The sequence below is a fragment of the Amycolatopsis plumensis genome (assembly GCF_042652605.1).
GTDB classification, from domain to species: Bacteria; Actinomycetota; Actinomycetes; order Mycobacteriales; family Pseudonocardiaceae; genus Amycolatopsis; species Amycolatopsis plumensis.
On sequence record NZ_JBHSJY010000001.1, the window covers coordinates 7,925,496 to 7,980,986 of the forward strand.

The window sequence follows — 55,491 nt, forward strand, 5'->3', positions numbered from 1 at the left end:
ATTCCCGCCTTGACGAGGAGCGTGTGCAGGGTCACGGACAGGGCCGCGAGCTCCCGCACCACCTCGTCGGCGCGTGCCTTCGCCTCGGGGTCGCGGTGCCGATACACCGGCGTCACGATCTGCTCCAGCAGGCCGACCTCGCGGTCGGCCGCCGCACGGAAGGCCCGCAGGTGCCGCGGCTCGATGCCGAACTCGGTCATCGCCTTGACCGTCCGCGCGACCAGCACCGCGTCCGGGTCGAAGAACCCGGCGGGACCGGGCCGGACCAGGCCGTACTGCTGCAGCTCGGCCAGCGCCGGCGCGTCGATGCCGGCCTGCGCCAGCAGCTCCTCGCGTGTCAGGCGCAGCTCCTTGCCCGGGGCGAAGTCGTCCGCGACGGGCAGGCCGACGTTCTCGGCCGGCGCGTCGATCGGCACCAGCCGGCGCGGCGGGCGGGGCAGGGCAGCGGTGGGCTCGGCGCCCGAATCCACCGCGTCCAGCTGCTCCTTGATGACCTTCAACGGGAGGTAGTGGTCCCGCTGGGCGGCCAGGACGAACCGCAGGCGCTCCACGTCCGCCGCGGCGAACTGCCGGTAGCCCGACGGCGTGCGGCCCGGCGTGACCAGGCCTTCCGCTTCGAGGAACCGGATCTTGGAGATGGTGACGTCGGGGAAGTCCCCGCGCAGCTGCGCGAGAACCGCCCCGATGCTCAGTCCGTGGTTCTGTGGCCGCCCGGCCGCCGTCACTGCGCCCCCTGGCCCCCGTGACCCGGGCCGGTCAGGAAGACCAGGCGGAACTTGCCGATCTGCACCTCGTCGCCGCCGGCGAGGACGGCCTGGTCGACCGGCTCGCGGTTGACGTAGGTGCCGTTGAGGCTGCCGACGTCGATGACGACGAACTCGCCGCCCTCACGCCGGAACTCGGCGTGCCGACGGGAGACCGTGACGTCGTCGAGGAAGATGTCGCTGTCCGGGTGCCGCCCCGCGCTGGTGGTGTCGCGGTCGAGCAGGAACCGCGAACCCGCGTTCGGCCCGCGCTTCACGACCAGCAGCGCCGAACCCGGGGGCAGGGCGTCGACGCCCTGGACCGGGGCTTCCGGGGCGGGCTCGCGACCTTCGGCTTCGGCCAGGAAGTCGGCCCGGAAGACAGAGGTCCGCTCCGGAGACTGCTCCGGGGGAACGCCGCCGGGCCCGTCGTTCGTGCTCACCTGAGCTCTCCTCCACACATGCTGTGTTGCCAGTACTCAAGAACGTGTAGCTGCCAACGTACCGTGCCTGATCGATTCTCCGAGCCCCGGCTCCCCGAACCGGCGGAGCGGGCTTCAGCCCTTGGTCAGCGCGTCGTACGCCTCGGCTTCGAGCAGAGCTTCCAGGCCCGCCGGGTCGTCGAGCCGGATCTCGATCAGCCAGCCCTCGCCGTAGGGGTCGCTGTTGATGAGTTCGGGCGAGTCGGCGACGGCGTCGTTGACCGCGACGACCTCCCCGTCGACCGGCGCGAACAGCTCGGAGACGCTCTTGGTCGACTCGACCTCGCCGAAGACGTCGCCCGCGCTCACCTGCCTGCCGACGTCGGGCAGGTCGACGAACACGACGTCGCCGAGCTGGTCCTGCGCGTACTCGGTGATGCCGACGCGCACGAGGGTGTCCTCGCCGCGGGTGGCGACCCACTCGTGTTCCTCGGTGTAGCGAAGCTCTTCAGGAGCGGACACCGCCGGTCCCCTTTCATGCCCTCACTGGAAGTGTTGGGCGAAGTCTTACACCCACACGGCGCAGCCGCCCGCCACGACCCGGCGAAAGCTCACTCGGCCGCTTCGCGCAGGGCGTTGCGCGCCTGGACGACGTAGAGGACGCCGGACCAGACGTAGAGGACGGCACCCCAGATGGTGAAGGCGTACCCGATCGGCCGAGCGACGGCGGCGACGTCGGAACCGCCCTGCGCGAGCAGCAGGAACGGGAAGGCGTACATCAGGACGAAGGTCGCGCCCTTGCCGATGTAGGTGACCTCGGGCGGCGCGAAGCCGCGGCGGCGCAGGGTGACGACGCAGACGCCGAGCACGGCCTCCCGCAGGACGAGCGGGACGACGACCCACCACGGGATGATGCCGCGGACCAGGAAGGCGATCAGGGTGGCGAGGATGTAGAGCCGGTCGGCGGCGGGGTCGAGCAGCTGCCCGAGCCGGGACATCTGGTTGAGCCAGCGGGCGAGCTTGCCGTCGAGCCAGTCGGTCAGGGCGCTGAAGACGAGCAGGGCGAGCGCCCAGCCGTCTTCTTCGGGGCCGAGCAGCAGCCAGAGGAACACGGGGACCCCGGCCAGCCGCAGCAGCGACAGGATGTTGGGGACGTTGAGGGCCTGCCGCAGCAGCGACGGCTCGGCGGCGGGACCCGTCTGAGCGGCGGGTTCGGGGGCGGCTGTGCTCACGGGGCCATTAAACAGCGGAGCGGGGTGGGGGTGTCCGGTGGTGCGGTGGCCGGGTGGGGTGTTCTGTGCCGCGGGGCTGGGGCGGTCGGGCCGGGGCGCGAGGCTTTGGGCCCCCGAGGTGGGGCCTGCACTGGGGCGCTCATGCCGGGGCGCGTCGCTGCGAGCGCCTGAAGCGGGCCTGCGGTGCCGCGGCGACCAGGGCCGGGGCCTGCCGTGCCATGACCGGCCCGGCACCCGGCGCGGCCCCCAGCCGCGGGCGCTCCCCGAGTGACGCAGCCGGGCCACCCCATCGGGGCAGCCCGGCGTCACGCTCAGCTCGCGCGGCGGTGGCTCCACCCGCGCCGCTGCAGCTCGGCGCTGGTCAGCGACTCGGGGCGGCCTCGGTAGTCGGTGCCCATCCAGCGGGCGCGGCCGGCCCGTCCCTCGAGGACGTACGGGCGGCCGCAGCACCAGACCACGGTGCTCGGGACGGTCGGCGGACTGGACGGGTCTTCGGTGCTCACAGCGTCGGCGTTCATCGCTCTCACGGATTCGGGACGGGGATTCGGGACGGGGAAGCTCGTCGGCCTCCACCAGGATTCTCGGCACGCGAGGCCGGATCGTTAACCGTCTCGGCGCGAATTAGACCGATCGATTCTTGATGACAGCGGGAGGTTTCGGAGCGTGAACGGAATGTTAATCGTCCATTGTGGACATCGTTTCGGCAGCCACCGGGCCGGGCCGCCGGGCCGCTGTTGTAATCTCCGGCACACCCGTGGACACACCACGGGAACCGATGGCGAGGAAGGATCGCGGTGCCCCACCCGACCACCACGAGGACGTGGCTCGTGGCCTGCCTCGCCCTGCTCGCGCTCGCCGGCTGTTCCGGCGACCCCGCCGCCCCGGCTCCCCCGGCTCCGCCGTCCGCCTCCTCCGCGCCGCCCGCGACGACCACGGCACCTCCCTCGCCGTCGCCGGCTCCCCCGGCCGGCAGCGGGTCCGCACCCGCCCCGGCGTCCAAGCCCTCCGGGCCGCCGCCGTCGGTGCCCGGGTCGTGCGGCACCGTCACCGCCGCCAGCGGGCTGACGCTCTACGTCTTCGACAGCGGCTCGGCCGGGGTCAGCTGCGCCGCGGCGACGAAGCTGGTCGGCGACTTCCACCACCGGATCGCCGGGCGCCAGGGCGCCGGCTCGAACGACGCGGTGAACGAGACCGTCGACGGCTGGCTGTGCACGTCCGGGCCGCCCGCCGCCCAGGGCGGCACCACCTGCACCAAGGGCGAGCAGACGGTCTTCGCCGCCGTCGTGCCGTCCGAGTGAGTCCCGTTCCTCATCCTCGCGCTCCAGAAGGGCCCATGAAGACACTCGCCTACCCCCTGCTGCTCGTCGCCGCGTCCGCCGCACTGGCCGGCTGCGCGGGCGGCGACCCGGCGCCCGCGGCGCCGTCCGCCACCGTCCCGGCCGCGGTGGCGGCAGCGGAGTCGACGGCACCGGGCGTGCCCTGCGGCGAAATCACGGGCACGGGCGGCGCGAAGACGGCCGTCGTCGCGCACGGGAAGGTGGACTGCGCCGCGGCGACGAAGCTGCTCACGGACTACTTCGCGAAGCTGACCCCGGCCGAGGCGAACGACGCCGACGGCCCGGGTCCGATCGTCCTCGACGAGTGGACGTGCGGCAGCGGGCCCCACGACCCGGTGACGGCGTGCTCGACCGAGGACGGCCGCCAGGTCGAGGGCACCCGCCGCTGACCGGCACCCGGCCGACGCAGTGAATGACTCATTCCTGACGTCGGACGTCAGGAATGAGTCATTCACTGCGTTCGGGGGCGCAGCGGTCAGGACTTGAGGTCCGGGAAGTCCTCCTCGCGGAACTCGGTCCCCGTGCCCCGCGCCGGGTCGCTCTCGCGGCCCCGCAGCTCGACGCGGCGGATCTTGCCCGAGATCGTCTTCGGCAGCTCCGCGAACTCCAGCCGCCGGATCCGCTTGTACGGCGCCAGGTGCTCGCGGCAGTAGGCCAGGATCGACCGCGCGGTCGCGGCGTCCGGAGAGAAGCCTGCCGCCAGGACGACGTACGCCTTGGGCACCGCGAGCCGGATCGGGTCCGGCGCCGGGACGACGGCCGCCTCGGCCACCGCCTCGTGCTCGATCAGGACGCTCTCCAGCTCGAACGGCGAGATCCGGTAGTCCGACGCCTTGAACACGTCGTCGGTGCGCCCGACGTAGGTGATGTAGCCGCGTTCGTCGATCGAACCGACGTCACCCGTGTGGTAGAAGCCGTTCGCGAAGGCCGCCGACGTGCGCTCGTCGTCGTCGGCGTAGCCGGTCATCAGGCCCACCGGCCGGTGCGCCAGGTCCAGGCAGATCTCGCCTTCCGCGGCCCGCTCGCCGCTGACCGGGTCGACCAGCGCCACCACGAACCCCGGCAGCGGGCGGCCCATCGAGCCCGGCACGACGTCCTGGCCCGGCGTGTTCGCGATCTGGACGCTGCTTTCGGTCTGGCCGAAGCCGTCGCGGATGGTGACGCCCCACGCCTTCTCGACCTGGTCGATCACCTCGGGGTTCAGCGGCTCGCCGGCGCCGACGACCTTCTTCGGCGGCGTCTTCAGCGCCGTCAGATCGGCCTGGATGAGCATCCGCCACACCGTCGGCGGCGCGCAGAAGCTCGTCACGCCGCAGCGGTCCATCTGCGCCATCAGCGCACCCGCGTCGAACCGGCTGTAGTTGTAGAGGAACACCGTCGCCTCGGCGTTCCACGGGGCGAAGAAGTTGCTCCACGCGTGCTTCGCCCAGCCGGGCGAGGAGATGTTCAGGTGGACGTCCCCGGGCTCCAGCCCGATCCAGTACATCGTCGAGAGGTGACCCACCGGGTACGAGACGTGCGTGTGCTGCACCAGCTTCGGCTTCGCGGTGGTACCGGAGGTGAAGTACAGCAACAGCGGGTCGGCCGCCTTCGTCGGACCGTCCGGGGTGAACTCGGGCGACTCGGCGAACGCGGCCGAGTAGGCGTGCCAGCCCTCGACCGGCTCCCCCACCGCGATCCGGGTGTAGCCGCCCTCGACGCCGTCGAACTTCGGCGCGTCCACCGAGCGAACGACGACGTGCTTGGCCGCGCCGCGCTCCACCCGATCGGTCAGGTCGGCCGGGCCAAGCAGCGTCGACGCCGGGATGATCACCGCGCCGAGCTTGATCGCCGCGAGGATCGTCTCCCACAGCTCGCCCTGGTTGCCCAGCATGAGGATCAGCCGGTCGCCGCGGCGGACGCCGAGCGAGCGCAGCCAGTTCGCCACCTGGTTGGACCGGCCGGACATCTCCGGGTAGGTCCAGCGGTTCTCGGTGCCGTCCTCCTCGACGATCCACAGCGCGTACCGCGCGGCGTTGGCCGGGTCGTGCGCGACGACGTCGAACCAGTCGATCGCCCAGTTGAACTCGTCGAACTCCGGCCAGGCGAAGTCGCGGTACGCCGTGTCGTAGTCCTCGCGGTGGGTCTGCAGGTAGTCCCGCGCGACGCGGAACGCGTGGTGGACGCTCACGCTGCCTCCTATTCGCCCTTGAACTCCGGCGGGCGGCGCTCCAGGAAGGCCTGGACCGCTTCGCCGAGGTCCTTGCTGGGCAGGAACGCCGAGTTCCACGCCGCGACGTACCGGAGACCGTCGGCGACCTGGCGCTCGGTGTTCGCCGCCAGTACCTGCTTCGTACCCTGCACCACCAGCGGCGGGTTCGCAGCGATCTCGCCGGCGAGTTCGCGCGCGGCCTTCAGCAGCGTGTCCTGGCTGTCGTAGACGTCGTTGACCAGGCCGATCTTCTCGGCGCGGGCGGCGTCGATGTCCTTGCCGGTGAGGGCCAGCTCGCGCAGGTGCCCCTCGCCGACGATGGAGGCGAGCCGCTGGAGGCTGCCGAGGTCGGCGACGATGGCCACGCGCACCTCGCGGACGCTGAACTTGGCGTCGGCGCTGGCCAGCCGGACGTCCGCGGCCGCGACGACGTCGACCCCGCCGCCGATGCACCAGCCCGAAACGGCCGCGACGACCGGTTTGCGGCATTCCGCGATGGAGCTGACCGCCGCCTGCAGCGACCGGACCTGGTCGAGGAACGCCGTCCGCGGGCCGGCCAGGTTGTCCCCGCCCAGCATCGGGGCCCAGTCGCCCATCATCGCGGGCAGGTCCAGACCGTAGGAAAAGTGCTTGCCGCTGCCGGTCAGCACCACGGCCCTGACCTGCGGGTCGGCGTCCAGCGCGCGGAACACCAGCGGCAGCTCGCGCCAGAAGTCCGGGCCCATCGCGTTGCCCTTCGACGGGCCGAGAAGCGTCACTTCGGCCACATGGCCGTCGACGTCGACCTTGAGGGACACGAGGTCGGGCAGACTGTCAGCAGTAGCGGTCATGGGGTCATCTTGACCCATGCCCGCGACCACCCGCCATTGGCACCTTGTCAATTGACGTCGGCGTCACCGTGCCAACCTGGTCGGGGGATGCTTTCCTGAACGAGACTCACATACGACCGGGGAGGACGGTGGGACATGAGCCCGGCCAGCGCGACCGCGATCGAGTCCGAACCCCCGTCCGCCCCCGTCCGGCGGGCCTCCCGCCCGATCGAGCTCACCGGCTCGTTCGACCACGAGGGGCACCGGCTCTGGTACACCGAGTTCGGCAGCGGCGACAAGGTCGTCGTCCTCACCCACGGCATCATGCTGACCCGCCGGATGCACGCGCCGCTGGCCCGCCGGCTGGCCCGCGCGGGCTTCCGGGTGATCACCCTCGACCTGCTCGGCCACGGCGATTCGGACCGGCCGACCGAGTCCTGGCTGTACTCGATGCCGTCGTTCGCCGAGCAGACCCTGGCGCTGCTGGACCACCTCGAGGTTGCGTCCGCGGTGATCGGCGGGACGTCACTCGGCGCGAACGTCTCGCTCGAAGTGGCGGTGTCGGCGCCGTCCCGGGCGCGGGGGCTGATCGTCGAGATGCCGGTGCTGGACAACACGATCGTCGCCGGGCTGGTCACCTTCGCCCCGCTGCTGATGGCCGCCCGGTTCCTGCCGTTCACCGTGCAGGCGGTGGCGCTGGCGGCGTCGGTGGTCCCGCACGGCAACCAGTGGGTCGACGTCGTCACCGACACGCTGTCCCAGCGCCCGGCGCCGATGGCGGCCCTGCTGCACGGGGTGCTGTTCGGCCGGATCGCGCCGCCGAAGGCGGTCCGCCGCAAGATCACGACCCGCGCGCTGGTGATCGGCCACCAGGGCGATCCGATCCACCCGTTCGGCGACGCGGACACCCTGGCCGTCGACATGCCGGACGCGGAGTTCGTCCAGGCGCGCAGCCCGGTGGAACTCCGGCTCGACCCGACCCGGCTGTCGGACGCGATCCGGGACTTCGCCGCGAGCTGCTACGAAGACTGAGATGCCGCTGGTGTGGGTGACCGGCAACGCCGGGCGGGCAAGTCGGCGGTCTGCGCCGTGCTGAAGGAGCGGGGCGAGCTCGCGGTCGACGCGGACAACGAGGGGTACCACCACTGGGCCGACCGCGCGACCGGGCAGGTGGTCACCGATCCGCCCGACCCGGTGCCGGCGGGCTGGCTCGACCGCTTCGGGTGGCGGATCGACCGCGCGAAGGTGGAAGCGCTGCGGGCGCGTGCGGCCGGCGGGATCGCGTTCTTCTGCGGCTGCCCCGAGAACCACGAGGACGTGCGCGATCTCTTCGACCTCGTGGTCGAGCTGGTGATCGACGAAGACACCCTCCGCCACCGGCTCCGGACCCGCACGTCGAACAGCTTCGGCAAGCACCCGGAGGAACTGGCCGCGGCCCTCGAGGACAACGCCTACCGCCACCCCGGCGCCACGATCGTCGACGGCACCCGCCCCCTGGCCGAAGTCGCCGACACGATCCTCGCCACCGCCCGCCGCCTCCTTCCCTGATCTCCCGTGATCAGGGAGTCAACTCGCGTGATTGGGACGCCAACTCGCGTGATTGCAGGGTCGACACGATGTCCGGCCGCAGTCTTGTCGTGTCGACCTTCCAATCACGCGTGTCGACTCCGCAATCACGTGTGTTGACTCCTCGATCACGCGGAAGCCGAGTTACGACGCGGGGGCGAGGCCCGCCACCGGGCCGATCACGATCACGGCCGGGGGGCGGACTCCGGAGGCCGCCGCGTCGGTGACCACCGTGTCCAATGTGGACCTCAGGGAGCGCTGGGTGCGCATCGTGCCGTCCTCGATGATGGCGACCGGGGTGTCGGCCGGGCGGCCGCCGTCGAGGAGGGCCTTCGCGAACTGCGGGAGGCGCTCGACGCCCATCATCAGCACGATCGTGCCCTTCATCCGGGCCAGCAGGTCCCAGTCGACCAGGGACCGGTCGTCGCCGGGGGCGACGTGGCCGGAGACCACCACGACCTCGTGGGCCACGCCGCGGTGGGTGACCGGGACGTCCGCCGCCGCCGGGACCGCGAACGCGCTCGTGATGCCCGGGACCATCGTCACCGGGACACCCGCCTCCGCGCAGGCCAGCACCTCTTCGAAGCCGCGGCCGAACAGGTACGGGTCGCCGCCCTTGAGCCGGACGACGAACTTGCCCTCCTTGGCCCGCTCGACCAGCGTGCTGTTGATGACGTCCTGGCTGGCCGCGCGGCCGTACGGGATCTTCGCCGCGTCGACGACCTCGACCTCCGGCGCGAGCTCGTCGAGCAGCTCGCGGGGCGCCAGCCGGTCCACCACGACGACGTCGGCCCGCGCCAGCAGGCGACGGCCGCGGACCGTGATCAGCTCCGGGTCGCCGGGACCGCCGCCGACCAGCGCCACCCCGGGCAGCGTGCCTTCCGGGTGCGGACGGCGGCCGTCCTCGATGGTGCCGTTGTGCAGGCCGTCGAGCATCGAGTCGCGGACCGCCGCCGACCGCAGCGGCTCGCCGCCGGAGAGCACCCCGAACAGCAGGCCGCCGTGCCGCCCCGACGCCGGGGTCACCGCCGAACCCGACTCGCCTTCGTCGGCGCGGACGCAGAACACCCGCTCCCGCTCGGCCTCGGCGCAGACGGCGGCGTTCACCGCCGGGTCGTCCGTGCAGGCCAGCGCGTACCAGGCGGCACGGAGGTCGCCTTCCTGATAGGGCCGTTCGTGCCAGACCAGCTCGCCCGCGTCCACCATCCCCTGCACCGACGGCGTCGTGTGCGGCGACACCAGTTCGACGCGGGCTCCCGCGCTGATCAGCCGGGGCAGCCGGCGCTGGGCCACGGAGCCGCCGCCGATCATCACGACGCGGCGCCCGGTCAGCTGCAGGCCGGAAAGGTAGTGCGGGTCGTCCATGCGCCGGAGTTTATTGGTGCGGGAGCCCTGCGCCAGCCCAGCGTGGGTCATGCCACGCGGAACACCGGCCCGCGGGCCACGAAGGGCAGCCGCGCGCCCCGCGGCACCAGGTACGCGTGCTCCCGGCGGGGTCGCACGTGGTCGCAGTACGCGTCGGTGATGATCAGGATCGGGCCGTCGGCCGGGAAGTCGGCCGCGCGCTGCAGCAGGTCGACGCCGGGCTGCAGGATCGTCCCGCCGCGCCCGCGGACCTTGACCCGGCCCGCGATGTCCTCGACCGCGAGGTACCCGGCGTCGTAGGCGACGGCGTCGCAGAACACCACGCGCGCGGCCGGGACGTCCCTGGCCAGCGCGTACGACGCGATCGCGCCCAGCGCCTTGCCGAGCAGCTCCGCGTTCATCGACCCCGAGGTGTCCAGGACCACGCCGAAGGTGACGCGCCGGTCCAGGCGTTCCGGGCGCACGCGGCCCGGGCGCGGGATGTCCGGCGTCGACGACTGGCGGCGGGACGCCCGCGCGTAGCTGCGCACCGGGAGCTCCACCCGGACGTGCTCGTCGAACCAGCGCGCGAGCTGGGCGTCCCACGGCAGCGGCGGGTGGTCGAGCGCCCGGATCTCCTCCTCCAGCCCGGCCGGCAGCAGGCCGCGGCCCTGGGCGTGGTGGTACTCGAGGCCCTGGGTGAGCGCCCGGCGGTAGAACTCGTCGAGGTCGACGCCGTGGACGCGGTCGACCCACGGCATCGGCCGGGAGCTCCGCTTCGACGCCCGGCGCCGCACCGCGTCCGGTTCGGACAGCCACTCGCCCAGCACGTCCCCGGCCTCGCGCGAACCCAGGGTCAGCAGCTTGCGGGCGCGGCGGAGGTCGGTGGTCAGCGTGTCGTACACCGATTCCGCGGACATCCCGGTCAGCTGCCGGTCGTGCAGGACGCCGTGCGGCAGCTCGCCGACGCCCATGGCGACCAGCCAGCCGTTGATGACGTAGTCGCAGGCGACGTTCCACAGGTACGGGTCGCGGCCGAAGGCGCGCCGGTCGTGCCGCAGCGCCGCGTGCAGCATTTCGTGGGCCAGGACGAACCGCCACTCCTCGGCGGTCAGGTCGGCGGCCGGGTTGACGTGGATTTCGCCGTGCTCGGCGTCGACCGCGGCCAGTGCGATGTTCCAGGCGCGGACGACCTCGGCGTCGACGACGAGGGTGAACCCGGCGGCGACCGCGGCGAGCAGCGGGAACGACGAGACGAACCAGGACAGGGCGCGGTCCCACTCCCCCATCGCCCGCCGGTGCCGGCTCTGGCCGCGGGCGTCGGCGGCGCGTTCCATGGCCTCGGTGGCCGAGGCGATCAGGCCGCGGGCGAACCGCTCGGTCCACGGCTCCGGCTTCCGGTGGTACTGCAGCTGCCAGTGGCTCATCAAGCGCGCGAGCCGCAGGCACGGACCCGGCCCGCCGGTGAACGGCGCGGGAACTCCCGTCTCGCGCCACACGCGGGTCAGCGCGAGCTCGTCGGTGCCGGGAAGTTCGGGCAGGTCGACGACCGGAATCCCCACGCGCACCGCCGCGGCGAACCGGTGGACGGCCACGCAGCAGGCCGTGGCGTACACCGGGTCCACGTCGCCGTCCGGCATGATCGCCTCGGCCTCCGTCAGCCGGTCGTCGTCGAGGTGGCCGAGGCCCAGGTGCAGCAACAGGTGCGCGAACACCCACGCCCACTCGCCGGGCTCGGCGTCGCGGGCGCGGTTCGCCGTGATCACCCCGCGGTTGTTGACGACGGCCCAGCCGGCGCCGGCGCTCTCCGGGCTCAGGTGCGCACCGCGGGCCAGGTGGTCCAGGACCGTGTTCGCCCGCGCCTGAGCCCAGCCGTCTTCGATCGCCTTGTTCCGGTGTTCGCGGCGCCGGGCTTCGACGCGGGCGTTGCTCATGCCCGCGCCGCCACCAGCCGCGGCAGGTCGCGGGCCGCTTCGACCAGGAACCACGACGGCAGCCGCGGGTTCCCGGCTTCGTCGTCGGCGATGACCAGCTGCGCCATCTCCAGGGAGATCTCGGCCAGCTCGACCAGGAGGCTCTTCGCGCGGAAGGCGAACTGGCGCACGGCCGCCGACGCGTGCCGCTTGTCCGCGGGCAGGTCCTTGACCAGCCGGGCGCGGAAGGTCTCGGCGAGGAAGTAGAGCAGGTCGCGGTCGGCCGGCTCGGCGGGCCAGCGCGCCTCGCCCTTGAGGATCGCCTCCAGGTCGAAGGCGTGCCGGGCGACCTTGAGGTACGCGCGGAAGGCGCCGGCGTGGGCCGGGGTGAGGGTCGCGTACGCCAGAAGGGCGACCGTCTCGTCGTCGGCCGGGTCGCCCGCGGAGTGCAGCAGGTCCGAGAGCATGTGCCAGGAGCGCGGCGTCGAGAACGGCTCCTCGGTCTTCGGCGGCGGGCTCCAGAGGTGGTCGGGGTGCTGGGTGAGGTACTCGAGCACCCACGGGTGGATGCCGTGGCCGGCGGCCCAGGTGAGCCAGTCGTCCGGCGCGGCGCGCAGGTGGACGTGGACCAGGCGGTTGACCAGGGCCGAGGCCATCGGCCGGGCCAGTGCCTGGTCGGTGGCGCGGTTGCCGGCGCCGATCACGATCGAGCCCGGCGGCAGCTCGTAGGAGCCGATGCGGCGGTCGAGGATGAGCGAGTAGAACGCCTTCTGGACGTCGGGCGCGGCGGCGTTCAGCTCGTCGAGGAACAGGCAGTACGGCTCGGCGCGGGCGATCTGCTCCGGCGGGCAGAACCGGCTGCGGCCACCCGTGATCTGCGGGACGCCGATGAGGTCTTCGGGGGCGAGCTGGGTGCCCAGCAGCGAAACGCAATCCAGGCCCAGGGACGCCGCGAAGTCGCGCACCAGCGAAGACTTCCCGATCCCGGGCGCGCCCCAGAGGAACACCGGCCGCACGACGGCGGTGGTGAGCAGGAGCTCGGGCAGCCGGGCGGGCGTGACCGTGAGCTGGGCGTGCAAGCGTGGACCTCCTGTGCTTCAGGACATCCCGTGCGACGCCCCCTTTCGTGCGCCCATGGTCGCGCGCCACCCGGCTGCGCGCATCCGAATTAGTTCGCGCGGCCGGCCGACGGGTACGGCAGCAGGGCCATCTCGCGCGCGTTCTTGATCGCCGTGGCGACCTGTTTCTGTTGCTGCGGCGTCAATCCCGTCACGCGGCGAGCACGGATCTTGCCGCGGTCGGAGACGAACTTCCGCAGCAGGTCGACGTCCTTCCAGTCGACGTGGGTGATCTTGTTGGCGTGCAACAGGTTCACCTTGCGCTTGCCGGGGCGGTCGCGGTGCGGCTTCGGCATCCGGCTCACCAGCTCGACTTCGCGACGCCGGGCAGCTCGCCGTGGTGCGCGGCCTGCCGCATCTTCACCCGCGACAGCCCGAACTTCCGGAGGTAGCCGCGCGGGCGGCCGTCCGAGACGTCCCGGTTGCGGATCCGCGTCGGGCTCGCGTCGCGCGGCAGCTTCTGCAGCGCGACGACGGCTTCGGCCTTCTCCTGCGGCGACGAGCCGGGCGAGGCGATGACGGCCTTGAGCGCGCGGCGGCGTTCGACGTACCGCGCGGCGATCACCTTCCGCTGCTCGTTCTTCGCGATCTTGGACTTCTTGGCCATCAGCGCTCTTCCTTGAACTCGACGTGCTTGCGCGCGACCGGGTCGTACTTGCGCAGGACCATCCGGTCCGGGTCGTTGCGGCGGTTCTTCTTGGTGACGTACGTGTAGCCGGTGCCCGCGGTGGACCGCAGCTTGATGATCGGCCGGACGTCGGTGCTCTTCGCCATTACAGCTTCACCCCCTTCGCCTTCAGCTCGGCGACGACGGCCTCGATGCCGCGCTTGTCGATCGTCTTCATGCCCTTGGCGGAGACGCGCAGCCGCACCCAGCGGCCCTCACTGGGCACGAAATAGCGACGGTTCTGCAGGTTCGGCTCCCACCGCCGGGACGTGCGGCGGTGGGAGTGCGAGACCTGCTTGCCGTAGCCCGGCTTGCGGCCGGTGACCTGGCACACGGCGGACAAGGACCCTCCCGAGTTGATAGTGCATAGTTGAATGTGATTGTCGTTTTCAGTTACTGTAGCGCACCGCACCCCGCCCGCATTCCTGGAGCCCCTGTGACCCACCACCCCCGCGTCCCGCTCGTCCTCGTGAGCGGCTTGGCCGCCGGACCGAACGCGGCGCTGGCCGAGCTGCTGCGCGTGGCCGAGCCCGGCACCGCCGTCGTCCACCACGACCTGCGCGAGATCCACTCCGGCGTGGTCCGCCGCCGGCTGAAGCTCGGCGAGCGCGACGACCTCACCGTCCTGGAGCTGGCCCACGGCTGCGTACCCTGCACCCTGCGGGAAGACCTGCTCCCGCTGCTGCGGCGGCTGGCCCGGCGCCCGGAGGTGTCCCGGATCGTCGTCCGGCTCGACGAGGCCATGGAGCCGGAGCCGGTGAGCTGGGCGGTCCGGAACGTCCTGGTCGGCGACCACCCGGTGCGCGACGACGTCGACCTGCGGGCCGTCCTCACCGTCGTCGACTGCGCGGCCTGGCTCGCCGACGCGACCGGCGACGACGAACTGGCCGACCGGAACCTGCAGGGCAGCCCCGAGGACGAGCGGACCGTCGCCCAGGTCGCGCTGTCCCAGGTGGAGTTCGCCGACGTCCTGGTGCTGGCCGGCGCGGCGCCCGACGCGTGGACCGCCGCGAAGGGGGCCGCGGTCCTCGACCGGGTCGCGCCGTCGGTGCCCCGGGTCGAGCTGGCGCGCGTCGACGGGCACAGCGTCCTCGACGCCGTCCCCGCCGATGCCCGCCGCGGCGAGGTCACCGACATGCACGGCGCCCTGCTGCGCGGCCAGCCGCCGGTGCACGTCGACTGCGGCATCGGGCTGGTCACCTTCACCGCGCAGCGGCCGTTCCACCCCGCCCGCCTGCACGACGCCTTGGACGTGCTGCTCGACGGCGTCGTCCGGACCCGCGGGCGCGCCTGGGTGGCGAGCCAGCCCGACGTCGCGTTCTGGATCGAGTCGGCGGGCGGCGGACTGGGCCTGGGCCACGCCGGGCCGTGGCTCGCCGCGCCCGGCGGTCCGGAGTGGACGGACGTCTCCCCCGAGCGCCGGACGCTCGCGTCCCTGCGGTGGCACCCGGTGCACGGCGACCGCGCGCAGGAACTCGTCGTGGTGACGGACCAGACAACGCCCGACGAGATCGACGCGGCCCTGCGCGGCGCTCTACTGACCGACGAAGAGCTCGCGGCCGGGCCCGAAGCGTGGGCGCGCTACCCCGACCCGTTCGGCGACTGGCACGAAGAACCGTGCGAGGACACCGAACCCGACCCGGCGCGGCACTCCGCGGCGAACCGAAAGGAAGAACGATGAAGACCGGAATCCACCCCGACTACCACCCCGTGGTGTTCAAGGACTCGTCCACCGGCGACGCCTTCCTCACCCGCTCCACCATCACCTCCGACAAGACGATCGAGTGGTCCGACGGGAACACCTACCCGCTCGTCATGGTCGACATCAGCTCGTGGTCGCACCCGTTCTGGACCGGCACCCAGCGGATCATGGACAGCGCCGGCCAGGTCGAGAAGTTCCACCGCCGCTACGGGAAGCGAGGCACCCGCTGATGGCCGTCCCCAAGCGCAAGACCTCCCGCAGCAACACGCGCTCGCGGCGGGCGCAGTGGAAGGCCGCCGTGCCGGACCTGGTGCCGATCAAGGTCGACGGCGAGGTCCGGCTGGTCCCCCGGCGGCTGATGAAGCACTTCCACGCGCCGTGAGCGTCCCGGTCACCGTGCTGTCCGGTTTCCTCGGCGCGGGCAAGACGACGCTGCTCAACCACATCCTCGCCCACCGGGCGGGGGTGCGGGTGGCGGTGATCGTCAACGACATGAGCGAGGTCAACATCGACGCCGCGCTCGTCCGGTCGCGGGAACGCCTGGTGGAACTGACCAACGGGTGCATCTGCTGCACCCTGCGGGAAGACCTCCTCGAGGAGGTCGCGGCGCTGTGCGCGGACGGCCGCTTCGACCACGTGCTCATCGAGTCGAGCGGCATCTCCGAGCCGATGCCGGTGGCGGCGACGTTCACGTTCCTGGACGCCGTCGCCCACCTCGACACGATGGTGACGGTGGTGGACGCCGCGCACTTCGCCCGGGAGCTGGCGGCCGGCGACTCCCTGGTGGAGCGCCGGCTCGACCAGTACTCCGGCGACGAGCGAACGGTCAGCGACCTGCTGATCGACCAGGTCGAGTTCGCCGACGTCCTGCTGCTGAACAAAACGGACCTGACTCCTCCGGCCGAGGTGGACCGGCTGGTGGCGACGCTGCGGCGGCTCAACCCGGCCGCCGACGTCGTCACGGGCAGCTTCGGGAAGGTGCCGCTGGAGCGGGTGTTCGGGACCGGCCGGTACGACGCCGCCCGGGCGCAGGAGGCGCCGGGCTGGGTGGCCGAGCTGAACGGCGACCACGTCCCCGAGACCGAGGAGTACGGCATTTCCAGCGTCGTGTTCCGCGCTTCCCGGCCGTTCGACCCGGCCCGGTTGTGGAATTTCGTCAGTCGGCGGCTCGATTCCGGAGAATTCGGGACCGTGCTGCGGTCCAAGGGCTTTTTCGCGCTGGCGTCGCGGCCGGGGGTGACCGGGCTGTGGTCCCAGGCGGGCGCGGTGGCCCGGTTCGAACCCCAAGGGGTGGCGGCCGAACCGCGTCAGGAGCTGGTGTTCATCGGCGTCGACCTCGCCGGGGACGCCCTGCTGGCCGCCCTGCGGGACTGCCCCGGGGAAGCGAGCGGACCGGACCCGTTCCCGGAATGGGAGCCGGTCGAAATCCATTGACCGCGGCGGAAGAATGGCGGCATGGACGGGCGGGGATATCTGGAGAAACTGATTTCCGATCACCTGGGCGCGGGCCGCGGGCAGCCGTCCCACGGGCGGCAGCTGAGCTTCGACCGGCGGGAGGTCCGCGGGGTGGCGATCGGCCTGGTGGCCGCGGGGGCGCTGGCGCAGGAGGACGCCGACCGGATCCTCGCCGACCTCGACGAGACCCTGAAACAGTCCGGCTGGCTCAAGGTCGCGCACGCGGAGGGGTCGGCCTCCGCCGGCTTCGCGCCGGTGGCCAGGCGGGTGGGCGCCGAGCGGCCCGAGTGGCGGCAGGCGATCGAAGAGCCGCCCACACCGGTGCTGCGGCACGTGGTTTCCCTCGCCGGCCGCACCCTCGAGGCCGGTGAGCTGACGGCGGACTTGGTGAGCCTGGAGGTGTGGTCGACCTTCGTCGTCCTGAGCACGGCCCGCAGCGGCGTCGATCCTCGCCGGATGCGGGAGCTCTTTCACCTTCGCACCGTCTGGCGCGGGTGGGACGACGCCGGAACCCAATACCGCGGCACCGGCGGCGGAGGCGGGTCGGGCTCCCACGGCCTGCTCGTGGAGCGGCGCACGTTCGAACCCGGCCCACCGGAAGAGGCCCGGGTGCTCACCCTGGCCGTCGAGTCGCCCGGCGGCCAGGCCACCGTCCAAATCCCGCTCGGCTGATCCCCCTCCCGCAGCTCGTCGTGAGTGGTAAGGCGGGTTAGAACCCGCCTTACCACTCACGACGTGCCGGGGGAAAGCTCCCGGGTCACCCGATAGCGCCCGGTCCGTCCGAGTTGATCAACCCAGGTTTATCAGTCTAGGTTGACGATTGTGACGGACGAGGAGCTCCTCCAGGCGAGCGCCGACCTGCGCGTCGCGCTCGGCCGGCTGGTCCGGCGGCTGCGCCAGGGCTACGTCGCCGGCGAACTCACCCTGCCCGAACGCTCGGTCCTGTCCCGGCTCGACCGCGAAGGCCCGGCCACCCCCGGTTGTCTCGCCGACCTCGAACGGGTCAAGCCGCAGGCCATGGGCGTCACCCTGGCCGGGCTGGTCGAACGCGGGCTCGTCGAGCGGCGCAAGGACGACTCCGACGGCCGCAAGGTGCTGATGTCGGTCACCGAAGCGGGCGTCAAACTGCTCACCGACCGGCGCTCCGAGACCACCCGGCAGATGGCGGCCGCGCTGGCGGAGAAGTTCACCGCGGCCGAGCAGCGCGAGCTGATCGCGGCCATCCCGCTGATCGAGCGGCTGGCGGACGAGCTGTGAGCTACAAGTGGGTCGCGCTGTCCAACACCACGCTCGGTGTGCTGATGTCCGCGCTCGACGGCTCGATCGTCATCATCTCGCTGCCGGCGATCTTCCGCGGCATCGGGCTCGACCCGCTCGCCCCGGGCAACATCGGCTACCTGCTCTGGATGATCCTCGGCTACCTGCTGGTGCAGGCCGTGCTCGTGGTGACGCTCGGGCGGCTCGGCGACATGTTCGGTCGGGTCAAGATGTACAACGTCGGCTTCGTGGTGTTCAGCGCCGCGTCGGTGGCCCTGTCGTTCGACCCGTTCCACGCGGGGGCCGGAGCGCTCTGGCTGATCGGCTGGCGGGTCGTGCAGGCCGTCGGCGGGTCGATGCTGACGGCGAACTCGGCGGCCATCCTCACCGACGCCTTCCCCGCCGAGCAGCGCGGCATGGCACTGGGCGTCAACCAGATCACCGCGCTGGCCGGGCAGTTCCTCGGCCTGGTCGCCGGCGGGCTGCTGGCCGAGATCGACTGGCGCGCGGTGTTCTGGGTGAGCGTCCCGTTCGGCCTGCTCGGCACGATCTGGTCGATCCGCAGCCTCCGCGAGGTGGGGACCCCGCAGCGCGCGAAGGTCGACTGGGGCGGCAACGTCACCTTCGCGGCCGGGACCGCACTGGTGCTGGCCGCGATCACCTATGGCATCCAGCCCCACGGCGGCGCCGCCACCGGCTGGGGCAACCCGTGGGTGCTCGGCGGGATCGGCGCCGGCGTGCTGCTGCTCCTGCTGTTCGGGGTCATCGAGACCCGCGTCGCCGCGCCGATGTTCCGGCTGAGCCTGTTCAGGATCCGCGCGTTCGCCGCCGGCAACGTCGCCGCGTTGCTGACTTCGGTCGCGCGTGGTGGCATGCAGTTCATGCTCATCATCTGGCTGCAGGGGATCTGGCTGCCCCTGCACGGCTACGACTACGAGCAGACGCCGCTGTGGGCGGGCATCCACCTGCTGCCGCTGACCCTCGGGTTCCTGATCGCCGGGCCGGTGTCCGGGTACCTGTCCGACCGGTTCGGTGCGCGGCCGCTGGCCACCGGCGGCCTGCTCCTGGTCGCCGCGGCGTTCCTCGGCCTGCTGGCCCTGCCGGTCGACTTCCCGTACCCCGCGTTCGCGGCCCTGCTCGTGCTGAGCGGCATCGGCCAGGGCATGTTCGCCGCGCCCAACACCTCGGCGATCATGAGCAGTGTCCCGACCGAGCAGCGCGGCGTGGCCTCCGGCATGCGGGCGACGTTCCAGAACTCCGGGACGTCGCTGTCGATCGGCGTGTTCTTCTCGCTGATGGTCGCCGGGCTGGCCTCGTCGCTGCCGCAGACGCTCACGAGCGGCCTGCAGGCCCACGGCGTCCCGGCGCCGGTCGCGGACGGGGTCGCGCAGCTGCCGCCGGTCAGCACGCTGTTCGCCGCGTTCCTCGGCAGCAACCCGGTCGGGCACCTGCTCGGCCCGGACGTCCTGTCCGGGCTGGCCCCGGCCGACCGCGCCACGCTGACCGGCGGGGACTTCTTCCCGCGCCTGGTTTCCGGCCCGTTCCACCACGGCCTGGTGGTCGTGTTCACCACGGCCGCGGCGATGGCCGTCGTGGCCGCGATCGCGTCCGCTTCGCGCGGCAAGCGCTACCTCCACACCCTCGAAGAAGCGAAGGAGAACCGATGAAGGACGAGATCGTCGCCGGGACGGTCACCATCTCCGGCCACGGCGGGGACGAGCTCGAGGCGTACCTGGCCAAACCCACCGACGAGACCCCGCGCGGCGGTGTCGTCGTGATCCACCACCTGCCCGGCTACGACGCGGCGACGAAGGAGATGGTGCGCCGCTTCGCCGTCGAGGGCTACAACGCGCTCTGCCCGAACCTGTACACGCGCGAGGCGCCGGGCGCGGACCCGGACGACGCGGCTGCGACCGTCCGCGCGGCCGGCGGCGTCCCGGACGACCGGCTGGTCGGTGACGTCTCGGGCGCGGCGGACTACCTACGCGCACTGGAGAACGCGAACGGCCGCGTCGGCGTGATCGGGCACTGTTCCGGCGGCCGTCACGCGTTCCTGGCGGCGTGTTCGCTGGAGCTCGACGCGGCGGTGGACTGCTACGGCGCGTTCGTCGTCAACGACCCGCCGGAAGCCATGAGGCGGATGAAGCCGCTGCTCGGCCTGGCGCCACAGCTGTCCTGCCCGCTGCTGGGCATCTTCGGCGCCGACGACCAGTTCCCGAGCCCGGACGAGGTCGCGGTGCTCGCGGCGGAGCTGGAGAAGCACGGCAAGGAGCACGAGTTCCACACCTACGCCGACGCCGGTCACGCGTTCTTCGCCGTCGACCGCCCGAGCTACCGTCCCGAAGCCGCGAAGGACGGCTGGGAACGCATCCTCGACTTCTACGCCCGCACGCTCACCGCCTGAGAGGAATCCGCGCATGTGCACTTACCTGACGGAGAAGTTCGCGCTCGAAGGCAGCGGCAAGGGTGCCCGCGGCTGGTTCCGCCTGAACGAGGGGACCGTATACGTCGACCACCCGGTGCACGCGCCCTACGCGCACACGGTGAACATCGACTTCCGGAACCCGGCCCTGGGCGCTTCCGCGCGCGTCGCCCTGGAGCTGACCGAAGAGGACGCTCTCGCCCTGGCCGACGCGATCCACGCGGCCGTCAAGTCCGCGCCCGCCGGCCTGGCCTCCCGCAACCAGTAAGCCCTCGTGAGTGGTAAAGCGGGTTCTAACCGGGTTCTAACCCTGTTTCCCACTCACGAGCCGGAAGGCGAAGTCAGTCGTCCCGGCGGTGCCGGCCGCGGCGGGCGCCCGCGATCGTGCGCAGCCGGAGCGCCAGGTCGCCCCGGCGCTCCCGGCGGGCGTACTCCAGCAGCGCCTCCGCCTGGTCCCGCGGCAGCCAGCCGCGATCCGCGCCCGCCTCCAGCCGCAGCAGGTGGGTCACCAGCTCGCGCGACTCCTCGTCGTGCTCGCCCGCGAGTTCCGCGAACCGGCGGGCCGCTTCCACCTCGCCGTCGCACCACGCCGTCATCGCCAGCAGCGTCGCCGTGGCCGTCAGGATGTCGCCGCGGTGGACGCCTCCCTCCGCCGCCAGGTGCTCCGCCAGCTGGAAGCTGCGCGTGCCGACGCCGCCCGCCCCCTCGTGGCGCACCGCGTCCGCGAGCGCCTTGATCTGCCGCGTGACATAGTCCCCGCCCGACAACCCCGACATGTCGTCCCCTCTGTCGCGCACACACTTCGTGCGTCACCCGACAGGTGTACTCCATCGGCGGCTGGATACGTCGGATGCCCCACCGGTTTCGTCCGAACAGCCCGGAAATCAGCCCGATCGTCCCGGCCCGGCCCGCCGCTGGGACATGTACACCGCCGCCGAAGTGCGCCGCTCGACGCCGAGCTTGTGCAGCACCGACGACACGTAGTTCTTCACCGTCTTCTCGGCCAGGAACAGCCGCTCGGCGATCTGCCGGTTGGTCAGGCCCTCCGCCACCAGGTCCAGCACCCGCCGCTCCTGCGGGCTGAGCTGCTCGTACCGCGGATCGGGGGCCGCGACGTCCTCACCGCGCAGCTTGTTCATCACCGACGCGGTCAGCGTGGCGTCCAGCAGCGAGCCACCGGCGGCGACCGTGCGGACGGCCTCGATCAGCGACCGGCCGGACACCTGCTTGAGCATGTACCCGGCCGCGCCCGCCATGATCGCGCCGAACAGCGCCTCGTCGTCCGAATAGGACGTCAGCATCAGGCAGGCAGGCGGCGGGTCCACGGTGGACCGGATCTCCCGGCACACCCCCACGCCCTCCCCGTCGGGCAGCCGGACGTCGAGGACGGCCACGTCCGGGCGGGCCTGCGGGATCCGCACCAGCGCCTCGGCCGCCGTCCCCGCCTCGCCGACCACCTCGATGTCGGGTTCGGGCTCGAAGACGGTCTTCAGCCCGGTCCGCACCAGCTCGTGGTCGTCCAGCAGGAACACCGCGATCGTCATCGTCCACTCCCCTGCTCCGCGGGCATCGCCGGCAGCTCCGCCGTCCATTCCAGCCGCGACCCGCCGTCCTCGCCCGCCGCCAGCACGCAGTGGCCGCCCCACCGGGCCGCCCGCGAGGCGAGGTTGGCCAGGCCGCTGATGCGGTCCGCCTCGGGCGGCGGGCCGGCCCCGTCGTCGCGCACCACCAGCGTCAGCCGGCGGCCGAGCCGGTCCACGGTGACTTCGACCGACGACGATTTCGCGTCCGCGTGCCGGGCCACGTTCGTCAGCGCCTCGCGCAGCGACGCGATGAGGTCGGAGCGGACCGCGTCGGGCACCGCGGCGTCCAGCGGCCCGTCGAAGCCGACCCGCGGTTCGAAGCCCGGTGCGTCCCGGGCATCCACGGCCACCCGCAGCAGTTCCGCGCGGAGGCTGCCCTGGGCCTGCGCGGGCGCCTGGAGCGAGAAGATGCTGTTGCGGATCTCGCGGATCGTGCCGTCGAGGTCCTGGGCGAACCCGGCCACGCGCGCGGCGACCGCCTGGTCGGCGATCAGCCTGCTGACCCCCTCCAGCCCGAGCCCGGTCGCGAACAGCCGCTGGATGACCAGGTCGTGCAGGTCGCGGGCGATCCGGTCGCGGTCGGAGAACACCGCCAGCTGCTGGCGCGCTTCCTGGGCCCGGGAGAACTCGACGGCGAGCGCGGCGTGGCCGGCGAACGTCTCGGCCAGCTGGACGTCGGAGTCGGTGAACGGCGAGCGGTCGCGGAACTTCGCGACCACCAGCACCCCGAGGGTCTCCTCGCCGACGATCAGCGGCACCGAGATCGCCGAGTCCAGGTCCTTGACCATGGCCGGCATCGGCCCGTCGTAGTGGCGCTGCTGCTCCTGCACGTGCTCGCCGTAGTCGCGGACCACGACCGGGCGCCGGGTGGTGAACGCCATCCCGGTGGCGGTGCCTTCGGCCGGCACGGTCATTCCGGTGAGGCGGTCGGCGTCCTCGCCCGGCGGCTCGACGACGTCGAACACGAGCCGGCCGGGACCGTCGGGCCGGGCGATCGCGCCCGCGGTCCCGCCGGCGACGACACGGGCGCGTTCGGCGACCAGCCGCAGCGTGGCCCGCAGGTCCTGGGCCGAGAGCAGGGCGCGCGTGACGTCGTAGGACGCCTCCAGCCAGCGTTCGCGGCGGCGCATCTGGTCGACGAGCAGGGCCTTCTCGACGGCCATCCCGGTGGCCGCGGTGAGCGCGCCGAGCACTTCGCGTTCGCGGCGGCCGAACTCGCCGCCGTCGCCGGGCTCGACGCTGAGGGTGCCGAAGGTTTCCGTGCCCGCGCGGACTGGCAGCTCGACCGCGCCGGGGCCAAGCGCGCCCCGGCCGTACTCGGCGGTCCCGCCCTCGGCGAGGTGCAGCCGGCCGCGCCGGGCGCCGAGCAGCTCGCACGTGGCCGTCACCGCGCGGTCCAGCAGCGCGGGCAGCTCCAGCTCGCGGGCGATGCCGCCCACCGCCGCCAGGATCGCCGGCATGCTGATTTCGTCCGCCACTTCGCGTCGACCCCGCTGGTCCGCCGTGTCCCCGGGCCTGCCCCGGGGCCGTCAAGGGTCCCACAGGTCACTGCCCGTGCCGGCCCAATCCGGTTCGTCCATCCGGTGGGTCGATATCGGGAGCCACTCCGTTACGGCGATCGGGAGATCACTCCGCGTGGCACGCGATCCGGTGACCGCTGATGGTCTCCGCCGGGACACGCAGGAACCGGTGGCCGGCGACGGCGGGTGCCGGGCACGGGCAGGCGAGCGCGCCGAGGTCGACGGCACCGGACTCGGTCGCGCGGCCCAGCAGGCTGACGTACCAGCCGGCGCCGGAGTCGGCGGCGAACTCGTCGACCTCGAAGGCGACGACGGCGTCGCGCGCCCCCGCGTACAGGGGGCTTCCGGGCGGGACGGCGAACACCACGGCGTCGTCGACGACCGTGAAGCGCACCGGACGCACCGCCGGCATGGCCCGGTGGGTGTAGATCACCCGGCCGAGGCTCGCCGTCCGGAGCAAGGCGAGGCACTGCTGCCGGTCGAGCAGCAGCCCGAAGCCCACGTCGTCCACCATCGCGTCCCTGTGTTTCTCCTGTGAAATGCCCGGCCACCAGCGTGATCGCCGCCCCCGGCCCGCCGATAGGGCCGTTCGGCCCGGCCACCGCGACCGCGGCGCCCACGCACATCCGGGCGGTTCCGGCCAGGGCCGGAAGACCCGGTCCGCAACGGCCGCCCGGCCGGTGTGGCGGCCACGCGGAGTGACCTAGCGTCGTGACGGTCCGTTGCCGAGCCGCACGAAAGAGGGGGTGAGGGCCGATGCCGCCGCACTCCGCCGAGGGAGGCGCCACGCCCACGGCGACGTTCTCCCTCGACCCGGCGCTCGTCCGGTCGGCGGTGCAGGGCAACCGCGCCGCGGTGGCCGGGCTGCTGCGCGCGCTGCGGCCGATCGTCTTCCGCTACTGCCTCGGGCGGCTGCGCACGTGGCAGGACGGTTCGTCGGACGCCGAGGACTGCGCGCAGGACGTGCTGCTCGCGATCGTCGGCGCCCTGCCCGGGTACGGGCACTCACCCGACGGGTTCCTGCCGTTCGTCTTCGGCATCGCCGCGCACAAGGTGTCCGACTTCCACCGGCGCCGGGCCCGCGACCGCACCAGCCCGGTCGCCGAGCCCCCGGCCGGGCGGGCGGACGGCGTGGACCCGACGGGTGAGGAGGTCGAGCGCTCCGCCGCGCTCGACTGGTCCTCTGGGCTGCTCGACACGCTCCCGCCCCGCCAGCGCGAGATCCTGGTCCTGCGGATCATCCTCGGCATGACGGCGGAGGAGACGGCCGCGGCGGTCGGCCTCGGCAGTGCCGGCGCGGTCCGCGTCGCCCAGCACCGCGCTCTCGCGACCCTGCGACGCAGCCTGCTCTCGCACGACGAGGCGTCCTGAGCGCGCGTGCGACCATGCTCCGGTGTCACCGCTGCTGATCGTCGTGGGCGCCATGGAACTGGCGCGCCGCACGGGTTTCGCCTTCCTGCGGGTCGACACGATCGAGCAGGCGATCGTGCGCAGCACCGCACTGGGCCGTCCGCTGGGGCCGGTCGGTTACGTCGTCGCCCGGGAGGTCGCCGCCGATCTGCTCGCCGTCACCCGGGACACCTGGCGGGCCACCGGCATCGAAGCGGAGGTGCGGGTCCTGGAAACCGAGATCGTCTGCACCGACCCGGCCGAACACCGCCGTCGAGCAATACGAGCCGTGGAGCCGCGAGCGGCTGGTCGTCGACACCGCCGGGCGGCCGGTGGGCGACGCGGTGTCGCTCATCGTCTCGGCAATCGACGGTCCGCAGGCGTGAATGGGCGCCATTCCCCCATTTCACGGCAATTCCCGACAGCGTCCGCGCTGCGGGCATTCGACCGGTCTCACCCGGGGATACGGATGCCGGTTCACTTCGGTTCAAACTTTTTTCCGCGAGGCAGCCACCAGCTGACAAACCGCAGGTCAGGAGCCCCTTTCGCTACGCAGACGCGAACCCGGCCTGACGGGTTGTAACTGTCGAAAAGAACTTCTTGCCCGGTGTCAAACGCCCGTGTAGGTTCCATAACGGAACGATAACCAGCCGGTTGACGGCGCGGCCACGGGCAGGTGGGCGCGCATCCACTGATGTCGGGTCAGTGGACCAGCCGGGCGTCGTTCCTGCCGACCATCCCGCACGCACCCGCAAGAACCCCGCCTGATCGGGACGAGCCTGGGCTCGTCCCGGCTCAGTGTCGCGCGTTCCCGCCAGCCCGACACCCCGGAGGATTTTTCCCATGTCCCGCACCCAAGGACGGCATCGCCTTTCCCGCCGGACGAAGATCGCGACCGGCGGCCTCGCCCTCGCGATCGCGGTCGGTGGCATCGTCGTCGCGACGACCACCGGCCACACCGGTGAAGCCAGCGCCGACGAAGCGAACCCCGCGTTCTTCGTCGACATCCTGAAGGTGAAGCCGAACCAGTTCGACCCGCGCCCGGTCAGCGGCGCGGCGACGGGCACGTTCACCGTCGACTGCGGCCGCAACGAAAACCAGCACTTCAACCCGGACAACTTCATCGCCCAGCCCGGTGTCCGCAACGGTGCCCAGCACCTGCACGACTACGTCGGCAACCTGTCGACGAACGCCGACTCGAACAACAAGAGCCTCGTCAAGGCCGGGACGACCTGCCGCAACGGCGACAAGTCCGCCTACTTCTGGCCCGTGGTCCGCATCGACACCGGCGAAGAGGAGAAGAACGAGCCCGCCAAGAAGCCCGACGGCGACCGCGCCCAGTCCGATCGCGAGGCCAAGACCGCGCAGGTGGCCTGCCCGGACGTCGCCAGCAAGCTCACCGACATCCCGGACCAGGCGATGGCCGAAGTGGACGACAACCTGGACCAGCTCGACAACCAGGCCGACGAGGCCAACCAGCGCATCGCCGCGACGCAGGGCCAGGGCGGCCAGGACTTCGTGCGCAACGCGATCCTGAACCCGCTCAAGGATCGTCGCGCCGCGATCATCGAACGGATCCTCAACGCGATCGGCCGGTTCACGCAGAAGCCGGGCGACCTCGGCGGTCTCGCGCCGTGCTCGACGAAGCCGGGCAAGGACACCGGAACGCCGACGCCGCCCCCGAGCACCACGGCCGGCGGGGCGCTGCCCGGGCAGGACGAGAACAACGAGCTGCCCGGCAACGACGGCAAGATCCTGCGGCCGCAGCGCGTGCAGATCACCTTCCGCGGCAGCCCGGTCGGCAAGGTCGTGGCGATGCCGCGCTTCCTGCGCGTGCTCTACGGCGACGCGAAGGTCTCGACCAACGGGCCCGCCAACGCCAAGGCGAGCTGGACGTGCACCGGCTTCGAGAACCGCGTCACCGACAAGTACCCGATCTGCCCCGACGGCAGCAAGGTCAAGCGCGTCCACACATTCCCGAGCTGCTGGGACGGCAAGAACACCGACAGCGCCAACCACCGCACGCACATCGTGTTCCCGGACCGGTTCGGCCGGTGCGCCGACGGCTTCAAGGCCGTGCCGCAGCTGCAGATCTCGCTGACCTACGACATCCCGCACGACATCCAGGTCAAGAAGCAGTACAAAGTGGACGCTTTCCCGCAGGAGAAGCACAACCCCGCTTCCGACCACGACGACTTCGCCAACGTGATGTCGCAGCGCATCATGAACGGGCTGGTCAACTGCGTCAACCGCGGGCGGACCTGCCGGGCGTGAGCCGGGCGGAACCGGCGGCGCACCCGGGGATGGTGCGCCGCCGGTTCCGCGCGAGAATGGGCGGATGGTCACCGGTGACGAGGTCCGCGCGTTCGCTGCCACCCTGCCGCGTGCGTACGAAGCGGTGGTGCGCGACCGGATCAAGTTCCGGGTGGGACGGATCGTGTTCGTGGCCCTGTCGCCGGACGAAACCCTGATGGGCTTCGCCTTTCCCCGCGAGCAGCGGGAAGCGCTGATCGCGGCGGAGCCCGCCAAGTTCCTCCTGCCGGAGCCGTCCGACCTGCGCTTCTCCTGGATGCGGTGCCGCCTCGCCGCCCTCGAACCCGACGAGCTGCGCGAGCTGGTCGTGGAGGCGTGGCGGATGTGCGTGCCGAAAAAGGTCTGGACCGCGTACCTGGAGACCCACCCGCTCTGACCCACCTGGACCGTGAAGGCGCGCTCACCGTCGTGCTGGCGCCGGTGACGTTCACCGCCCTGTTCGGCGCCGGCCCGCGGCTGCCCTGGCTGGTCCTGGCCGCGTCCTGCATGCTGGTGGTGGTCGTCCTCGCGGGGGCTGAAGACGGTTCCGGAGTCGGCCGCGACCCGGGAGACCGCGGATGCCTGACTGGGCCGAACTCGGCGCCCTCACGCCGGGCCGCTCGGAACTGCTGGCGCTCGACCTTCGCGCGGGAGCGCGCGCCATTTCCCGGTAACGGGGAATCACCGGTCGGGCACCGATCCGGCAATCGGGAAACGTCACCGGATCGAGTATTCCTCCGGCGTAACGCGGCACCGGGCCCGGGCGACTCACGGACGTCCGGACCGGGGAGGAAGCATGGCGAAACGTCTGGTGATCTGCTGCGACGGGACCTGGAACAGCCTCCGCCAGCCCGCCCCGACCAACGTCGGCCAGCTCCAGAAGGTGGTCGCGCCCGCGGACCCGGCGGGCACGGAACAACGGGTGTACTACCACGAGGGCGTCGGCACGGGAAAGCTGTGGGACCGCCTCATTGGCGGAGCTTTCGGCGTGGGCCTCTCGGCGAACGTGCAGGACGCCTACCGCTTCGTCGCCGAAAACTACGAACCCGGCGACGAACTGTTCTTCTTCGGCTTCAGCCGCGGTGCCTACACCGCGCGCAGCACGGTCGGCCTGATCCGCAACTGCGGCGTCCTGCGCCCCGGCGAGCTCGGCCGGCTCGAGGAGGCCTACGAGCTCTACCGCGCCCGCGACCGGGCGACCTCCGGCCCGGAGAGCCCGCGGGCCCGGGAATTCCGCGCGAAGCACGCCCACGAAGACCGCACGCCCATCCGGTTCGTCGGCGTCTGGGACACCGTCGGCGCGCTGGGCATCCCGCTCAGCGGCGGCCGGCTGATCCACCTGCTGAACAAACGCTGGCAGTTCCACGACATGGAGCTGACGTCGATCGTGCAGGCGGCGTTCCAGGCGCTGGCGGTGGACGAGCACCGCAAGTCGTTCGTCCCGGCCGTGTGGAAGCCGGCGAAGGCCGCCAACGGCCAGGTGCGCGAACAGGTCTGGTTCGCCGGCGCCCATTCCGACGTCGGCGGCGGCTACCGGCAGCCGGCCCTGTCGAACCTCGCCCTGCGGTGGATGGCCGACCGCGCCGAGCAGTGCGGCCTCGCCTTCGCCGAGGACGCCTTCGGGTACTTGGCCGCCCGCGACGAACTCGGCGAGGCACACGATTCGCTCAATGCCTTCTTCCGGTGGTTCGGCTCGGCCAACCGCGTCATCGGCGGGGTGGACCCGGCGACGGAGTTCGCGGGATCGTGCGCGCTGTCCCGCAGTGAGCAGATGCGCCCGCCGTACCGGCCCGGGAACCTGCTGGCCTACCTGGCGGACCCGGCCCACCGGATCATGAAGGTCTGACTGTCCGAACCGGACTGGGCAGGCACGTGGACGAGCCCCTGTCCGGGGGAGGTGGACAGGGGCTCGTGCCCGATCGAGAGGTCAGTGGTTCACCTTGAACCACGGCTGCGCCCAGCCGAGGTAGGTCTGGCCCCACTTGCTCTTGATCTGCGCGATGGTCGTCTCGGTGTAGCTGCCGTAGCCGTTGATGTCGTTCGACAGGAACTTGCCGTCGCCGATCGAGATCATCGTGTGGCCGGCACCGCTGCTCTTGAAGAAGGCGAGGCCACCGGCCGGGACCTGGTAGTCACCGGCGTGCTTGAACGACGACGGGATCTGGGTCCAGTGGATGTAGGCCGTCTCCGAGCCCGACGCGGGCCAGCCGTAGTTCTGCGCGTTGATCCGGTCGCACCAGCCCTCGTAGGAGTCGAGGTCGCCCGTGTGGATGCGGGTCTTGGCGTAGGCCACCGCCTGCGCGCAGGTCTTCGGGTTTCCGGTGCCCGCGGTGGAGCAGGTCAGGGTCGAGCCCGCGCAGTCCGGGGCGACCCGGCCGTCGGAGCCGGTGTAGACGTAGGCGTCGCTGATGTAGCCGTCACCCACCTTGTCCCAGATGTCCGACGTGCCGTACTTGCCGTCCACGGTGGACCCGTTGGTCTGGCAGCTGATGGTCACCGCGGTGCCGTCGGCGAGGCTGCCGATCGAGCCCGCGGTGGCGCTCGGGCTGGACCGCACGGTCAGCGGCGCACCCGAATCGGTGTGCACGGTGCCCGATGCCGCGAACGCCGGGCCCGCCCCGGCGACCACGATCGCCGCGGCGATGCCGGCCACCCCGGCCAGCCGCTTCACGATCCCCATGTTCATTGTTCCGTCCTCCAGTTTTCGGTGTGGGAACAGCATGGGGACCGCCGGTACAAGCCGCGTACAAACCGCGGCCGAACTTCTGGAGAAGCGGCAAAGCGGACGAAACCGCGGTCAGGCCAGGTATTCGGCCGCCGCGCGCAGGCTGACCCAGGAGCCGCTGAACGTGTCGATCCGCGGGCCGGCGTCGCCGCCCGGGCCGGGCACGCCGGTCTCCACGCGGACGAAGTCCAGCCCGGACAGGGCGTCGAGCAGCGCGCGCACCTCCGGGTGCCGGTGTGCCTCCCGCGTCACCACGACGACGCTGCGGAACCCCCGGGCCGCGTCCAGCACCGTGTCGGCGTCGCCGGGGGTCACGGTGAGCGCCCGGGTGCCCGGCACGAGCTCGGCCAGGTGGGCGCCGAGGCCCCACGGCATCGGCCCGGCCGCGATGGTCGGCTCGGTCTGGACGTCGACGACGAGCGGCGGTCCGTCGAGCCGCGGCTCGCCCTGGACCCGCAGCGCCTTGCGGGCCGCCTCCAGGCCCAGCCGCCGGTCCACCGGGCCCACCGACGCCGGCGCCGGGTCGGTGCCCAGCGCCGCCGTCCGGGACGCCGCCTCCGCCAGCCGCTCCAGGGGCAGCTCCCCCGCCGCGACCGCGGCCACGATCGCGGTGACGCAGGCGTCCAGGTGCTCGGCCTCGAACGCCGCGCCGCCGAGGCACAGCGCGTCCGCCCCCGCGGCCAGGGCCCGCACGGCCGATCGGCCGAGGCCGTCGTGGCGCCCGTAGGCCCCGGACACCGCGCCCATCTCCAGTGCGTCGGTGATCACCGCGCCGGTGAAGCCGAGCTCGCCGCGCAGGACGTCGGTGAGCGCGGTCCGGTTGAGCGTGGCCGGCTCGTCGCCCCAGGCGCGGACGACCAGGTGGCCCGACATCACCGAGCGCACCCCGGCCCGGATCGCCGCGGCGAACGGGACCAGCTCGATCTCCCGCAGTTCCTCGACCGTGCGCGGCAGCACCGGCAGGGCCACGTGGGAGTCCTCGGTCGCCGCGCCGTGCCCCGGGAAGTGCTTGGCGCACGCCGCGACGCCGTACTTCTGCAGGCCGATGACGTACGCCGCGACGTGCGGCGACGCCTTCGCCGGGTCGGACCCGAACGCCCGGACGCCGATGATCGGGTCCTCGGCGGCCAGGGTCAGGTCCGCGCAGGGCGCGAGGTTCACCGTGACGCCGCAGGCCGCGAGCCGTTCGCCGAGCGCCGCGGCGACCGCCGTCGTCAGCTCCGGGTCGTCGGCCGCGCCGAGGGCGAGCGGGCCCGGCACGAACGACCCGGTGTTGACGTCGAGGCGGGTGACGTCGCCGCCCTCCTCGTCGATGCCGACGACCACCCCGGCACGCTCCCCGCGCAGCTGCGCGGTCAGCGCGGCGACCTGCTCGTCGTCGACGACGTTGCGGCCGAACAGCACCACCCCGCCGAGGCCGCCCTCGATCCGGCGCCGCAGCCAGTCCGGCGCGGTGGTCCCGGCGAACCCGGGCAGGAGGACGGCTTCGGCGAGCTTCTCGGGCGAGGACTGCGTCTCAGGCGTGGACAACGGGGCTACCCCTTCACGGCGCCGGCGGTCGTGCCGGACACCAGCTTGCGTTGCACGAGCAGGAAGAAGATCAGCGCCGGGACCGCGTAGATGACCGACGCGGCCATGACCCCGCCCCAGTCGGTGGCGAACGCGGTGCGGAACGACGCGAGCCACACCGGCAGGGTCTCCTTCGGCTTGTCCCGGATGAAGACCAGCGCGAACAGGTACTCGTTCCAGGCGGTGATGAAGCTGAACACCGACGTGGTGACCAGGCCCGGGCCGAGCAGCGGCAGGGTGACCCGCCGGAAGGCGCCGGTCTGGCTGCAGCCGTCGATCATCGCGGCCTCTTCCAGCTCGTACGGGATCCCGTTGACGAAGCCGTAGAGCATCCACACCGTGAACGGCAGCGTGGTGGCGAAGTAGATCAGCAGCAGCGACGGCAGCGTGTTGAGCAGCCCGGCGTCCTTCATCAGCAGGAACAGCGGGATGAACAGCGCCGACACCGGCGCCAGCTGCGCCACCATGACCAGGACCAGGAACCCCTTGCGGCCGGTGAACCGCAGCCGCGACAGCGGGATCGCCGCGAGGGTCCCGGCGACCAGCGCGCACAGCACCGACCCGACCGTGACGATCAGGCTGTTCATCAGGTAGGTCGGGAAGTTGTCCTTGCCCAGCGCGGTGGCGAAGTTGCCGAAGGAGAACGACGTCGGGATCAGGTCGTACTTCGGCGACAGGATCTCGCCGGGCGTGCGCAGGGAGGTGACGAACATCCAGTACGTCGGGAAGAGGATCAGCAGCGCCACGACCACGCCGACGACCGAGAGCGCGATCCGCTGCGGCAGCGACTTCCTCACTTGAGATCACCTTCCGGGGTCCGGACCAGCAGCTGGATGTACCGGCCGGTGATGAGGGCGAGCACGATCAGCATCAGCGTGGCGATCGCGCCCGCCGCGCCGAAGTGGTTGCCCGCGATGCCCTTGAGGTACAGCACGACGGCCAGCGTGGTGCTCCCGCCGTCCGGGCCGCCCTCCCGGATCGCCCAGATCTGCGCGAAGGCGTTGAAGTCCCACAGCACCGACAGGAACGTGACCATGGTGGTGATCGGCCGGATGGCGGGCCAGGTGACCGCGCGGAAGGTCTGCCACGCGCTGGCGCCGTCGATGCCGGCGGCCTCGTACTGCTCCCGCGGGACGCCGATGATGCCCGCGTACAGCGAGAACGTCACGAACGGCACGGCCTGCCAGACGATGAGCAGCCCGATCACGGTCAGCGTGCTCGCGCCGCTGGAGAACCACGAGAACCCGATGAAACCGTGGAAGCCGAGCCGGTCGAGCGTCTTGTTGAGGATGCCGTACTGCTCGTCGAAGATCCACTGGAACACCGTGGTCGTGGCGATCACCGGCGTGGCCCACGCGAGCACCAGCGTCACCTGCACCATGATCCGCACGACCGGGTCGAGGTGGCGCATGAGCACCGCCAGCAGCAGGCCGCCGAGGATGGTGGCGGCCACGATGGCGGCGGTGAAGACCAGGGTCCGGACGGTGATCGTCCAGAACTCCGGGTCGGAGAGGGTGTTCGTGTAGTTGTCGAACCCGATCCAGACCATCTTGCCGGAGACGAGCTGGCCGATGTCGAGCTTGCGGAAGCTGATCGCGAGCACCTGGACCAGCGGCCAGGCGAGCAGCACCAGGATGGCCGCCAACGCGGGGAGCAGGAGCAGGTACGGGAGCACCCGGTCGCCGAACCGGCCCCGCCTGCGTCGCTTGACCCCCGGGTCGCGCGGCGATGCCGGCGGGGTCGCCCCCGCCGGCATCGTCACATTCGCGGTCGCGGTCATCCGCCGATGAGCTTGTTCAGCGCTGCGTTGGCGTCGGCGGTCGCCTGGTCGAGCGTCTTCTTGCCGGTCAGGTACGCGGTCAGCATGTCCTTGACCGGGTTCTGGCCGGACTCCACGTCACCCCACTTGGGGCTGGCCGGCACGGCCTTGCCGTTGGCCGAAGCCTTGGCCATCACGCTGCCCAGCGGGTCCTTGTCCAGCCCGGTGAGGTCGGTCGACGTGCCGGGCACGACGCCCGCCGCGGCGAGCTGGCTCTGGTACTTCGGGCTGGAGAGGAGCTTGACGTACTCCTTGGCCGCGGCCACGTTCTTGCTGTTGGCCGGGATCGCCAGGTTCGAGCCGCCGAGGAAGACCGGGGCGCTCTGGCCTGCGGTCTTGCCCGGGATCGCGAAGGCGGCGGTCTTGTCGGTCAGGCTCGGGTCGGTCTTCGCCGCGGTCGCCAGCTCCCACGGGAGGCCGATCATCATGGCCACCTTGCCGGCGCCGTAGACGGTCGCCTGCTGCGGCTTGGCCTCGTCGGCGTCCTTCGGCGCCTTGGTGCCGGAGGTGTCGACGAGCTTCTTGTAGAACTCCAGGCCGGCCTTGGCTTCGGAGGTGTCCAGGGTCGCCTTGTAGTTCTTGCCGTCCGCCTTAGCGATGTCACCGCCGTTGTCCCAGATGAACGACAGCAGCGCGTACCAGTTCTGGCCCGGCATGTAGAGCGCCTGGAAGTCGGGGTCGGAGCCGAACTTGGTCTTCAGCTTGCCGATCGCGTCGATCCACTCGTCGTTCGACGCCGGCGGCTTCGCGATGCCGGCCTGCTCGAACATGTCCTTGCGGTAGATGACCTCGCGGTTGGCCGCGTAGAACGGGACGCCGTAGACCTTGCCGTCGTAGGTGCCCGAGTCGGCGAGGCCCTTGAGCCACTGCGCACCGTTGAAGCTGTCCTTCTCGGCGGTCAGGTCCGTCAGGACGCCGTCCTGCGAGGCGAACGCGGCGGTCTGCGTGTTGCCGATCTCGATGACGTCCGGCGGCGCGCCGCTGGCCAGCGCGGTGGTCAGCTTCTGCTGGATGCCGTCCCACTGCTGGACTTCGTACTTGACCTTGACCCCGGGGTGCGCGGCCTCGAACTCCTTGTGCAGCGCGTCGGTCAGGGTGGCCGGCGCGGAGCCGGTCATCAGCCAGACCGTGACGGTCCCGCTCAGCGGCGCGTTGCCGCTCGACGAGGCCGCGGTGTCCGAGCCGCCGGAGCCCGCGCAGCCCGCGGTCGCGAGCGTGAGTGCGGCGGCGCCCGCCGCCAGCTTGAGCCAGCGTTTCACTCGATGCCGTCCTTTCCATGCCCGGCCACCGCGGCCAGGCGCCCCAAATGGTGTAGACCAATGTTGGGGTTAGAGTGGTACGTACCACAGGCCCTGTCAAGGCGGTTGCCGGAACGTTGTAAACGCATGCGAGGAGTAGCCGACCGGTTACGCGCGACCCGGGAGCCGTGCCAGAAGTCGTCCGGATAGGAAGGTGTCCCGGACGTTTTTCACCGGTGGGGCACCGGAATTCCGCTCGCCCAGGCCGGTGGCCGACGACGAAAACCGCCCCGGGAAAGACTTCCCGGGGCGGTGGTGGCGATCAGGCCGGCGTTTTCACCGGCGGCGCCGCGTGTCTCCGTGCGCGGTGGGCGGCCATCCGCACCGGCGCGTTCGCCACGCCGAACCCGCGGTACCCGCCGATCCGCTGCACCACCTCGAAGAACACCCGCGCCCCGGCCAGCGCGGTGTAGAAGTGCAGGAACTCGCCGTGGGCGTCCCGGTCGTAGAGCAGCGAATGCTCCCGCAGCATGGCCAGGCGCGCGGGCGGCAGGTCCAGCCGGGCGGCCAGGTCGTCGTAGTAGTTGCCCGGGATGTCCAGCAGCGGCGCGCCCGCCGCCCGCATCGCCGCGGCCGCGGACGGCGCGTCCGCGCAGGCGAACGCCACGTGCTGCGGCTCGGGGACCGCCGGCGCCCACTCACCGCGGCGGACCACGGCGGCCTCCAGCGTCAGCCGGACCTCCCCCGCCGCGACCGAACGGCTGCGCACCAGCCCGAACGGCGCCGCGAACTCCGTCACCGGCGACGGGGCCAGCCCAAACACCGAGCGGTAGAACAGCGCCGCCTCCTCGAAGTGGTCGAACGGCTGCGTGAGGGCCACGTGATCGATTCCGAAAACCCCGGCGCCGCGGGCCGTTTCCCCGGTCGGCACGAAGTCGTCGCGCCAGTCGTCGCCGCAGAGGAACACCTGGGTCCCGTCCGGCGCCGCGATCGACGCCAGGTCGGCCTCGCGCGGCCCCCGCACCCGGGGCAGGACCGGCGCGCGCAGCGCCTCCGCGCGGGCGGCCGAGCGCACCGGGTCGGTGCTGGCCAGCGCGACCGCGCCGACGGCACCGTGCGCCGCGCCGCCTTCGTTGACCACCACCCGGGCGTCGCCCTGCTCCCACAGCTCGACCGGCTTGGTCCGGTGCACGCCGGTGCGCGCGAATCCCAGTGAAGCCAGCACCCGGCCCGCGCCGGGATCGGTCACGACCTCGGCGAACGCGTGCCCGGTCAGCGACGGCGCGGCCGGCAGCTCGAGCACGCCCAGGGATTCCTTCAGCGCGAGCAGGGACCGCAGGGCGTCGACCGCGGCCGGGCGCGGGTCGGCCTGGCGGAACACGTCGTTGAAAACTTCCAGGGACAGCGGTCCGCGGTAGCCCGCGGCGAGCACGTGCCCGGTGAACGCGGTCAGGTCGAAGTCGCCCTGGCCGGGGAAGAGCCGGTGGTGCCGGCTCCACGGCAGCACGTCCATCGGCAGCTTCGGCGCGTCGGCGAGCTGCAGGAAGAAGATCTTCTCGCCGGGGATCGCGCGGATCGGGGCCGGGTCGTGGCCCTTCGACAGGATGTGGAAGCTGTCGAGGCAGACCCCGAGCGCGGGGTGCGCGGCCCGGCGGACGATGCGCCAGGCGTGCTCGTAGCCGCTGACGTGCCGGCCCCAGGCCAGTGCTTCGTAGGCGACCCGCATCCCGCGGGTCGCGGCCAGCTCCGCCAGTGCGTGCAGTTGTTCCGCGGCCAGTTCGTCGTCGTCGATCGCCTCGGGCGCGACCGAGGAGCAGACCAGCATGGTGTCCGCGCCGAGCTCGGCCATGACGTCGAATTTGCGCGCCGCGCGGCGCAGGTTGGCCGCGTGCAGCTGCGGCGGGACGGCTTCGAAGTCGCGGAACGGCTGGTAGAGGTCGATGGACAGGCCGAGGTCGGCGCAGCGGCGGCGGATTTCGGCCGGGCTCGACGGGGAGACGACCAGGTCGTTCTCGAACAGTTCGACCCCGTCGAACCCGGCCGCGGCGGCTGCGGCGAGCTTGTCTTCCAGGGTGCCGGACAGGCAGACGGTGGCGATGGCGGTGCGCGGTTCAGGCAGCACGGGCGGCCTCCCCTTCCAGGCTGTCGAAGTGCCGCAGCATCCGCGCCGGGTCAGGCTCGGCGCCGGTGAACAACCGGAACGATTCGGCCGCCTGCAGCACGACCATGCCGCCGCCGTGCAGCACCCGGCAGCCACGGGCGCGGGCGGCGGCCAGCAGCGGCGTTTCCAGGGGGCGGTAGACGATGTCGGCCACCCACAAGTCTTCGTGCAGGAGCTCGGCCGGGACCGGCGAACCGGGATGGGCGGCCATCCCGGTCGGGGTGGCGTGCACGAGGCCGTCGGCGCGGGCGAGCGCGGTCGGGTCGCCGGTTCGCGCGCGGCCTTCGCCGAACCTGTGCTCCAGCGCCCCGGCCAGCCGGGCGCTCCGGCGGTCGTCGACGTCGTGGACGGTGAGCCGCCCGGTGCCCAGCGAGAGGAGTGCGTGGGCGACCGCCGCACCCGCTCCCCCGGCGCCGAGCAGCACGACGTCGTCCAGCGGGACGTCCGGCAGGCCGCGGGTGAGGCTGCGGGCGAACCCGGTCGCGTCGGTGTTGTGGCCGATGGCGCGGTTCTCGCGGAAGACGACGGTGTTGACCGCGCCGAGCGCTTCGGCTTCCGGCGACAGTTCGTCGAGGTGCGGCAGGACGGCCTGCTTGGCCGGGTGGGTGACGTTGAGGCCGTCGAACCCGGCGAGCCGGGCGGCGGCGAGGACGTCGGCGACCGGGCGGCGCAGCACGTCGAGGTCCAGCCGGCGGTAGAGGTAGCGGAGGCCGAGCTCGTCGGCCTCGCGTTCGTGCAGGGCCGGGCTGGCGGACGGCCCGATGCCCGTGCCGACGAGCCCGATCAGGTAGCTGGTCACGCGGTGCCCTCCATCGCTAATGTACGAACTAGTACGTTCACGTTAGCGCGGCGACAGCTCCCGCGGAAGCCCTGGGCTAAAGTGGGGCCGTTCACCTGCAGCGGAGGGAGCCCGGTGGCCGCACCATCGTCGGAAGCCGAGCGCCAGCGCGACAAGGACCGGACGCGCGCCGACATCCTCGCGGTGGCCACGCGCGAGTTCGCGGACAAGGGCTACACCGGCGCCCGGGTCGACGAGATCGCCGCCCGCACCAGCACCACCAAGCGGATGATCTACTACTACTTCGGCGGCAAGGAACAGCTCTACATCGCCGTGCTGGAGCAGGCGTATTCCGCGCTCCGGGCCTCGGAACGGCAGCTCGACGTCGAGCACCTCGAACCGGAGGACGCGCTGCGGCAGCTGGCCGCGCTGACCTTCGACCACCACGAGGCGAACCCGGACTTCATTCGGCTGGTCAGCATCGAGAACATCCACCACGCGGAACACCTCTCGCAGTCGGAGATCCTGGCCGGACTGGCCGACCCGGCCCTCGGCGGGATCGCCCGGATCCTCGAGCGGGGCCGGAAGGCCGGCCTGTTCCGGGAGGACGTCGACGCGCTCGACGTCCACATGGTCATCAGCTCGTTCTGCGTGTTCCGGCTGGCGAACCGGCACACGTTCAAGGCGATCTTCGGCCGCGACATGCTCGACCCGGCCCGCCGCGAGCACTACCGCTCGATGCTCGGCGACCTGGTGATCGACTACCTGACCGCCTGAAATCCCGCTCTTGACACCCGGGGTCCGGTCTCGCACTCTCTATTAACTAACTAGACCGTACATTGCTTCCCCGCCGAACTCTGCGCACCGAAGCACAGACGTCAGGAGAAGAGTTCCCGTGACCGGATCGATGCCCCGCAAGGCGGCGCTGGCCGCCTGGATCGGCAGCGCGCTCGAGTACTACGACTTCTTCATCTACGGCACCGCCGCCGCGCTCGTGTTCGGCAAGGTGTTCTTCCCCGCCTCCTCCCCCGCCACCGGTACCCTGCTGGCCCTGGCCACCTTCGGCGTCGGCTACCTCGCCCGGCCGGTCGGCGCGTTCGTCCTCGGCCACGTCGGCGACCGGTTCGGCCGCAAGCGGGTGCTCGTCTTCACCTTGCTGCTCATGGGTTTCGCGACGTTCTGCGTCGGCTGCTTGCCGACGTACGGGAGCGTCGGCGTCCTCGCCCCGGTTCTGCTGGTCGTGCTCCGCCTGCTGCAGGGACTTTCCGCGGCCGGCGAGCAGGCCGGCGCGAACTCGATGTCGCTGGAGCACGCCCCGGAGCACCGGCGCGCCTACTTCACCAGCTTCACCCTGAGCGGCACGCAGGCCGGGCAGATCCTGGCCACCGCGATCTTCCTGCCGGTCGCCGCGCTGCCGCAGGAAGACCTGCTCACCTGGGGCTGGCGGCTGCCGTTCTGGGGCAGCGCGCTCGTGGTGGTCGTCGGCTTCGTGATCCGGCGCAAGCTCGACGAGACGCCGGTGTTCGAACGCACCGAGGTCGCGAAACTGCCGGTCGCCGTCCTGTTCCGGCAGCACTGGGCGGACGTCCTGCGCGTGATCGTCGCGGCGACGATCGCCTCGGTGAGCACGATCTTCACCGTCTACGCGCTGAGCTACGCGGTCAACACGATCGGCCTGTCCCGCACCCCGATGCTCTGGGTGGGCGTGCTGGCGAACATCGTCGCGCTGGCGGCCATCCCGCTGCTGGCCGGGCTCGCCGACCGCGTCGGCCGCAAACCGGTGTTCATCACCGGCTGCCTGGCCTGCGGCGTGCTGATCTTCCCGTACCTGTGGTCGATCTCGATCGGCTCGTACGCGCTGTTGTTCGTGCTCGGCATCGCGCTGTTCGGCGTGGCGTACTCCGGGATCAACGGCGTCTGGCCGGCGCTCTACGGTGAGATGTTCAGCGCCCGGGTCCGCCTGTCCGGCATGGCGATCGGCACCCAGATCGGCTTCGCGGTGGCGGGCTTCGCCCCCAGCGTCGTGGCGGCGATCGGCTCCGGCAAGCAGGACTGGCTCGGCGTCGCGATCTTCACCGCGGCGGTGTGTGTGGTGGCGGCCCTGGCCGCGGCGACGGCCCGGGAGACCCACCGGGTGCCGACCGCGCAACTGGGCGGCGCGGCACCCGCGGTACCGTCCACTGTGGTCGCGTCCGCTGTGGACGGTTAGAACGGAACGCCGACCGCGGCCGCGAGCGCGCGCACCGCGGTCCACAGCCCGGCGCCGGCGGTCGCGAGGCCGCCGGCGTCCCGGAGCAGGTCCCGGGCCCGGCGCACCTTCGCGCCCACGCCGCCTCCGCCGCGCACGACGTCCCGGTCGACCTCGTCGAGGGCGTCGTGCACGGCGTCCTTCGTGGCCGGCGGCAGCCGGGCCGTGTCGAGTTCCGCGCGGACCGCCCGCACCAGCGAGGCGACCTGCCGCGCGTCGAAGCCGCGGTGGATCTCCTGGTGCCCGCCGTAGTTGTTGTTGATGTCGCCGTGGACGGCGTTGTTGACCGTCCCCGCCCTGACCTCGCCGTGGAAGTGGACGCCGTCCATCTAGCGCCTCCCGCTCCGGCGGCGCCGCTCGCGCGCCGCCTTGGCCATCACCAGCCCGATCGACGACACCACGCCACCCAGCGCGACCAGCGCGAAGCCGATCGCGCCCAAGGGCACCCCGCCGAAGACGTCCGGACCGAGCGGCGAGGGCGGCGCGGCGAACGAACCCGCCGACATCTCGCCCGCGGTCGCCTTCATGAACCGGAAGATCCCCGACGCGAACAGGCCGAAACCGGTCAAGCTCATGAGCACCCCGAGGACCATGATCGGCCGGCCGAGCCCCTTCCCGGTCGCCATCAGGGAGAGCGCTTCGCCTTGCGGAGTGGTGAACTCGTACCGGTGGTGCTGCCGGTTGTCGTAGTTGTTGTTGACGTCGCGCCCGGCGTTGTTGATCGTCCCGGCGGACACGTCCCCGAACGAGACGCCGCCGGACGACGAACGCTGCCAGGTCCTGGTGTGCGCCGCGCCGGGGCCGCCGTCGGAGTACACCGCGGCGACCGGACCGAACTCGAGCCGGTCGCCGTTGCGCAGCGGGTGGTCCTGCCTCGGCGCCAGCCGCTGCCCGTTGACCCACGTGCCGTTGCGCGACCCGGCGTCGGCCACCCACGTCCCGCGCGCGTCCTGGCGGATCCAGGCGTGTCGCATCGACACCTGGTCCGACGGCAGCCGCAGGTCCGCGTCGGGTCCGCGCCCCACCAGCCACGAGCCGCGGCGCACCGCCAGGCGCGCCCCGGTTCCGCCGAGCGTTTCGATCCTCGCCTCGCCCACCGGCCCTCCTCACGCCGCACGGCTCCCTTCAAGGAAGAGCCGTGCGGCGGCCGAGGGATATAGAGCGAACGGGTGAACCCGTTCAGACCTTCGGGGCTGAAGTGTCCGTAGCCTTCACCCGCTCCAAGAGCAACTGCGCAACGTCGCGCACATCGACGTTCTCCGCCTTCTGCTCGCTCTGCCGCTGAACCAGCCCATCGGTCAGCATCACGCGGCAGAACGGGCAGCCCGTCACGATCGTCTCGGCGTCCGTGGCGATCGCCTCGTCCACCCGCTCCAGGTTGATGCGCTTGCCGATCTGCTCTTCCATCCACATGCGGGCGCCACCCGCGCCGCAGCACAGCGCGCGGTCCGCGTGGCGGGGCATCTCGGTCAGCGAAGCGCCCGTCGCGCCGACCAGTTCGCGCGGCGGCGTGTAGACCTTGTTGTGGCGCCCGAGGTAGCACGGGTCGTGGTAGGTGACCTTCGGGCCGTCCTCCACCGGCTTCACCGGCGTCAACTGCCCGCCGCGGACCAGGCGGTTGAGCAGTTGCGTGTGGTGGACGACCTCGTAGTGGCCGTCCAGCTGCGGGTATTCCCGGCTCAGCGTGTTCAGGCAGTGCGGGCAGGTCGTGACGATCTTGCGCAAGCGCGGCTCGCGGCCCTCGAAGACCGCGTTCAACGTCTCAGCCGTCTGCTGCGCCATCATCTGGAAGAGGAACTCGTTGCCCGCCCGGCGCGCCGGGTCACCGGTGCAGGACTCCTCCTTGCCCAGCACCACGTACTTCACCCCGGCGATGTGCAGCAGCTCGGCCGTGGCCCGGACGGTCTTGCGCGCCTGGTCGTCGAACGCGCCCGCGCAGCCGACCCAGTAGACGTACTCGACGTCCTCGGCCAGCTCGCCGTCGAACACCGGGACGTCGAAGCCGATGTCCTTCGTCCAGGCCAGCCGCTCGGAGTTGTTCTGGCCCCACGGGTTGCCCTTGGTCTCCAGGTTCTTGAACAGCCCGCCCAGCTCGGTCGGGAACGCCGACTCGATCATCACCTGGTAGCGGCGCATGTCGACGATGTGGTCGACGTGCTCGATGTCCACCGGGCACTGCTCGACGCACGCGCCGCAGGTGGTGCACGACCACAGCACGTCCGGGTCGATGACGCCGCCGTCGTCCTCCGGGCCGACCAGCGGGCGCGCGCCCTCGTGCTCGGTGCCCGCGAGGATGTAGGGCGCCTCCTCGAACAGGTTGTCGCGCAGGTTCATGATGACGAGCTTGGGGGACAACGGTTTCCCGGTGTTCCACGCCGGGCACTGCGACTGGCAGCGGCCGCACTCGGTGCACGTGGCGAAGTCCAGCATGCCCTTCCAGGTGAAGTCGCCGATCTTGCCGCGGCCGAACGTGTCGTCCTCGCCCGGGTCCTCGAAGTCGATCGGCTTGCCGCCGGACTCCATCGGCAGCAGCGGGCCGAGCGCGTCCGGCAGCCGCTTCGCCGAGACGTTGATCGGCGCCACGAAGATGTGCAGGTGCTTGGAGTAGAGCACGATCGACAGGAACACCAGCATGACGCCGATGTGCAGCAGCAGGCCGACGGTTTCCAGCACCTCGGTCGTCGAGTGCCCGAGCGGCTCCAAGAGGTTCCCGACGCCGAGCGAGACGTACGCGCCGGAGTCGTACGGGAAGTTGCCGGACGCCGCGGAGGCGCCGCGGAAGAAGAACATCGTCCAGACGACGTTGAAGATCATCAGCAAGATGAGCCACGCGCCGCCGGTGTGCGAGCCGTAGAACCGGGACGCGCGGTCCTTGCGCTCGGGGGCGTTCCGGATCCGGATGATCGTGAACACGCCGAGCGAGACGGCCACGGCGACGGCGATGAAGTCCTGCAGGAACCCGAGCACCCCCCAGTGGCCGATCCACGGGATGGCGAACTTCTCGTCGAACAGGGCGCCGTACGCCTCGAGGTACACCGAAGCGAGGATCACGAAGCCCCAGAACGTGAAGAAGTGCGCCAGGCCGGGCACCGACCACTTCAGCAGCTTGCGCTGGCCGAAGACCTCGCGCACCTGCGCGAAGACCCGGGCACCGAGCTCGTCGGAGCGCTTGGTGTCGGGCTGGCCGGCCTTGATCAGCCGGTACAGGAAGGCCACGCGCTTGCCGGCGACGGCGAGGCCGACGACCGTCATGAGCAGGCCGAGGATGAGACGAACGAGCACGAGTCCTCCGCGTCGTGATGGAAGGACCGGCTCAGTGCGAGCCGGTGTAGTACCGGCACGCCTTGCACGCGTACCGCATCTTCGCGATCCGCCAGTGCTTCCGGTACAGATCGAGGTCGGGCGAGCGCCGGACGCCGAGGCGCTGGTAGCGCCCGGGCCGCCGGCCGGTTTCGTACTGCTCGGTCGCGCGGCCGAGGTGGGCGCGCCGCAGCACGCACCCCCGCGTCCGGCACCGGCCGAGCGCGGTGCGGCAGAACCGGTGCAGGAGCACGAGATCGCCGGTCACTTCTTCGACCACGCCGTAGCCCGGGTGGTCACCCGGCCCGGCGAGCCGCACCGGCAGCCCGCAGTACGCGCATTTGAGCGTGCAGGGAAGACAGCCGGTGAGGTGCCGGATCCGCAGTTCGCGCCGGTCTTCGGAGCCGGGTCCTCGGACGCGCGACGCCATGAAGCCTCCCGGGACGACTGTGATCGGCACCACTGTCTGCTACTGGAGGGTAATGAGGAGGTCACGGCACGCGACAGGACCGGACGGCCTAGTTTGATTGCGCTGTTCGAAGCAATTTTTGGAGGAAGGATCACCTTACTGTCCGTAGAGCGGACGCTTAACCTCGCGAATCGTACGTTCGGCCCTGCTGCGGCCTCCGTGTCCCCCGCCACAATCCCGGCATGACCTACCACCCGGTTCCCTACCGGCCCGCCCGGCTGCCCGACGCCGAAGCCCTCGCCCGGGTCGCCGCACTCCGGCAGCAGATGGAAACCCGGCGCTCGGTGCGCATGTTCTCCTCCGACCCGGTCCCCGAACGCGCGGTGCTCGACGCGATCGCGGTCGCCTCCACCGCGCCGAGCGGCGCGCACCAGCAGCCGTGGACGTTCGTCCTCGTCTCGGACCCGCAGGTGCGCCGGCGCATCCGCGAAGCCGCCGAGGCCGAGGAACGCGTCTCCTACGACGGACGGCTCGGCGACGAATGGCTCGACGCGCTGCGGCCCCTCGGCACGGACGCGGTCAAGCCCCACCTGACCGACGCGCCGTACCTCATCGTCGTGTTCCAGCAACGGTTCGCCCTCGACGACGACGGCGGCGTCCGCAAGCACTACTACGTCGACGAGTCGGTCGGCATCGCGGTCGGCATGCTCCTCACCTCGCTGCACGTGGCAGGCCTCGCGGCACTGACGCACACGCCGTCCCCGATGCGGTTCCTCGGCGAGCTGCTCGGCCGGCCGCGCAACGAAAAGGCGTTCGCGGTGATCCCGGTCGGCTACCCGGCCGACGACTGCGTCGTGCCGGACCTGCGGCGCAAGCCCCTCGACGAAGTCCTCGTGCGGATCTGACCGCCTCAGCCGGGCAGGCCGCCCGGCACATCGGGGAACGCCGGGCCCGAAAGCAGGTCCGCGCCGTGCTCCTGCCACCACGCGGCCTCGTCCGGCGTCCGCACCCCGGCGACGGACACCGCCGCCCCGGCCGCGTGCGCCGCGTCGATCAGGGCCGACAGCGGCCCGGTCACCAGCGGGTGTTGCCGTTTGGCGGCCAGGCCCGCCGCGATCCGGACCGCCGGGGCGGAGAACTCCGTCAGGCAGGTAACGTCGCCGAGACCGTGGATCTCCGCCCGCACCCCGATTTCCGCCAGTACCTTGAAGTTGTCGGCCGCGTCGCCGACGTCCAGGGCCGCCGCCGGGAAGCCGGGGCGCAGGCGGTCCGGCGCCAGGCCCGTGTCCTCCAGGACACGCCGGATTTCGCCGACCAGTTCCGGGTCGGCCGCCTGCTGCGCCGTCAACTCGACGACCAGCGGGACCTCGAGTCCGGACGCGGCCAGCCGTTCGGCCGCCGTACGCAGCAGCCAGGTGCCCAGCGGGAGCGCCAGCCCGGTCTCCGCGGCGAGCCGCACGCACGTCTCGTGCGGCAGCACGCCTTCGGCGGGATGGTTCCAGCGCAGCCGCGCCTCCACGCCCTCGGCCGAGCCGGTCGTCGCGGACACCAGCACGCGGTAGCGGGCTTCGACCTCGCCGTTCTCCCACGCGCCCGCCACCGACGCGGCCAAGCCGAAGTCGTGCCGGTCGCGCCGGTCCAGCTCGCGGTCGAACAGGCCCCACTGGTTGCCCGTCCGCTGGGCGCGCCGCAGGGTCAGGTCCGACGCCCGGAGCAGCTCCGCGGGCGTGCTGTCGCGCGGCGGCCGGTGGACGACGCCGATGGCGGCCGACACCGCGACCCCGCGCTGCCCGTCGACGTACTCCGCTTCGGCGAGCTCTCGGGTGATCCGGCGGACGAGCGTCACGACGCCCGGGGTGTCCGCCGTGTTCTGGACGAGCACGCCGAATTCGTCGCCGCCGAGCCGGGCCACGAGCGCGGTCTCCGCTTCGAAGACCGTCTTCAGCTTCGCGGCGACACCGCGCAGCACGCGGTCGCCGAGCTCCTGGCCGAGCCCGCCGTTGATCTGCGAGAAGCCGTCGAGGTCGAGGTGGAACAGGGTGACCCCGCGGACCGGGTCCGCGTCGCGCAGCAGGGTTTCCAGCCGGGTGCTGAAGAACTGGCGGTTCGGCAGCCCGGTGAGGACGTCGTGGAGGGCCTGGTGGCTCAGCCGCCTCTGCAGCAGCGAGACCTCGGTGTCGTCGTCGACGATCGTGAGCACCTGCCGGGGCACGCCGACCGCGTCCCGGATGACCGACGCGGAGAAGGTCGCCCACATCGGCTCGCCGTCCCGGCCGACCAGGCGGCGCCCGGCGCGCAGCCGGTGCAGCCGGCCCGCCACCAGCTCGCCGTAGCTTTCCCGCAGCTGCGCGACGTCTTCGGGGTGCACCAAGTCGAACAGCGTCATCGCGGCGATCTCCGCCGGCGTCCGGTTGAGCGTCTTGGCGAGCGCGGTGTTGGCCCGCAGCACCCGGCCGTCCAGCTCGGTGAGCGCCACGCCGCTGGCCGAGCCGGCGAACACCTCCTCGAACTGCGCGCGGCTGATGACGTGCTTCTGCCGCGTCTCCTGCTCGACCTTCAGCAGCGCGCGGCTCAGGCCTTCCTGCCGCTTCTGGATGTCCTCGCGCAGCATCTCGCCGTAGCCGGAGCTGAAGGCGCCGAGCACCAGCACGACCCGCTCGGCCAGCCGGTCGACCCCGCGCAGTTCCGGTTCGCGCAGCAACGCCTTGCCCAGCACCTCCAGGCTGCGGCGCAGGCTGCCGGCGCCGACGCAGCGCAGCTCGACGAGCCGTCCGCCCGCCGCCGCGGCCGCCTCGGTGCCCGGCGGATCGCTCGCCACCGCCTCGAACAGCCGCCCGGCCAGGACGGCCAGCTCACGCTCGATCTCCTCGGGCGTGTGCGGCAGGTAGGCGGTCGTGCTGATCAGGTAACCCCACTTGCGCGCGACCACGCCGAGCCGTCTCGCCGCGTGGTCGGCGGACGGTTTCTTCCGCGGGTCGTCGCCGCGGGGATGGGGAGCAGTCACCTCAGGCTGTCCAAGGGTTCAGTGCACACACCGGTTCGGGTCAATCGATATATCTTGGCCCGGAATTGTGCGACACGCACGGGTTCAGTTTCGTCCGATCGAGTGATAACCCTCCGGAGCGACACCCAGCTGGCCCTGCAGCCAGGACCGGGTGGCACTGCGGTATTCGCCGGCGTTTTCGTGCAGCGCCACGGAATGGCCCGCGCCGGGCAGCACGAACATCGACAACTTCGACTGATCGGCGTAATAGGCCGCTTCCTGGGCCCGAAACACGGCCGCGTCGGAACAGTCGTGAGTGGTAAGGCGGGTTCTAACCCGCCTTACCACTCACGACCGGTGCGGCAGGCTGCTCAGCGCAGGGAGAATGTGGCCAGGTTGAGCGGGCCGTCGAACGTCAGGTACACGTCGTGCCTGCCGTTCGCCTTCGCCAGGGCCGCGGTGACCGTCGTGTAGGCGTAGTGGTCACCCGTCGAGGCCACCGGGACCGTGCCCAGCACGCGGCCGGTCGGTGAGTCCAGGCGCACCGTGATGCGCGAAGACGCCGTCGCGGACACCGAGGCCGAGAACCGCGCCGGTCCGTTCAACGCCACGTTCCGGTATGCCACCCAGCTGCCGGCCGCGGCGGCGACCGAGGTGCCCGAGACCTTGGACGTGTCCGTCAAGGTCGTCCCGGAGTAGTCGTCGAAATTCTGGGCCTGGGTCAGGCGGCTCAGGTCCCGCGGCTGGGGGCGCTCCCCCGGCACGTACACCGGCTGCGGCGCCGAGAGTTCGGAGGCGTTGCGGCCCACCGAGAACTCGTACACCCCCGCCGCGACCACGGACCGTTCCCGGGCGACGTCCCAGGACGCCAGGTCCGCCACGGGCACCTCGAACCGCACCGTGCGGGTCTCCTTCGGCTTCAACGTCAGCTTCGAGAAGTCCCGCAGCCGCTGCACGCCGGAGTTCTTCGAGTAGAGCTGGACGACGTCGGACCCGCTGCGGGCGCCGGTGTTCGTCACGTCGACGCTCACCCGGACCTGGTCACCGGACCGGACCGCCCGCACGTTGTCGTAGCGGAAGCTGGTGTAGCTCAGCCCGTAACCGAACGGGAACAGCGGCTTCCCGCGGTAGTACTGGTAGGTCATCCCGGTCTTGGCGATGTCGTAGTCCAGGATGCTCGGCAGCCCGGCGTCGGAGGCGTACCAGGTCTGCGTCAGCCGCCCGCTCGGGTCCTGGTCGCCGAAGAGCACGTCGGCGACGGCGTGCCCGGTTTCCTGCCCGGCGTGGCTGGTCCACAGGATGCCGGGCACCGACAGGGTGTCCCAGCCGGTCGTCGGGTAGCTGTTCTCCACCACGACGACCGTGTGCGGGTTCGCCTTCTGCACCGCCTCGATCAGCGCGCGCTGCGCCGGGGCGAGCTCGGTGCTGGTGCGGTCGTTGGCCTCGCGGCCGTTGATGAACGGCATGCTGCCGACCACGACGACGGCGGTGTCCGCGTCCTTGGCCGCGGCGACCGCGCTGCCGACGCCGCTGGTCAGCACGTCCCGGCCGAACTTCGTCGCGTGCGCGGCGTCCGGGGAGGAGATGGTCAGGACGCCGTCCGCGCCGACGACCGCGAACTTGTTCGGGCCGAACCACGGCTCGTTGACCTCGTTGCCCGCGTACTCGAGCACGTAACTGCCGTCCGGCTGCGCGTCGAGCTTCAGCTGCTGCTGGACGAACCAGCCGGCCGGCTGGTCGACGTCGTTCACCAGGGCGCCACCGGAGTAACTGAGGAACTTGCCGTTCGCGGCGGCGCGCAGCGTGTTCTTGCCCGCGCCCCAGTCGTAGACGTCGAAGGACTCGGCGGTGCCCGCCACGGTCCCGCCCGCGGTGACCTTGCCGGTGGTCGCGGGGGCCGTCAGGTACCGGCCGGTGGACAGGTCCTTCAGCGCGATCCGGTCGACGCCTTCGGACGAGGCGACCGTGCCCGCCGAGCCGAGCCGCTCCTTGATGCCCTGCAGCGGCGTGACCTTGTACTGCATCGCGCCGGCGTACCAGTCCTCGTACAGCGTGTTCGACAGCGGGCCGACGACCGCGATCTTCTTGTTCTGCGCGGCGTTCAGCGGCAGCGCGCCGCCGTTGTTGCGCAGCAGCACCATCTGCGCGTCGGCGGTCTTGCGCACCAGCGCCTGGTGCTCCGGCGACCCGATGACGGCCGGGGTGATCTTCGCGTACGGGTTGCGCCCCGGCGGGTCGAACTCGCCGAGCCGGAACCGCAGCGAAAGCAGGTGGCGGTCGGCGTTTTCGACGTCGGCCATGGTCAGGAAGCCCTTGGCCAGTGCCTCCTTGACCGCGGCGACGGTGATCGAGCCGTCGGTGTCGTTGTCGGTGAAGCTGTCGAGCCCGGCCTTGATCGCCGCCGCGTCCGCTTCGGCCTTGGTGGCGTAGTACTTCTCCGAGTTGACCAGGTTGGACGGTGCGCCGGCGTCGCTGACGACGGCGATGTCCTGCGGCGCCCACTTCCGCAGCTTGCCGTCGAGGTCCGGGCTCACGTGGTTGGGCCGCCCGTTGACCAGGTTGTACGACGGCATGACGGCGTTGGCCGCGCCGGCCTGCAGCGGGATCTTGAACGCCTGCTCGTCGTAGTCGTGCAGGATCTTCGGCGGCACCGAGGAGTTGCTGGTGTCGCGGTTGACCTCGTTGTTGTAGGCGAGGAAGTGCTTCAGCGTCGGGGCGGCCTGCAGGTACCGCGGGTCGTCGCCCTGCATGCCGCGGCCGTAGGCGGTCGCGAACTCGCCGGTCAGGTAGGGGTCTTCGGAGTAGCCCTCTTCGTTGCGGCCCCACCGCGGGTCGCGCAGCAGGTTCACCACCGGCGCCCAGAGGTTCAGGCCCCACAGCGTCGGGTTGCGGGCGTTGAAGCCGCGCGCCTCCTGCCCGACCGCCGCGCCCACCTGCTTCACCAGCGCCGGGTCCCAGGTGGTGGCCAGGCCGATGGCCTGCGGGAACACGGTGCCGTCCGCCTTGACGACGGCACCTTTGTTGTCGTAGTCGGTCGACCAGGCGACGCCGTGCAGGGCTTCGGTGCCGGTCTTGAAGACCCCGATGCCGAGCCGCGGGATGGCCGGTTCGTACTGGTGCAGCAGCGAGATCTTCTCGTCCGCCGTCAGCCGGGACAGCAGGTCGTCGATCCGGGTGGCCAGGGGCAGCGACGGATCGCGGAAGGGCGGGGGCGGCGCCGCGAGCGCCGGCGAGGGGGCCAGCAGCAGGGTCGCGGCCACCGCCGGGACGAGGGCACGGCGGAAGAGGGACAGGCGCACGGACGGCCTCCGATTCGTCGAATCGTTTCGACGGCGTGGCGCGGAACATTCGCGTCGAACGGCGGGGAACCCGACGACTATTACAGCCGTGTGAGCGCGCGGTCAAGAGTCGTTGGGAACGCTCCCAGGACACGTGATCGAACTCGGCTTCTCCGGCTCTGAGCTGCGGAAAGAACCGTCAACAGCGCCTTTCGACACTTTCGACGAACACGCCGGTCGTCGAATAGTCGTCGAATACCGGCAAACGGCGAATGATGCTTGTGTTTCGGGCGGGTGTCACTTACCTTCGTGCCATCGTCGATGCGCTTCGACACCCCATCTCCTCCCCGTCCCCAGGAGGCCGCCCGTGGTCACGATCAACGACGTCGCCAACGCGGCCGGGGTCGCCCCCAGCACGGTGTCGTACGTGATCAGCGGCAAGCGCTCGATCTCGCCGAAGACCCGGCGGCTGGTCGAGGACAGCATCCGCAAGCTCGGTTACCACCCGCACGCCGGGGCGCGCGCGCTGGCCAGCAGCAAGACCAACGTGCTCGCGCTGGTCGTGCCGCTGCGCACGGACCTCAACGTCGCCGTCGTGATGGAGTTCGTCGCCTCGGCGGTCACCGCGGCCCGCGCGCACGACCACGACCTGCTGCTGCTCACCAAGGACGAAGGACCGGCCGCGCTGCAGCGGGTGGCGTCCTCGGCGATCGCCGACGCGCTGATGGTGATGGACGTCGAAACCGCCGACCCGCGGGTGCCGATGCTGCTGGCCCTCGACCTGCCGGTGGTGCTGATCGGCGTGCCCGACCACCCGGCCGGGCTGAGCTGCGTCGACCTCGATTTCACCGCGGCGGCCTCGGCGTGCGTCGCGCACCTGGCCGAGCTCGGCCACCGCTCGATCGCGCTGATCGGCCCGTCCCCGGCCGTCTACCGGCGCGGGACGAGCTACGCGACGCGGTTCCTGCGCGGCTTCGACGAAGCCACGAAGAGCCGGGACGTGCGCGCGGCCTCCCACGCGTGCGCCCACTCCTACGAGGCGGTGAGCGCCTGTCTCGACGAGCTGCTCGCCGGCGATCCCGGCCTGACCGGCCTGGTCGTGCACAACGAGGCCGTGCTGCCCGGGCTGCTGTCGGACCTGCGCCACCGCGGCCTGCGCGTGCCCGAGGACATCTCGGTCATCGCCGTCTGCCCGGACAGCATGGCCGAGCAGCACGTCGTCTCGCTGACCAACGTGGCCATCCCGGCCGAAGAGGTCGGTACCCAGGCCGTCGAAATGACCATGCGCCGGCTCGCCGGCCACACCACCCCGGAGGTCCGGCTGCTCGGACCCCGCCTCACCCGGCGCGACAGCACCGCCGCGCCGCGAGCCTGACTCGGTCCTGCTTCGCCGTTGAAGGAGAATCACCATGCCCGTAGTCCGTCGCGCCCTCGTCCTGACCGCGAGTGCCGCGAGTGCCGCGCTGCTGGCCGCCTGCAGCCCCAGCCCGGCCCCGTCCGCGCCGGGCGGCGACGGCGCCCCGGCCGCCACGTCGATCACCGAGCTCGACTACTACGCCGACGAGCAGGGATCCGCCGCCTGGCAGAAGATCCTCGACACCTGCGCCACGCAGACCGGGATCAAGATCGAGCGCCAGAAGGTGCCGACCAACCAGATGCTGCCGAAGGTCCTCCAGGGCGCCAGCTCGAAGACGCTGCCGAACCTGCTCTTCACCGACAACCCGACGCTCCAGCAGGTCGCCGCCACCGGCGCGCTGACCCCGCTGAGCGACTACGGCATCAGCACCGACGGCTACTACGACAGCATCGTCAAGGCCGGCACCTACCAGGGCAAGGTGTACGGCGTCGCCCCCGGGGTCAACGGCCTCGCGCTGATCTACAACAAGGACCTGCTGCAGGCCGCGGGCGTCGAGCCGCCGAAGACGTGGGACGAGCTGAAGACCGCCGCGGCGAAGCTGACCAAGGACGGCAAGTACGGCCTCTCCTTCTCCGCCATCTCGTCGGAAGAGGGCACCTGGCAGTTCCTGCCGTTCTTCTGGAGCAACGGCGCGGAACTTTCCCAATTGGACTCCCCGCAGGCGGCGCAGGCGCTGCAGTACGTCACCGACCTGGTGAACTCCGGTTCGGCGTCGAAGTCCGTGGTGACCTGGAGCCAGAACGACGTCGCCGACCAGTTCGTCAGCGGCAATACGGCGATGATGATCAACGGCTCGTGGAACATCGCCCGGCTCGACGAGCAGAAGTCGCTGCACTACGGCGTCGTGCCGATCCCGGTACCGCAGGCCGGCGGCAAGCCGGTGGTCGCCCTCGGCGGCGAGGTCGGCGCGGTGCCGGTGAGCAGCGGGCCCGCCCAGCAGGCCGCCGGCAAGGTGCTCTCGTGCATCCTCTCCGAGCCGACGATGCTCGAGTGGAGCAAGGCACACGCCTACATCCCGTCGAAGACGGCCGTGGCGCAGAAGTTCGGCACCGAGCAGCCGTCGATGCAGGCGTTCGTCGACGAGGTCGGCACCGCCCGCTCCCGCACCGCCGAGCTCGGCGAGAAGTACCCGAAGGTCTCGCAGGCGCTCGCTGACGCGCTGCAGGCGGCGCTGACCGGGAAGACGCCGGTCGACGCGGCCCTCAAGACCGCGCAGCAGGCGAGCGGCTCGTGACGGTCGCCGCCGCCCCGACGGTCTCGGCGGCACCCCGCGCGAACCGGAGGTCCCGCCGGGACAACCGGTTCGCCGCGTGGGCGTTCCTGCTGCCGGCCCTGGCCTACATCATCGTGTTCTTCGGCTATCCCCTGGTCGCGAACCTTGTGATGAGCACCCAGAACTACACGGTGAAGTCGTTCTACACCGGCGAAGCACCCTTCGTCGGCATCGCGAACTACTCCGCCGTGCTGAACAACCCGCTCTTCTCGACGGCGGCGCTCAACACGGTCCTGTTCACCGCCGGGTCGATCGTCTTCCAGTTCGGCATCGGCCTGGCGCTCGCGGTGTTCTTCAACGGCCGCTTCCTCGGCAGCGCGCTGCTGCGGTCGCTGCTCCTGCTGCCGTGGCTGCTGCCGCTGGTGGTCAGCGGCGCGGTCTGGCGGTGGATGTTCGACCAGGACCACGGCGTGCTCAACGCGGGCTTGCGGTTCCTGGGCTTCGACGCGGTGCCGTGGCTGAGCAGCACGAGCTGGGCGCTGCCGGCGGTGATCGTCACCAACATCTGGATCGGCATCCCGTTCAACCTGGTGATCCTGCACGGCGGGCTGCGGGCGATCCCGGCGTCGCTCTACGAAGCCGCGGCGCTCGACGGCGCCGGGGCGTGGCAGCGGTTCCGGCACGTCACCTGGCCGCTGCTGCGGCCGGTCACCGGGATCGTGCTCATGCTCGGGCTGGTCTACACGATCAAGGTGTTCGACGTGATCATGGTGGTCACCGGCGGCGGGCCGGCCGGCTCGACCCAGACGCTGACCACCTGGTCGTACCGGCTGTCCTTCCAGGACTTCGCGTTCGGGCAGGGCGCGGCGGTCGGCAACGTCCTTATCGTGGTGGCAACCCTCTTCGGGCTGCTCTACCTGCGTTCGGCGAAGGCGACCTTGGCGGAGGCGGCATGAAGACGGCGAACTGGCCGCGGACGGTGCTCGGCGTGCTGATCGTCGCGGTGCTGCTGTTCCCGCTGTACTGGATGGTCAACGCCTCGCTGCAGCCCAGCGGCGCGCTGCTGCGCCCCGACCCGGCGTTCTTCCCCGTCGGCGGCACGCTGGACGGCTACCGCAAGGCCGTCTCGACGCAGGGGCCGAACCTGCTCTCCAGCGTCGTCGTCGCGCTCGGCACGGTCGTCGTGTCGCTGGTCGTGGCGGCACCGGCGTCGTACGCGCTGGCCCAGCTGAAGGTGCGCGGCGGCCCGGTGCTGGTGTTCGTGCTGCTCATCGTGCAGATGATCCCCGGGATCGTGATGGCCAACGCGCTCTACACGGTGTTCAGCAACCTCGGCCTGATCGACAACTACCTCGGGCTGGTGCTCGCCGACTCCACCGCGACCATCCCGTTCGCCATCCTGCTGCTGCGGGCGTTCATGATCTCCGTGCCGAAGGAGCTCACCGAAGCGTCCCGGGTGGACGGTGCCGGGTACTGGCGCACGTTCGGCTCGATCATCCTGCCGGTCAGCCGCAACGCCCTCGTCACCGCCGGGCTGTTCTCGTTCCTGTTCGCCTGGGCGGACTTCCTGTTCGCCGTCACCCTGACCACCGGGCAGTCGTTCGAGCCCATCACCGTGGGCATCTACCGGTTCGTCGGCAACCAGTCCGCCGACTGGAACGGGATCATGGCCACCGCCGTCCTCGCCGCGATTCCCGCGGCCGTCCTGCTGGTCGTCGCCCAGCGCTACGTCGTCGCCGGGCTCACCAGCGGCGCCGTCAAAGACTAGTTCCCCTCTCCAAGGAGATTTCGTGATCGCCACGACCGAAGACGGCCGCTCGCTCGAAGTCAGCGTGCGCCACGAGGTGCTGCGCATCGAGCCGTGGGGTGACGGCAGCCTGCGCGTGCGGGCCGGACGGCACCGCATCCTCGACGACGTCCCGGGTGCGCTGCTGCCCGCGAAGCCGTCCGCCGCCACCGCCTCGGTGGAGGGGCGGACCGGCCGGGTGGTCAACGGCGCGCTCACCGCGATCGTCGAGATCGCCGACACCGACACCGGGATCGACGCGCAGCTGAAGTTCGTCCGCACGGACACCGGCGAGGAGCTGCTTTCTGAGCAGCGCGCCCACTTCTGGTGGCCTGGCGCGCGGCTGTTCATGCCCTCGCGCAACGGCTACGGCCGGCTGGAACAGCGCTTCAGCGCCTACGACGACGAGCGGATCTACGGGCTCGGGCAGCACACGCACGGCCGGCTCGACCAGAAGGGCCTCGTGCTCGACCTGGTGCAGCGCAACGCCGAGGTGTCGGTGCCGTTCCTGCTGTCCAGCCGCGGCTACGGGTTCCTCTGGAACAGCCCCGCCGTCGGCCGGGTCGAGCTGGCCGAGAACGGCACCCGCTGGGTCGCCGACGACGCCCGCCAGCTCGACTACTGGATCACCACCGGCGACGGCCCACGGCAGATCCTCGGCCACTACGCCGACGCGACCGGCCACGCGCCGATGCTGCCGGAGTGGGCGGCCGGGTTCTGGCAGTCGAAGCTGCGCTACCGCACGCAGGAGGAGCTCCTGTCCGTCGCGCGGGAGTACCACGAACGCGGGTTGCCGCTGTCGGTGATCGTGGCGGACTTCTTCCACTGGACGCACCTCGGCGACTGGAAGTTCGACCCGGCCGAGTGGCCCGACCCGGCCGGGCTGGTGCGCGAGCTCTCCGACCTCGGCGTCAAGCTGATGGTCTCGGTGTGGCCGTCGGTGAACCCGCTCTCGGAGAACTACCGCGAGCTGCACGAACAAGGCCTGCTGGTGGCCGCCGAGAGCGGTGTCCCGGCGCACGCGCCGTGGAAGGACAAGGGCTTCGGCGTCGAGATGCCGGTGGCGTTCTACGACGCGACGAACCCGGAAGCGCGGCGGTTCGTCTGGAACAAGGTCAAGGAGAACTACTACGACCTCGGCGTGCGCGCGTGGTGGCTGGACGGCGACGAGCCGGAGATCCAGCCGGGCCACCCGCACAACCTGGGCTTCCACGCCGGTCCGGGCGCGGAGGTGTTCAACCTCTATCCGCAGGCGAACGCGCAGACCTTCCACGACGGCATCCGCGCCGAGGGCGACGACGAGGTGGTGCTGCTGTCCCGGTCGGCGTGGGCGGGCAGCCAGCGGTTCGGGGCGGCGCTGTGGTCGGGTGACGTCGGGGCGACGTGGCCGTCGCTGCGGGCCCAGGTCCGGGCCGGGCTGAACGTGGCACTGGCCGGGATCCCCTGGTGGACGACGGACATCGGCGGCTTCCACGGCGGTGATCCCGAGTCGCCCGAGTATCGCGAACTGATGGTGCGCTGGTTCTCCTACGGTGTGTTCTGCCCGCTGTTCCGCCTGCACGGCTTCCGCGACCCGCGTCCGGCGTTCGGGCCGGAGATGACCGG

The 55,491-nt window shown here is 71.5% G+C and carries 59 protein-coding genes (2 of these 59 running past the window's edge); 26 read left to right on the forward strand and 33 right to left on the reverse strand.

The window, feature by feature from the left end; all coding sequences use genetic code 11:
- The 5 genes from ftsR to ACFPLC_RS38240 all read right to left on the reverse strand — a co-directional run.
- On the reverse strand, positions 1-725 hold the 5' portion of the coding sequence (gene ftsR, locus ACFPLC_RS38220; RefSeq protein WP_378199351.1) for a transcriptional regulator FtsR. It extends 22 nt beyond the left edge of the window; the window shows 725 of its 747 coding nt (coding positions 1-725); it begins with the start codon at positions 723-725; the stop codon falls past the left edge of the window.
- A complete protein-coding gene (gene garA / locus ACFPLC_RS38225) occupies positions 722-1,186 on the reverse strand; it encodes a glycogen accumulation regulator GarA (protein WP_004559567.1) in 465 nt (154 codons plus the stop codon). The genes ftsR and garA overlap by 4 nt, the downstream gene beginning before the upstream one ends.
- A gap of 114 nt (positions 1,187-1,300) precedes the next feature.
- Positions 1,301-1,687 (reverse strand): glycine cleavage system protein GcvH, encoded by a 387-nt coding sequence (gene gcvH / locus ACFPLC_RS38230; protein ID WP_013226819.1) that lies wholly within the window; start codon positions 1,685-1,687, stop codon positions 1,301-1,303.
- A gap of 89 nt (positions 1,688-1,776) precedes the next feature.
- Positions 1,777-2,397 carry a CDP-alcohol phosphatidyltransferase family protein gene (locus ACFPLC_RS38235; protein WP_378199355.1) on the reverse strand — a complete coding sequence of 207 codons (621 nt, stop codon included), beginning with the start codon at positions 2,395-2,397 and terminating at the stop codon, positions 1,777-1,779.
- A gap of 311 nt (positions 2,398-2,708) precedes the next feature.
- The gene (locus ACFPLC_RS38240; RefSeq protein ID WP_191306280.1) at positions 2,709-2,915 is read right to left on the reverse strand and encodes a hypothetical protein; all 207 of its coding nucleotides are present in this window, start codon (positions 2,913-2,915) and stop codon (positions 2,709-2,711) included.
- Between the two features lie 276 nt (positions 2,916-3,191).
- Here ACFPLC_RS38240 and ACFPLC_RS38245 point away from each other — a divergent pair, with 276 nt between their 5' ends.
- Both ACFPLC_RS38245 and ACFPLC_RS38250 read left to right on the forward strand, forming a co-directional pair.
- Positions 3,192-3,695 carry a hypothetical protein gene (locus tag ACFPLC_RS38245; protein WP_378199358.1) on the forward strand — a complete coding sequence of 168 codons (504 nt, stop codon included), beginning with the start codon at positions 3,192-3,194 and terminating at the stop codon, positions 3,693-3,695.
- 35 nt (positions 3,696-3,730) lie between these two features.
- Complete coding sequence (locus ACFPLC_RS38250) at positions 3,731-4,123, forward strand: hypothetical protein (protein WP_378236072.1); 393 nt, start codon at positions 3,731-3,733, stop codon at positions 4,121-4,123.
- A gap of 86 nt (positions 4,124-4,209) precedes the next feature.
- Here the strand turns inward: ACFPLC_RS38250 and ACFPLC_RS38255 are convergent, their stop codons facing one another.
- Together ACFPLC_RS38255 and ACFPLC_RS38260 are read right to left on the reverse strand one after the other, a co-directional pair.
- Positions 4,210-5,904: an AMP-binding protein gene (locus ACFPLC_RS38255; RefSeq protein WP_378199364.1), complete on the reverse strand. Its 1,695-nt coding sequence runs from the start codon at positions 5,902-5,904 to the stop codon at positions 4,210-4,212.
- Between the two features lie 8 nt (positions 5,905-5,912).
- On the reverse strand, positions 5,913-6,755 hold the full coding sequence (locus tag ACFPLC_RS38260; RefSeq protein ID WP_191306284.1) for a crotonase/enoyl-CoA hydratase family protein: 843 nt from the start codon (positions 6,753-6,755) through the stop codon (positions 5,913-5,915).
- A gap of 135 nt (positions 6,756-6,890) precedes the next feature.
- Between ACFPLC_RS38260 and ACFPLC_RS38265 the strand changes: the two genes are divergently transcribed.
- Together ACFPLC_RS38265 and ACFPLC_RS38270 are read left to right on the forward strand one after the other, a co-directional pair.
- Positions 6,891-7,766 carry an alpha/beta fold hydrolase gene (locus tag ACFPLC_RS38265; RefSeq protein WP_378199367.1) on the forward strand — a complete coding sequence of 292 codons (876 nt, stop codon included), beginning with the start codon at positions 6,891-6,893 and terminating at the stop codon, positions 7,764-7,766.
- Between the two features lie 12 nt (positions 7,767-7,778).
- Positions 7,779-8,282 (forward strand): hypothetical protein, encoded by a 504-nt coding sequence (locus tag ACFPLC_RS38270; protein WP_378199370.1) that lies wholly within the window; start codon positions 7,779-7,781, stop codon positions 8,280-8,282.
- A 162-nt stretch (positions 8,283-8,444) separates the two neighbouring features.
- Here ACFPLC_RS38270 and cobA read toward each other — a convergent pair whose 3' ends face one another.
- The 7 genes from cobA to rpmB all read right to left on the reverse strand — a co-directional run bounded on the left by cobA (position 8,445) and on the right by rpmB (position 13,685).
- Positions 8,445-9,665, reverse strand: a complete 1,221-nt coding sequence (cobA, locus tag ACFPLC_RS38275; protein WP_378199373.1) for a uroporphyrinogen-III C-methyltransferase — start codon at positions 9,663-9,665, stop codon at positions 8,445-8,447.
- 47 nt (positions 9,666-9,712) lie between these two features.
- Positions 9,713-11,578 carry a vWA domain-containing protein gene (locus tag ACFPLC_RS38280; RefSeq protein ID WP_378199376.1) on the reverse strand — a complete coding sequence of 622 codons (1,866 nt, stop codon included), beginning with the start codon at positions 11,576-11,578 and terminating at the stop codon, positions 9,713-9,715.
- The gene (locus ACFPLC_RS38285) at positions 11,575-12,636 is read right to left on the reverse strand and encodes an ATP-binding protein (protein ID WP_378199379.1); all 1,062 of its coding nucleotides are present in this window, start codon (positions 12,634-12,636) and stop codon (positions 11,575-11,577) included. Before ACFPLC_RS38285 ends, ACFPLC_RS38280 begins: the two co-directional genes overlap by 4 nt.
- A gap of 89 nt (positions 12,637-12,725) precedes the next feature.
- Positions 12,726-12,980, reverse strand: a complete 255-nt coding sequence (rpsR, locus tag ACFPLC_RS38290) for a 30S ribosomal protein S18 (protein ID WP_191306290.1) — start codon at positions 12,978-12,980, stop codon at positions 12,726-12,728.
- Positions 12,977-13,282 carry a 30S ribosomal protein S14 gene (rpsN, locus tag ACFPLC_RS38295; RefSeq protein ID WP_191306291.1) on the reverse strand — a complete coding sequence of 102 codons (306 nt, stop codon included), beginning with the start codon at positions 13,280-13,282 and terminating at the stop codon, positions 12,977-12,979. The genes rpsR and rpsN overlap by 4 nt, the downstream gene beginning before the upstream one ends.
- Positions 13,282-13,449 carry a 50S ribosomal protein L33 gene (gene rpmG / locus ACFPLC_RS38300; RefSeq protein ID WP_003091682.1) on the reverse strand — a complete coding sequence of 56 codons (168 nt, stop codon included), beginning with the start codon at positions 13,447-13,449 and terminating at the stop codon, positions 13,282-13,284. Before rpmG ends, rpsN begins: the two co-directional genes overlap by 1 nt.
- Entirely contained in the window at positions 13,449-13,685 is a 237-nt protein-coding gene (gene rpmB / locus ACFPLC_RS38305; protein ID WP_003091680.1) for a 50S ribosomal protein L28, read from the reverse strand. Before rpmB ends, rpmG begins: the two co-directional genes overlap by 1 nt.
- 93 nt (positions 13,686-13,778) lie before the next feature.
- On the opposite strand from rpmB, the gene mrf reads away from it, so the two are divergent.
- The 9 genes from mrf to ACFPLC_RS38350 all read left to right on the forward strand — a co-directional run bounded on the left by mrf (position 13,779) and on the right by ACFPLC_RS38350 (position 20,446).
- Positions 13,779-15,023: a ribosome hibernation factor-recruiting GTPase MRF gene (gene mrf / locus ACFPLC_RS38310; RefSeq protein WP_378199384.1), complete on the forward strand. Its 1,245-nt coding sequence runs from the start codon at positions 13,779-13,781 to the stop codon at positions 15,021-15,023.
- Positions 15,020-15,274, forward strand: coding sequence for a type B 50S ribosomal protein L31 (locus ACFPLC_RS38315; protein ID WP_378199387.1), 255 nt, complete (start codon positions 15,020-15,022; stop codon positions 15,272-15,274). Before mrf ends, ACFPLC_RS38315 begins: the two co-directional genes overlap by 4 nt.
- Entirely contained in the window at positions 15,274-15,426 is a 153-nt protein-coding gene (gene rpmF, locus ACFPLC_RS38320) for a 50S ribosomal protein L32 (RefSeq protein ID WP_378199390.1), read from the forward strand. The genes ACFPLC_RS38315 and rpmF overlap by 1 nt, the downstream gene beginning before the upstream one ends.
- Positions 15,423-16,478, forward strand: a complete 1,056-nt coding sequence (locus ACFPLC_RS38325; RefSeq protein WP_378199393.1) for a GTP-binding protein — start codon at positions 15,423-15,425, stop codon at positions 16,476-16,478. Before rpmF ends, ACFPLC_RS38325 begins: the two co-directional genes overlap by 4 nt.
- 21 nt (positions 16,479-16,499) lie before the next feature.
- Positions 16,500-17,171: a hypothetical protein gene (locus ACFPLC_RS38330; RefSeq protein ID WP_378199396.1), complete on the forward strand. Its 672-nt coding sequence runs from the start codon at positions 16,500-16,502 to the stop codon at positions 17,169-17,171.
- A 150-nt stretch (positions 17,172-17,321) separates the two neighbouring features.
- A complete protein-coding gene (locus ACFPLC_RS38335) occupies positions 17,322-17,756 on the forward strand; it encodes a MarR family winged helix-turn-helix transcriptional regulator (RefSeq protein ID WP_378199529.1) in 435 nt (144 codons plus the stop codon).
- Positions 17,753-19,423 carry an MFS transporter gene (locus ACFPLC_RS38340; RefSeq protein ID WP_378199399.1) on the forward strand — a complete coding sequence of 557 codons (1,671 nt, stop codon included), beginning with the start codon at positions 17,753-17,755 and terminating at the stop codon, positions 19,421-19,423. Before ACFPLC_RS38335 ends, ACFPLC_RS38340 begins: the two co-directional genes overlap by 4 nt.
- Positions 19,420-20,160, forward strand: coding sequence for a dienelactone hydrolase family protein (locus ACFPLC_RS38345; protein WP_378199402.1), 741 nt, complete (start codon positions 19,420-19,422; stop codon positions 20,158-20,160). Before ACFPLC_RS38340 ends, ACFPLC_RS38345 begins: the two co-directional genes overlap by 4 nt.
- A gap of 13 nt (positions 20,161-20,173) precedes the next feature.
- Positions 20,174-20,446 (forward strand): DUF6295 family protein, encoded by a 273-nt coding sequence (locus ACFPLC_RS38350; protein ID WP_191306301.1) that lies wholly within the window; start codon positions 20,174-20,176, stop codon positions 20,444-20,446.
- A 73-nt stretch (positions 20,447-20,519) separates the two neighbouring features.
- Here ACFPLC_RS38350 and ACFPLC_RS38355 read toward each other — a convergent pair whose 3' ends face one another.
- The 4 genes from ACFPLC_RS38355 to ACFPLC_RS38370 all read right to left on the reverse strand — a co-directional run bounded on the left by ACFPLC_RS38355 (position 20,520) and on the right by ACFPLC_RS38370 (position 23,795).
- On the reverse strand, positions 20,520-20,954 hold the full coding sequence (locus ACFPLC_RS38355) for a hypothetical protein (protein WP_378199405.1): 435 nt from the start codon (positions 20,952-20,954) through the stop codon (positions 20,520-20,522).
- Between the two features lie 108 nt (positions 20,955-21,062).
- Positions 21,063-21,722: a response regulator gene (locus ACFPLC_RS38360; protein ID WP_378199408.1), complete on the reverse strand. Its 660-nt coding sequence runs from the start codon at positions 21,720-21,722 to the stop codon at positions 21,063-21,065.
- On the reverse strand, positions 21,719-23,221 hold the full coding sequence (locus tag ACFPLC_RS38365; protein ID WP_378199532.1) for a GAF domain-containing sensor histidine kinase: 1,503 nt from the start codon (positions 23,219-23,221) through the stop codon (positions 21,719-21,721). The genes ACFPLC_RS38360 and ACFPLC_RS38365 overlap by 4 nt, the downstream gene beginning before the upstream one ends.
- 166 nt (positions 23,222-23,387) lie before the next feature.
- Entirely contained in the window at positions 23,388-23,795 is a 408-nt protein-coding gene (locus tag ACFPLC_RS38370; protein ID WP_378199411.1) for a pyridoxamine 5'-phosphate oxidase family protein, read from the reverse strand.
- Positions 23,796-23,815: 20 nt separating this feature from the next.
- On the opposite strand from ACFPLC_RS38370, the gene ACFPLC_RS38375 reads away from it, so the two are divergent.
- Both ACFPLC_RS38375 and ACFPLC_RS38380 read left to right on the forward strand, forming a co-directional pair.
- Entirely contained in the window at positions 23,816-23,983 is a 168-nt protein-coding gene (locus ACFPLC_RS38375; protein ID WP_378236073.1) for a hypothetical protein, read from the forward strand.
- A gap of 54 nt (positions 23,984-24,037) precedes the next feature.
- Complete coding sequence (locus tag ACFPLC_RS38380) at positions 24,038-24,652, forward strand: sigma-70 family RNA polymerase sigma factor (protein ID WP_378199414.1); 615 nt, start codon at positions 24,038-24,040, stop codon at positions 24,650-24,652.
- A 25-nt stretch (positions 24,653-24,677) separates the two neighbouring features.
- Here ACFPLC_RS38380 and ACFPLC_RS38385 read toward each other — a convergent pair whose 3' ends face one another.
- Positions 24,678-25,067, reverse strand: a complete 390-nt coding sequence (locus ACFPLC_RS38385) for a hypothetical protein (protein ID WP_378199417.1) — start codon at positions 25,065-25,067, stop codon at positions 24,678-24,680.
- 446 nt (positions 25,068-25,513) lie between these two features.
- Here ACFPLC_RS38385 and ACFPLC_RS38390 point away from each other — a divergent pair, with 446 nt between their 5' ends.
- The 3 genes from ACFPLC_RS38390 (at position 25,514) to ACFPLC_RS38400 (ending at position 28,808) form a co-directional block, all read left to right on the forward strand.
- Positions 25,514-26,944, forward strand: coding sequence for a DUF1996 domain-containing protein (locus ACFPLC_RS38390; RefSeq protein WP_378199420.1), 1,431 nt, complete (start codon positions 25,514-25,516; stop codon positions 26,942-26,944).
- Positions 26,945-27,008: 64 nt separating this feature from the next.
- Positions 27,009-27,359, forward strand: a complete 351-nt coding sequence (locus tag ACFPLC_RS38395; RefSeq protein WP_378199423.1) for an MmcQ/YjbR family DNA-binding protein — start codon at positions 27,009-27,011, stop codon at positions 27,357-27,359.
- A gap of 399 nt (positions 27,360-27,758) precedes the next feature.
- Positions 27,759-28,808 carry a DUF2235 domain-containing protein gene (locus tag ACFPLC_RS38400; protein WP_378199426.1) on the forward strand — a complete coding sequence of 350 codons (1,050 nt, stop codon included), beginning with the start codon at positions 27,759-27,761 and terminating at the stop codon, positions 28,806-28,808.
- A gap of 81 nt (positions 28,809-28,889) precedes the next feature.
- Here ACFPLC_RS38400 and ACFPLC_RS38405 read toward each other — a convergent pair whose 3' ends face one another.
- From ACFPLC_RS38405 to ACFPLC_RS38435, 7 genes are all read right to left on the reverse strand, one after another.
- Positions 28,890-29,648 carry a hypothetical protein gene (locus ACFPLC_RS38405; RefSeq protein WP_378199429.1) on the reverse strand — a complete coding sequence of 253 codons (759 nt, stop codon included), beginning with the start codon at positions 29,646-29,648 and terminating at the stop codon, positions 28,890-28,892.
- 111 nt (positions 29,649-29,759) lie between these two features.
- Positions 29,760-31,217 carry a glycoside hydrolase family 3 protein gene (locus ACFPLC_RS38410; protein WP_378199432.1) on the reverse strand — a complete coding sequence of 486 codons (1,458 nt, stop codon included), beginning with the start codon at positions 31,215-31,217 and terminating at the stop codon, positions 29,760-29,762.
- A gap of 5 nt (positions 31,218-31,222) precedes the next feature.
- On the reverse strand, positions 31,223-32,053 hold the full coding sequence (locus ACFPLC_RS38415; RefSeq protein ID WP_191309250.1) for a carbohydrate ABC transporter permease: 831 nt from the start codon (positions 32,051-32,053) through the stop codon (positions 31,223-31,225).
- Entirely contained in the window at positions 32,050-33,036 is a 987-nt protein-coding gene (locus ACFPLC_RS38420) for a carbohydrate ABC transporter permease (RefSeq protein WP_378199436.1), read from the reverse strand. The genes ACFPLC_RS38415 and ACFPLC_RS38420 overlap by 4 nt, the downstream gene beginning before the upstream one ends.
- Complete coding sequence (locus ACFPLC_RS38425) at positions 33,033-34,334, reverse strand: sugar ABC transporter substrate-binding protein (RefSeq protein WP_378199439.1); 1,302 nt, start codon at positions 34,332-34,334, stop codon at positions 33,033-33,035. Before ACFPLC_RS38425 ends, ACFPLC_RS38420 begins: the two co-directional genes overlap by 4 nt.
- A 301-nt stretch (positions 34,335-34,635) precedes the next feature.
- Positions 34,636-36,435 (reverse strand): sugar phosphate isomerase/epimerase and 4-hydroxyphenylpyruvate domain-containing protein, encoded by a 1,800-nt coding sequence (locus tag ACFPLC_RS38430; protein ID WP_378236074.1) that lies wholly within the window; start codon positions 36,433-36,435, stop codon positions 34,636-34,638.
- A complete protein-coding gene (locus ACFPLC_RS38435; protein WP_378199445.1) occupies positions 36,425-37,273 on the reverse strand; it encodes a shikimate dehydrogenase in 849 nt (282 codons plus the stop codon). The genes ACFPLC_RS38430 and ACFPLC_RS38435 overlap by 11 nt, the downstream gene beginning before the upstream one ends.
- Before the next feature lie 114 nt (positions 37,274-37,387).
- Between ACFPLC_RS38435 and ACFPLC_RS38440 the strand changes: the two genes are divergently transcribed.
- Positions 37,388-38,029 (forward strand): TetR/AcrR family transcriptional regulator, encoded by a 642-nt coding sequence (locus ACFPLC_RS38440; RefSeq protein WP_378199448.1) that lies wholly within the window; start codon positions 37,388-37,390, stop codon positions 38,027-38,029.
- A gap of 118 nt (positions 38,030-38,147) precedes the next feature.
- Positions 38,148-39,461 carry an MFS transporter gene (locus ACFPLC_RS38445; protein ID WP_378199451.1) on the forward strand — a complete coding sequence of 438 codons (1,314 nt, stop codon included), beginning with the start codon at positions 38,148-38,150 and terminating at the stop codon, positions 39,459-39,461.
- Here ACFPLC_RS38445 and ACFPLC_RS38450 read toward each other — a convergent pair.
- The 4 genes from ACFPLC_RS38450 to ACFPLC_RS38465 all read right to left on the reverse strand — a co-directional run bounded on the left by ACFPLC_RS38450 (position 39,458) and on the right by ACFPLC_RS38465 (position 43,230).
- Complete coding sequence (locus tag ACFPLC_RS38450; protein WP_378199453.1) at positions 39,458-39,829, reverse strand: hypothetical protein; 372 nt, start codon at positions 39,827-39,829, stop codon at positions 39,458-39,460. The genes ACFPLC_RS38445 and ACFPLC_RS38450 overlap by 4 nt on opposite strands.
- Positions 39,830-40,597 carry an FHA domain-containing protein gene (locus tag ACFPLC_RS38455; RefSeq protein ID WP_378199456.1) on the reverse strand — a complete coding sequence of 256 codons (768 nt, stop codon included), beginning with the start codon at positions 40,595-40,597 and terminating at the stop codon, positions 39,830-39,832.
- An 82-nt stretch (positions 40,598-40,679) separates the two neighbouring features.
- Entirely contained in the window at positions 40,680-42,782 is a 2,103-nt protein-coding gene (locus tag ACFPLC_RS38460; RefSeq protein WP_378199459.1) for a (Fe-S)-binding protein, read from the reverse strand.
- Between the two features lie 31 nt (positions 42,783-42,813).
- Complete coding sequence (locus ACFPLC_RS38465; RefSeq protein WP_378199462.1) at positions 42,814-43,230, reverse strand: hypothetical protein; 417 nt, start codon at positions 43,228-43,230, stop codon at positions 42,814-42,816.
- Between the two features lie 221 nt (positions 43,231-43,451).
- On the opposite strand from ACFPLC_RS38465, the gene ACFPLC_RS38470 reads away from it, so the two are divergent.
- The gene (locus tag ACFPLC_RS38470) at positions 43,452-44,114 is read left to right on the forward strand and encodes a nitroreductase family protein (RefSeq protein ID WP_378199465.1); all 663 of its coding nucleotides are present in this window, start codon (positions 43,452-43,454) and stop codon (positions 44,112-44,114) included.
- A 5-nt stretch (positions 44,115-44,119) separates the two neighbouring features.
- On the opposite strand, the gene ACFPLC_RS38475 is transcribed toward ACFPLC_RS38470, so the two are convergent.
- The 3 genes from ACFPLC_RS38475 to ACFPLC_RS38485 all read right to left on the reverse strand — a co-directional run bounded on the left by ACFPLC_RS38475 (position 44,120) and on the right by ACFPLC_RS38485 (position 49,491).
- A complete protein-coding gene (locus ACFPLC_RS38475; protein ID WP_378199468.1) occupies positions 44,120-46,213 on the reverse strand; it encodes a diguanylate cyclase domain-containing protein in 2,094 nt (697 codons plus the stop codon).
- Between the two features lie 84 nt (positions 46,214-46,297).
- Positions 46,298-46,486 (reverse strand): hypothetical protein, encoded by a 189-nt coding sequence (locus ACFPLC_RS38480; protein WP_378236075.1) that lies wholly within the window; start codon positions 46,484-46,486, stop codon positions 46,298-46,300.
- 77 nt (positions 46,487-46,563) lie between these two features.
- Complete coding sequence (locus ACFPLC_RS38485; RefSeq protein WP_378199474.1) at positions 46,564-49,491, reverse strand: glycoside hydrolase family 3 C-terminal domain-containing protein; 2,928 nt, start codon at positions 49,489-49,491, stop codon at positions 46,564-46,566.
- Positions 49,492-49,837: 346 nt separating this feature from the next.
- Here ACFPLC_RS38485 and ACFPLC_RS38490 point away from each other — a divergent pair, with 346 nt between their 5' ends.
- The 5 genes in view from ACFPLC_RS38490 to ACFPLC_RS38510 are tightly spaced (at most 34 nt apart) and all read left to right on the forward strand, a layout consistent with a single transcriptional unit that may run on beyond the window.
- Positions 49,838-50,845 (forward strand): LacI family DNA-binding transcriptional regulator, encoded by a 1,008-nt coding sequence (locus tag ACFPLC_RS38490; protein WP_378199477.1) that lies wholly within the window; start codon positions 49,838-49,840, stop codon positions 50,843-50,845.
- A 34-nt stretch (positions 50,846-50,879) separates the two neighbouring features.
- On the forward strand, positions 50,880-52,121 hold the full coding sequence (locus ACFPLC_RS38495; RefSeq protein WP_378199480.1) for a sugar ABC transporter substrate-binding protein: 1,242 nt from the start codon (positions 50,880-50,882) through the stop codon (positions 52,119-52,121).
- Positions 52,118-53,056 (forward strand): carbohydrate ABC transporter permease, encoded by a 939-nt coding sequence (locus tag ACFPLC_RS38500; RefSeq protein WP_378199483.1) that lies wholly within the window; start codon positions 52,118-52,120, stop codon positions 53,054-53,056. The genes ACFPLC_RS38495 and ACFPLC_RS38500 overlap by 4 nt, the downstream gene beginning before the upstream one ends.
- On the forward strand, positions 53,053-53,868 hold the full coding sequence (locus tag ACFPLC_RS38505; protein WP_378199486.1) for a carbohydrate ABC transporter permease: 816 nt from the start codon (positions 53,053-53,055) through the stop codon (positions 53,866-53,868). Before ACFPLC_RS38500 ends, ACFPLC_RS38505 begins: the two co-directional genes overlap by 4 nt.
- 22 nt (positions 53,869-53,890) lie before the next feature.
- Positions 53,891-55,491: the 5' portion of a glycoside hydrolase family 31 protein gene (locus ACFPLC_RS38510; RefSeq protein WP_191309215.1), read on the forward strand. It continues 403 nt past the right edge of the window; 1,601 of the gene's 2,004 nt are visible here — the first part of the coding sequence; the start codon lies at positions 53,891-53,893; its stop codon lies beyond the right edge, outside the window.

Bases quoted from the DNA above. Each gene is read 5' to 3' on its own strand.
- ACFPLC_RS38470 (WP_378199465.1), top strand. From the start codon at position 43,452: ATGACCTACCACCCGGTTCCCTACCGGCCCGCCCGGCTGCCCGACGCC.
- ACFPLC_RS38365 (WP_378199532.1), bottom strand. From the start codon at position 23,221: ATGCCGGCGATCCTGGCGGCGGTGGGCGGCATCGCCCGCGAGCTGGAG.
- ACFPLC_RS38350 (WP_191306301.1), top strand. From the start codon at position 20,174: ATGTGCACTTACCTGACGGAGAAGTTCGCGCTCGAAGGCAGCGGCAAG.
- ACFPLC_RS38400 (WP_378199426.1), top strand. From the start codon at position 27,759: ATGGCGAAACGTCTGGTGATCTGCTGCGACGGGACCTGGAACAGCCTC.
- ACFPLC_RS38395 (WP_378199423.1), top strand. From the start codon at position 27,009: ATGGTCACCGGTGACGAGGTCCGCGCGTTCGCTGCCACCCTGCCGCGT.
- ACFPLC_RS38260 (WP_191306284.1), bottom strand. From the start codon at position 6,755: ATGACCGCTACTGCTGACAGTCTGCCCGACCTCGTGTCCCTCAAGGTC.
- ACFPLC_RS38330 (WP_378199396.1), top strand. From the start codon at position 16,500: ATGGACGGGCGGGGATATCTGGAGAAACTGATTTCCGATCACCTGGGC.
- rpmG (WP_003091682.1), bottom strand. From the start codon at position 13,449: ATGGCGAAGAGCACCGACGTCCGGCCGATCATCAAGCTGCGGTCCACC.
- ACFPLC_RS38420 (WP_378199436.1), bottom strand. From the start codon at position 33,036: ATGACCGCGACCGCGAATGTGACGATGCCGGCGGGGGCGACCCCGCCG.
- ACFPLC_RS38450 (WP_378199453.1), bottom strand. From the start codon at position 39,829: ATGGACGGCGTCCACTTCCACGGCGAGGTCAGGGCGGGGACGGTCAAC.
- ACFPLC_RS38280 (WP_378199376.1), bottom strand. From the start codon at position 11,578: ATGAGCAACGCCCGCGTCGAAGCCCGGCGCCGCGAACACCGGAACAAG.
- ACFPLC_RS38345 (WP_378199402.1), top strand. From the start codon at position 19,420: ATGAAGGACGAGATCGTCGCCGGGACGGTCACCATCTCCGGCCACGGC.
- rpmF (WP_378199390.1), top strand. From the start codon at position 15,274: ATGGCCGTCCCCAAGCGCAAGACCTCCCGCAGCAACACGCGCTCGCGG.
- ACFPLC_RS38240 (WP_191306280.1), bottom strand. From the start codon at position 2,915: ATGAACGCCGACGCTGTGAGCACCGAAGACCCGTCCAGTCCGCCGACC.
- ACFPLC_RS38385 (WP_378199417.1), bottom strand. From the start codon at position 25,067: ATGGCGCCCATTCACGCCTGCGGACCGTCGATTGCCGAGACGATGAGC.
- ACFPLC_RS38370 (WP_378199411.1), bottom strand. From the start codon at position 23,795: ATGGTGGACGACGTGGGCTTCGGGCTGCTGCTCGACCGGCAGCAGTGC.
- rpsN (WP_191306291.1), bottom strand. From the start codon at position 13,282: ATGGCCAAGAAGTCCAAGATCGCGAAGAACGAGCAGCGGAAGGTGATC.
- ACFPLC_RS38390 (WP_378199420.1), top strand. From the start codon at position 25,514: ATGTCCCGCACCCAAGGACGGCATCGCCTTTCCCGCCGGACGAAGATC.
- ACFPLC_RS38360 (WP_378199408.1), bottom strand. From the start codon at position 21,722: ATGACGATCGCGGTGTTCCTGCTGGACGACCACGAGCTGGTGCGGACC.
- ACFPLC_RS38505 (WP_378199486.1), top strand. From the start codon at position 53,053: ATGAAGACGGCGAACTGGCCGCGGACGGTGCTCGGCGTGCTGATCGTC.
- ACFPLC_RS38405 (WP_378199429.1), bottom strand. From the start codon at position 29,648: ATGAACATGGGGATCGTGAAGCGGCTGGCCGGGGTGGCCGGCATCGCC.
- ACFPLC_RS38355 (WP_378199405.1), bottom strand. From the start codon at position 20,954: ATGTCGGGGTTGTCGGGCGGGGACTATGTCACGCGGCAGATCAAGGCG.
- ACFPLC_RS38495 (WP_378199480.1), top strand. From the start codon at position 50,880: ATGCCCGTAGTCCGTCGCGCCCTCGTCCTGACCGCGAGTGCCGCGAGT.
- ACFPLC_RS38315 (WP_378199387.1), top strand. From the start codon at position 15,020: ATGAAGACCGGAATCCACCCCGACTACCACCCCGTGGTGTTCAAGGAC.
- ACFPLC_RS38380 (WP_378199414.1), top strand. From the start codon at position 24,038: ATGCCGCCGCACTCCGCCGAGGGAGGCGCCACGCCCACGGCGACGTTC.
- cobA (WP_378199373.1), bottom strand. From the start codon at position 9,665: ATGGACGACCCGCACTACCTTTCCGGCCTGCAGCTGACCGGGCGCCGC.
- ACFPLC_RS38465 (WP_378199462.1), bottom strand. From the start codon at position 43,230: ATGGCGTCGCGCGTCCGAGGACCCGGCTCCGAAGACCGGCGCGAACTG.
- ACFPLC_RS38265 (WP_378199367.1), top strand. From the start codon at position 6,891: ATGAGCCCGGCCAGCGCGACCGCGATCGAGTCCGAACCCCCGTCCGCC.
- ACFPLC_RS38250 (WP_378236072.1), top strand. From the start codon at position 3,731: ATGAAGACACTCGCCTACCCCCTGCTGCTCGTCGCCGCGTCCGCCGCA.